Origin of the sequence: Halorubrum sp. CGM4_25_10-8A, from assembly GCF_005435025.1 — an archaeon.
Taxonomy (GTDB): domain Archaea; phylum Halobacteriota; class Halobacteria; order Halobacteriales; family Haloferacaceae; genus Halorubrum; species Halorubrum ezzemoulense.
Genome location: NZ_SGTX01000021.1, coordinates 1 through 44,018, shown reverse-complemented (window position 1 = coordinate 44,018; position 44,018 = coordinate 1). Strand labels below are relative to the sequence as shown.

General features: G+C 70.1%; 43 protein-coding genes and 1 pseudogene. 22 read left to right on the top strand and 22 right to left on the bottom strand.

What is annotated here, in order from left to right; all coding sequences use genetic code 11:
* Positions 1-698: pseudogene (locus EXE52_RS15985) on the bottom strand (KaiC domain-containing protein); the annotation flags it as partial.
* Positions 699-845: 147 nt separating this feature from the next.
* Here EXE52_RS15985 and EXE52_RS15980 point away from each other — a divergent pair.
* Positions 846-1,673: an NAD(+)/NADH kinase gene (locus EXE52_RS15980; protein WP_089308795.1), complete on the top strand. Its 828-nt coding sequence runs from the start codon at positions 846-848 to the stop codon at positions 1,671-1,673.
* A 70-nt stretch (positions 1,674-1,743) separates the two neighbouring features.
* Complete coding sequence (locus tag EXE52_RS15975; RefSeq protein WP_089308794.1) at positions 1,744-2,436, top strand: VTT domain-containing protein; 693 nt, start codon at positions 1,744-1,746, stop codon at positions 2,434-2,436.
* A gap of 282 nt (positions 2,437-2,718) precedes the next feature.
* Here the strand turns inward: EXE52_RS15975 and EXE52_RS15970 are convergent, their stop codons facing one another.
* The 3 genes from EXE52_RS15970 to aspS form a co-directional block, all read right to left on the bottom strand.
* Positions 2,719-3,450 (bottom strand): DUF4382 domain-containing protein, encoded by a 732-nt coding sequence (locus tag EXE52_RS15970; RefSeq protein ID WP_089308810.1) that lies wholly within the window; start codon positions 3,448-3,450, stop codon positions 2,719-2,721.
* 1 nt (position 3,451) lies between these two features.
* Complete coding sequence (locus EXE52_RS15965; RefSeq protein ID WP_089308793.1) at positions 3,452-3,766, bottom strand: hypothetical protein; 315 nt, start codon at positions 3,764-3,766, stop codon at positions 3,452-3,454.
* Between the two features lie 250 nt (positions 3,767-4,016).
* Positions 4,017-5,321 carry an aspartate--tRNA(Asn) ligase gene (aspS, locus tag EXE52_RS15960; RefSeq protein ID WP_089308792.1) on the bottom strand — a complete coding sequence of 435 codons (1,305 nt, stop codon included), beginning with the start codon at positions 5,319-5,321 and terminating at the stop codon, positions 4,017-4,019.
* Positions 5,322-5,870: 549 nt separating this feature from the next.
* On the opposite strand from aspS, the gene EXE52_RS15955 reads away from it, so the two are divergent.
* Positions 5,871-6,194 (top strand): hypothetical protein, encoded by a 324-nt coding sequence (locus tag EXE52_RS15955; RefSeq protein WP_086216685.1) that lies wholly within the window; start codon positions 5,871-5,873, stop codon positions 6,192-6,194.
* A gap of 28 nt (positions 6,195-6,222) precedes the next feature.
* Here EXE52_RS15955 and larC read toward each other — a convergent pair whose 3' ends face one another.
* Both larC and EXE52_RS15945 read right to left on the bottom strand, forming a co-directional pair.
* Positions 6,223-7,593, bottom strand: a complete 1,371-nt coding sequence (gene larC, locus EXE52_RS15950) for a nickel pincer cofactor biosynthesis protein LarC (RefSeq protein ID WP_089308791.1) — start codon at positions 7,591-7,593, stop codon at positions 6,223-6,225.
* Positions 7,594-7,665: 72 nt separating this feature from the next.
* Complete coding sequence (locus EXE52_RS15945; protein ID WP_049932599.1) at positions 7,666-7,854, bottom strand: hypothetical protein; 189 nt, start codon at positions 7,852-7,854, stop codon at positions 7,666-7,668.
* A gap of 222 nt (positions 7,855-8,076) precedes the next feature.
* Between EXE52_RS15945 and EXE52_RS15940 the strand changes: the two genes are divergently transcribed.
* From EXE52_RS15940 to EXE52_RS15925, 4 genes are all read left to right on the top strand, one after another.
* Complete coding sequence (locus EXE52_RS15940) at positions 8,077-10,299, top strand: CDC48 family AAA ATPase (protein WP_049932597.1); 2,223 nt, start codon at positions 8,077-8,079, stop codon at positions 10,297-10,299.
* Between the two features lie 60 nt (positions 10,300-10,359).
* Positions 10,360-10,590 (top strand): hypothetical protein, encoded by a 231-nt coding sequence (locus EXE52_RS15935; protein ID WP_049932596.1) that lies wholly within the window; start codon positions 10,360-10,362, stop codon positions 10,588-10,590.
* 81 nt (positions 10,591-10,671) lie between these two features.
* Complete coding sequence (locus EXE52_RS15930) at positions 10,672-11,205, top strand: DUF5815 family protein (RefSeq protein ID WP_086216682.1); 534 nt, start codon at positions 10,672-10,674, stop codon at positions 11,203-11,205.
* A 136-nt stretch (positions 11,206-11,341) separates the two neighbouring features.
* The gene (locus EXE52_RS15925; RefSeq protein ID WP_049932592.1) at positions 11,342-11,566 is read left to right on the top strand and encodes a hypothetical protein; all 225 of its coding nucleotides are present in this window, start codon (positions 11,342-11,344) and stop codon (positions 11,564-11,566) included.
* A gap of 73 nt (positions 11,567-11,639) precedes the next feature.
* Here EXE52_RS15925 and EXE52_RS15920 read toward each other — a convergent pair whose 3' ends face one another.
* A complete protein-coding gene (locus EXE52_RS15920; RefSeq protein ID WP_089308790.1) occupies positions 11,640-12,650 on the bottom strand; it encodes a hypothetical protein in 1,011 nt (336 codons plus the stop codon).
* Between the two features lie 242 nt (positions 12,651-12,892).
* On the opposite strand from EXE52_RS15920, the gene carB reads away from it, so the two are divergent.
* Positions 12,893-16,123: a carbamoyl-phosphate synthase large subunit gene (gene carB / locus EXE52_RS15915; RefSeq protein ID WP_089308789.1), complete on the top strand. Its 3,231-nt coding sequence runs from the start codon at positions 12,893-12,895 to the stop codon at positions 16,121-16,123.
* 247 nt (positions 16,124-16,370) lie between these two features.
* Positions 16,371-17,519: a signal peptidase I gene (locus tag EXE52_RS15910; RefSeq protein ID WP_089308788.1), complete on the top strand. Its 1,149-nt coding sequence runs from the start codon at positions 16,371-16,373 to the stop codon at positions 17,517-17,519.
* An 8-nt stretch (positions 17,520-17,527) separates the two neighbouring features.
* Here the strand turns inward: EXE52_RS15910 and EXE52_RS15905 are convergent, their stop codons facing one another.
* From EXE52_RS15905 to EXE52_RS15895, 3 genes are all read right to left on the bottom strand, one after another.
* Positions 17,528-18,535 (bottom strand): hypothetical protein, encoded by a 1,008-nt coding sequence (locus EXE52_RS15905; protein ID WP_137703868.1) that lies wholly within the window; start codon positions 18,533-18,535, stop codon positions 17,528-17,530.
* Positions 18,525-19,097 carry a hypothetical protein gene (locus EXE52_RS15900; protein ID WP_089308786.1) on the bottom strand — a complete coding sequence of 191 codons (573 nt, stop codon included), beginning with the start codon at positions 19,095-19,097 and terminating at the stop codon, positions 18,525-18,527. Before EXE52_RS15900 ends, EXE52_RS15905 begins: the two co-directional genes overlap by 11 nt.
* A gap of 137 nt (positions 19,098-19,234) precedes the next feature.
* The gene (locus EXE52_RS15895) at positions 19,235-19,972 is read right to left on the bottom strand and encodes a hypothetical protein (RefSeq protein WP_137703867.1); all 738 of its coding nucleotides are present in this window, start codon (positions 19,970-19,972) and stop codon (positions 19,235-19,237) included.
* 275 nt (positions 19,973-20,247) lie between these two features.
* Between EXE52_RS15895 and EXE52_RS15890 the strand changes: the two genes are divergently transcribed.
* On the top strand, positions 20,248-21,612 hold the full coding sequence (locus EXE52_RS15890; RefSeq protein WP_137703866.1) for a hypothetical protein: 1,365 nt from the start codon (positions 20,248-20,250) through the stop codon (positions 21,610-21,612).
* Between the two features lie 31 nt (positions 21,613-21,643).
* Here EXE52_RS15890 and EXE52_RS15885 read toward each other — a convergent pair whose 3' ends face one another.
* The gene (locus EXE52_RS15885; RefSeq protein ID WP_049932578.1) at positions 21,644-22,237 is read right to left on the bottom strand and encodes a nitrous oxide reductase accessory protein NosL; all 594 of its coding nucleotides are present in this window, start codon (positions 22,235-22,237) and stop codon (positions 21,644-21,646) included.
* A gap of 104 nt (positions 22,238-22,341) precedes the next feature.
* Here EXE52_RS15885 and EXE52_RS15880 point away from each other — a divergent pair, with 104 nt between their 5' ends.
* Genes EXE52_RS15880 through EXE52_RS15870 form a run of 3 tightly spaced genes read left to right on the top strand, consistent with a single transcriptional unit; the run spans position 22,342 to position 26,017 of the window.
* Complete coding sequence (locus EXE52_RS15880) at positions 22,342-24,366, top strand: NosD domain-containing protein (RefSeq protein ID WP_049932577.1); 2,025 nt, start codon at positions 22,342-22,344, stop codon at positions 24,364-24,366.
* On the top strand, positions 24,363-25,157 hold the full coding sequence (locus EXE52_RS15875; RefSeq protein ID WP_089308783.1) for an ABC transporter ATP-binding protein: 795 nt from the start codon (positions 24,363-24,365) through the stop codon (positions 25,155-25,157). Before EXE52_RS15880 ends, EXE52_RS15875 begins: the two co-directional genes overlap by 4 nt.
* Positions 25,154-26,017, top strand: a complete 864-nt coding sequence (locus EXE52_RS15870) for an ABC transporter permease subunit (protein WP_089308782.1) — start codon at positions 25,154-25,156, stop codon at positions 26,015-26,017. The genes EXE52_RS15875 and EXE52_RS15870 overlap by 4 nt, the downstream gene beginning before the upstream one ends.
* 42 nt (positions 26,018-26,059) lie before the next feature.
* Here the strand turns inward: EXE52_RS15870 and EXE52_RS15865 are convergent, their stop codons facing one another.
* On the bottom strand, positions 26,060-26,413 hold the full coding sequence (locus tag EXE52_RS15865) for a hypothetical protein (protein ID WP_086216664.1): 354 nt from the start codon (positions 26,411-26,413) through the stop codon (positions 26,060-26,062).
* 112 nt (positions 26,414-26,525) lie between these two features.
* Here EXE52_RS15865 and EXE52_RS15860 point away from each other — a divergent pair, with 112 nt between their 5' ends.
* The 4 genes from EXE52_RS15860 (at position 26,526) to EXE52_RS15845 (ending at position 29,626) form a co-directional block, all read left to right on the top strand.
* Positions 26,526-27,038 (top strand): helix-turn-helix domain-containing protein, encoded by a 513-nt coding sequence (locus tag EXE52_RS15860; RefSeq protein WP_049932571.1) that lies wholly within the window; start codon positions 26,526-26,528, stop codon positions 27,036-27,038.
* 107 nt (positions 27,039-27,145) lie between these two features.
* The gene (locus EXE52_RS15855; protein WP_089308781.1) at positions 27,146-28,000 is read left to right on the top strand and encodes a sulfite exporter TauE/SafE family protein; all 855 of its coding nucleotides are present in this window, start codon (positions 27,146-27,148) and stop codon (positions 27,998-28,000) included.
* Positions 28,001-28,117: 117 nt separating this feature from the next.
* Complete coding sequence (locus tag EXE52_RS15850; RefSeq protein WP_089308780.1) at positions 28,118-28,807, top strand: SCO family protein; 690 nt, start codon at positions 28,118-28,120, stop codon at positions 28,805-28,807.
* A gap of 96 nt (positions 28,808-28,903) precedes the next feature.
* A complete protein-coding gene (locus tag EXE52_RS15845; RefSeq protein WP_096593234.1) occupies positions 28,904-29,626 on the top strand; it encodes a DJ-1/PfpI family protein in 723 nt (240 codons plus the stop codon).
* Here the strand turns inward: EXE52_RS15845 and EXE52_RS15840 are convergent.
* Entirely contained in the window at positions 29,623-30,081 is a 459-nt protein-coding gene (locus EXE52_RS15840; protein WP_086220364.1) for a universal stress protein, read from the bottom strand. The genes EXE52_RS15845 and EXE52_RS15840 overlap by 4 nt on opposite strands.
* A gap of 195 nt (positions 30,082-30,276) precedes the next feature.
* On the opposite strand from EXE52_RS15840, the gene EXE52_RS15835 reads away from it, so the two are divergent.
* A complete protein-coding gene (locus tag EXE52_RS15835) occupies positions 30,277-30,918 on the top strand; it encodes a ribonuclease HI family protein (protein WP_089308778.1) in 642 nt (213 codons plus the stop codon).
* Positions 30,919-30,940: 22 nt separating this feature from the next.
* On the opposite strand, the gene EXE52_RS15830 is transcribed toward EXE52_RS15835, so the two are convergent.
* The 3 genes from EXE52_RS15830 to EXE52_RS19210 all read right to left on the bottom strand — a co-directional run bounded on the left by EXE52_RS15830 (position 30,941) and on the right by EXE52_RS19210 (position 32,629).
* Positions 30,941-31,294, bottom strand: coding sequence for a hypothetical protein (locus tag EXE52_RS15830; RefSeq protein ID WP_089308777.1), 354 nt, complete (start codon positions 31,292-31,294; stop codon positions 30,941-30,943).
* Positions 31,295-31,352: 58 nt separating this feature from the next.
* The gene (gene trmB, locus EXE52_RS15825) at positions 31,353-32,405 is read right to left on the bottom strand and encodes an HTH-type sugar sensing transcriptional regulator TrmB (RefSeq protein ID WP_049932559.1); all 1,053 of its coding nucleotides are present in this window, start codon (positions 32,403-32,405) and stop codon (positions 31,353-31,355) included.
* Between the two features lie 74 nt (positions 32,406-32,479).
* Positions 32,480-32,629: a hypothetical protein gene (locus EXE52_RS19210; RefSeq protein WP_241988280.1), complete on the bottom strand. Its 150-nt coding sequence runs from the start codon at positions 32,627-32,629 to the stop codon at positions 32,480-32,482.
* Positions 32,630-32,932: 303 nt separating this feature from the next.
* On the opposite strand from EXE52_RS19210, the gene EXE52_RS15815 reads away from it, so the two are divergent.
* Together EXE52_RS15815 and EXE52_RS15810 are read left to right on the top strand one after the other, a co-directional pair.
* Positions 32,933-33,991 (top strand): mechanosensitive ion channel family protein, encoded by a 1,059-nt coding sequence (locus EXE52_RS15815; protein ID WP_049932556.1) that lies wholly within the window; start codon positions 32,933-32,935, stop codon positions 33,989-33,991.
* Positions 33,992-34,035: 44 nt separating this feature from the next.
* Positions 34,036-35,703, top strand: coding sequence for an MATE family efflux transporter (locus tag EXE52_RS15810; RefSeq protein ID WP_089308776.1), 1,668 nt, complete (start codon positions 34,036-34,038; stop codon positions 35,701-35,703).
* A 15-nt stretch (positions 35,704-35,718) separates the two neighbouring features.
* Here EXE52_RS15810 and EXE52_RS15805 read toward each other — a convergent pair whose 3' ends face one another.
* The 5 genes from EXE52_RS15805 to EXE52_RS15785 all read right to left on the bottom strand — a co-directional run bounded on the left by EXE52_RS15805 (position 35,719) and on the right by EXE52_RS15785 (position 40,800).
* Entirely contained in the window at positions 35,719-35,946 is a 228-nt protein-coding gene (locus EXE52_RS15805) for a hypothetical protein (RefSeq protein ID WP_049932552.1), read from the bottom strand.
* A gap of 65 nt (positions 35,947-36,011) precedes the next feature.
* Positions 36,012-37,214: a DUF418 domain-containing protein gene (locus EXE52_RS15800; protein WP_089308775.1), complete on the bottom strand. Its 1,203-nt coding sequence runs from the start codon at positions 37,212-37,214 to the stop codon at positions 36,012-36,014.
* A gap of 78 nt (positions 37,215-37,292) precedes the next feature.
* Positions 37,293-38,357 (bottom strand): Gfo/Idh/MocA family protein, encoded by a 1,065-nt coding sequence (locus EXE52_RS15795; protein ID WP_089308774.1) that lies wholly within the window; start codon positions 38,355-38,357, stop codon positions 37,293-37,295.
* Between the two features lie 103 nt (positions 38,358-38,460).
* Complete coding sequence (locus EXE52_RS15790; protein WP_089308773.1) at positions 38,461-38,973, bottom strand: hypothetical protein; 513 nt, start codon at positions 38,971-38,973, stop codon at positions 38,461-38,463.
* Between the two features lie 72 nt (positions 38,974-39,045).
* Positions 39,046-40,800, bottom strand: a complete 1,755-nt coding sequence (locus EXE52_RS15785) for a thiamine pyrophosphate-binding protein (protein WP_089308772.1) — start codon at positions 40,798-40,800, stop codon at positions 39,046-39,048.
* Positions 40,801-41,006: 206 nt separating this feature from the next.
* On the opposite strand from EXE52_RS15785, the gene EXE52_RS15780 reads away from it, so the two are divergent.
* Complete coding sequence (locus EXE52_RS15780) at positions 41,007-41,291, top strand: hypothetical protein (RefSeq protein WP_049932543.1); 285 nt, start codon at positions 41,007-41,009, stop codon at positions 41,289-41,291.
* Positions 41,291-41,845: an adenylate kinase gene (locus EXE52_RS15775; RefSeq protein WP_049932541.1), complete on the top strand. Its 555-nt coding sequence runs from the start codon at positions 41,291-41,293 to the stop codon at positions 41,843-41,845. The genes EXE52_RS15780 and EXE52_RS15775 overlap by 1 nt, the downstream gene beginning before the upstream one ends.
* 51 nt (positions 41,846-41,896) lie before the next feature.
* Here EXE52_RS15775 and EXE52_RS15770 read toward each other — a convergent pair whose 3' ends face one another.
* Positions 41,897-43,795: a DEAD/DEAH box helicase gene (locus tag EXE52_RS15770; RefSeq protein WP_049932539.1), complete on the bottom strand. Its 1,899-nt coding sequence runs from the start codon at positions 43,793-43,795 to the stop codon at positions 41,897-41,899.
* Between the last annotated feature and the right edge of the window lie 223 nt (positions 43,796-44,018).

The window sequence follows — 44,018 nt, the reverse complement described above, 5'->3', positions numbered from 1 at the left end:
CCCCCCGCGCTGCCGTCCGCACCGCCGCTACTCCCGCTGCCCCCGCGGCTCCCGCCGAAGGGGTCGTCAGCACCGAACGAGTCCGTCCCGCCCCCGGAACCGGCGTCCGGGTCGGGAGCGCTCGCTTCGCTCGCGCCGGCGTCGCTCCCGCCGCCGAAGGGGTCGTCCGCACCGAACGACCCGAACTCTCCGCCGCCGCCGCCGACATCGCCGAACGCGTCCGCCGGTACGCCGTCTGCCGTCGAGTCGTCACCGGACCGGTCGCCCCCGGACCGGTCGCCGCTCGGCTCGTCGGTCCCTCCGAACGGGTCACCGTCGTCGGCCGTGTCGCCGGAGGAGCGCGCCTCGCCGTCATCGGTCGCACCGCCGAACGGGTCCCCGTCGCCCGCGTCGGCGTCCGATTCCCCGCGGTTCCCGCCGAAGGGGTCCGCGGGCTCGGCGTCGTCACTCGATGCGCCGAGTTCGACCGCCGGGTCGTCGAACTCCCGCTCCGCACCCCCGTCGCCGGGAGCGTCGGACTCGTCCGGTACTCCCGTCGCGTCCTCCGGCTCGTCCGGCGCGTCATCCCGCTCTTGCGCATCATCCGACTCCCCGGGCCCGCCGTCGGATCCGCGCTCCGCGTCGCCCACCGGCCGCTCGTCGGACTCCTCGTCGGTCTCGCGCAGCGCGCGCTCGAACCAGTCGTCCTCCTCGCTCATCGTTTCCGCCGCCCGTGGGGGTTCGGCATGAGCCGAGCAACGCGACCGAGCGGCTTGAAACTTTCCGGCGAACTCCCGCGCGTTGAGAACTCGATCGGGCTCCCCGATGTCCGCACGCTTTTATCCGGGGACGGGGATGGCTTCCGCATGGAAGTGGGCATCGTCGCGCGAAAGGGCAGCGAGCGGGCGGCGTCGCTCGCGGCGACTCTCCGAGACATCGTCACCGAAGAAGGAGAGAGCGTCTGGCTCGACGCGGAGACCGCCGCCGCGCTCGACGCGGGCGACGACGCCCGGGCGGTCGACGCGTTCGACGACTGCGACCTGGTCGTCGCCGTCGGCGGCGACGGCACGTTCCTGTTCGTCGCGCGCAACGCCGGCGACACCCCCATCGTCGGGGTGAACCTCGGCGAGGTCGGGTTCCTCAACGCGGTCCCGCCCGCCGACGCGGCGGCGGCGCTCCGCGCCGAGGTCCGGGCGTTCCGGAACGGGGGGCTGGACGTCCGGGAAGCCCCGCGGCTCGCCGCCAGCGCCGGCGGCTGGATGTCGACGCCGGCCGCGAACGAGGTGGTGATTCAGGGCGACCGACGCGGCCCCGGCGGCGGGATCGACTACGAGGTGCGGGTCGACGGGTCGCGGTACGCCGGGGGGCACGCAGACGGGGTCCTCGTGGCCACGCCGACCGGGTCGACCGCGTACAACCTCTCCGAGCGCGGGCCCCTCGTCCACCCCGAGGTGAACGGGCTGATCGTCAACGAGATGGTCGCCGAGGACGGGATGCCACCGCTCGTCGTCGACGCCGACGCGAGCATAACCGTCGCGGTCGCGGACGACGCGGGGGCGACCGTCGTCAGCGACGGACGCGACACCGCGGCGCTCGACGGGCCGACCGAAGTGACCGTCGAACGCGCCGCGCCACCGATACGGATCGCCGGTCCCCCCTCCGACTTCTTCGAGGCGCTCGGCAAGCTGTCCTGAGCCGGCGGCTGCCCGGCGGCGGCCGGACGCACCCACAAAGCGTTTACCGGACGCCCGCGGACGCCGGAGCGTGAATCGCCGGTCGGCGCTCGGACGGTACGCGGTCGCCGGGGTCCTCGTCGCGGCGGTGGCGGCAGTGACCCTCGCGGTCTCCCCCGAGGCGGCGCTCTCGCGGCTCCGGTGGCTCGCGACAGACCCGCTGCGGTTCGGCGCCGCGATCGTCGCGCTCGCGGCGGTCAGGCCGCTCCTCGCGTGGCCCACGACCCTGCTTGCCGTCGCCGTCGGCTTCGGGTACGGCTGGGCCGGGACGCCGCTCGCGCTCGCGCTCGTCGTCGGCACCGCGCTCCCCCCGTACGCGCTCGCCCGGGCGGGGAGATTCCGCCTCCGAGACGGCGCCAACGCGGGCGACGCGTCGGGAATCGCCGACAGGTTCTGTCGCGCCGGCGAGCGCTTCGCGGCCGAGTCAGGGAGCGTGCGCGCCGTGACCGGGACCCGCCTGCTGCCGCTCCCGTCGGACGCGGTGACGGTCGGGGCCGCGGCCGCCGGCGTCGGCGTCCGGCCGTTCATCACCGGTACCGCGTTCGGCGAACTCCCGTGGGTCCTCGCCGGGGTCGCCGTCGGCGTCTCGCTCGACCGCCTTGCGGCGAGCGGCGGGTCGCTCGTCGACCCGGCCGTGGTCCTCGGCATGGCCGCCGTCGGCGTGCTGATACTCGCCGGACCGCTCTACCGGACGTTCCTCCGGACGGACGCGACGACGGTCTGACTCGGCGGACACTGGGCGCCGATACGGCGGACGGATCGCAGAAAGCGAAAAGACCGCCCGGGCGTGTCGTCGCTCGGGCGGTCGTGCGGGCCGTGTGCCTCTGACAGCAGACGGGTGCTCTGCGTCGGGAACCGCTCGCAGCGACGCGCGCATTCCCCCGGTCCCCGAATCCCGGGAACCGACCCAGCCCTGACCCCGAAGCCGCGGTGCGGTCCGCGCTCGCCCCTGCGAGCGCCGGACGCGGCCGCGACTCCAACGGGGGACCGGGAGAGCGCGGCGTCGCTACGAGTCGCCGTCGGTCGAGTTCTCGCCGCTCGAACCGTCCTCCGACGCCTCGGACTCGTACTCCACCTCGATCCCGCTCGGCACCGGGCGAAGGAGGTAGCGGCCGTTCCCGCGCAGCACCGGCGCGAAGTCCGCGGTGAACGTCGTCCGCGCGTTCTCGCGGATCTCGAACTGCTCGTTGAACTTCAGCGGCGCGTTACCCGGGAGATCGACGGCCGCGTCGCTCCCGTCGGTGAGGGTCCCGTCGGCCGACGACACGTCGAGCTGGAGGTACGGGTACTCGCCCGTCTGGAGCTCCCGCTCGTCGATCAGCTGCGTCTCGCCGTTCTGGAGTTCGACGAGGTCAGCCTCCTGTGACTCGTCGAACTCGAAGTACTCGCGACCCTCGGCGGCGTCCCCCTCGTCGTCGGTCCCGTTGCCGTCGGTGGTCTCGTTCCCGCCGGCGTCGGTGTCGTCGCTCCCGTCGTCCGGGTCGGTCTCGTTCGCGCCGTCAGCGTCACCTTCCTCCGGATCGGCGCCCTCCGGGCCGAGCCAGAACCCCTCGACGGTGACGACGAGCGACTCGAAGTCGCCGATGTCGGCGGGCTGGTCGGTCACCTGCGTCGCGAGCGTTCCCGTCGCGCGACCGACACAGCCGGCGAGGCCCGTCGCCCCGAGGGCGGCGGCGCCGGTCGCCTTGAGGTAAGTGCGCCTGTCGAGCGCGTCGAGGTCGAGCGCGCGGTCAGTCACGTCACGCACCCCCCGCTCCGTCGGCGGTCGTCCTGTTCTCCGCGTCGGTTCCGTCGCCCTCGCCGGCGCCGTTCCCGGCGATATCGCTCACGGTCTCGCCGAGGTCATCGACCCCGCCGCCGAGGAACTCGTTCACGCTGTCGAGGATCCCGCCGACGAAGTCCGGCACTTGGTCCGGGAGGTCGCTCGGCGGGCCCGCGTCGCCCGAGGCGTTGTCCGGGCCGGGCGTCGCCGCGACGGCACCGGCGGCCGCGCCGGTCCCGATCAGTACCACCGTGGCGACCGCCACGAGCAGCGTCGTTCGGAGTGCGTTCATTGCGACTCATCCTCGGAGCGCTACACGGTTTAATGCCCCAAGCCGTTCAGCCGAATTACGCCCGATTTAACTCGGTTTAATCGGCAGAAGACGGCCTAAACCGGGAGATCGACCTGAACAGCGGGTGATATATAAAAGGATAACTCCGGCAGCCGAGATCGGCGACGCGCCCGCGGACCGTAACCGGGGGCGCGGCCGTGGACCGTAGTCGGCGGGCGCGGGCGGGCAGGGTGGGCGTCGTTCGAACCGACTACGGCTCCAGCCGGTTGGGGTCACGCGGGAACATGATCGCCTCCTTGATGTTGTCGAGGTCGGCGACCTTCTGGACGAGGCGGTCGATACCGAGCCCGTAGCCGCCGTGGGGGGGCGTGCCGTAGCTCAGCGCCTCGATGTAGAACTCGAAGTTCGCGGTCTCGACGCCCTCCGCCTCCATGACCTCGACCATGCGCTCGACGTCGTGTTCGCGCTGGCCGCCCGAGGAGAGCTCTTGGCCCTTGTAGATGAGGTCGAACTTCCGGGAGGCGATCTCGTCGTCCGGCACGTCCTGCATGTAGTAGAACTTCTCGTCGGGGTAGCCGACGACGAAGAACGCCGGATGCCCCTGCTCCTCGAAGTGCTCGCCGAGCAGCTTCTCGCCCTTCGTGTCGAGGTCCGTCGGGTCGTCGGGGAAGTGGCCGAACTCGGTTTCGAGGATGTCGAGCGCCTCGTCGAAGGTGATCCGCGGGAAGTCGTCCTCGGGGACCTCCAGGTCCACGTCGAGAAGGTCGAGTTCGCGCTCGGCGTTCTCGGCGACCTCGCGGAGCGCGTAGCGCAGCGACTCCTCTTGGACGTCCATCACGTCGTCGTGGTCGTCGATGTAGGCCAGCTCCACGTCGAACATCGCGATCTCGGAGACGTGGCGAGAGGTGGCGAAGTCCTCGGCGCGGAACGCGGTCCCCGTCTCGTAGACGGCCTCGTAGCCCGAGGCCATCAGCATCTGCTTGTACAGCTGGGGGCTCTGCGAGAGGAACGCGTCCTGGTTGTAGTAGAGGATCGGGAACAGCTCGGCGCCGCCCTCAGCGCCGCCCTTCGAGATCAGCGGCGTCTTGATGTCGACGTACCCCTCGGCTTCGAACCACTCCTCCATCGCGGTGATCAGCTCGGAGCGCAGAGTGAACACCGCCAGCGTCTCCGGCTTCCGGAGGTCGAGCGCGCGGTTGTCGAGCCGGGTCGAGAGGTCGACCTCGATGTCCTTCGAGATCTCCAGCGGGAGCGGGGACTCAGCCTCGTCGATGACCTCGTACTCGGTCGGCGCGATCTCGACGCCCCCGGGCGCCTGATCGCTCTCCAGCGGTTCGCCGACGACGCGGACAACGTCCTCGGCGCCGACGTCCTGAACGGCCTCGAACAGCTCCGGCTCGCGCTCCTCTTTGAAGACGATCTGGATGAGCCCCTCGCGGTCCCGCACGATGAGGAACACGAGGCCCCCCAGGTCGCGGATCTCGTGGACGTGGCCGGCGATGGCGACCTCGTCCGCGTCCGGTTCGACGTCCGACGTGTGAATTCGCTCGATCATGGCGGTGACTGCTTACGCGCAACTGGTCGGGCGGCCGGCATAGGCCTGTCGTCTCGGGGGCGACTGAACGGGTCGCCCGCGGCCGCTCCGGCGGATTATCGGCGGCTTCCGGACCGAATTAGCCATGTCATGAGGTAGCATAACTAACATAATTTTAATACGAGACCGGTACTGGGGTTGGACGACGGCGCATTCAGCGCCTCGGAGACCGACCATGACCCGTTCCACCCTCCCGACGCTCGCGCGGTCCGTGAGCGTCGCGTCCCTCGGGTGGATCGGGATCGGGTATTCGGCTCCGAACTCACGGTCCGTCCGCCCGACCGCGTGACGCGCGTCGGCTGGGGAGGTTTCCCCGCGGGACGGACCACACCCGTTCTCTCCAGCCGCCGCGTTCGTCGCGCGGGTCGAACCGGACGACCGTTGCCCTCGCGAGCGCTGCCGCCGGCGACCTCGCCGCCGGCGCGTTCGAGGCCGCGGACCGGTCGCGTTCCGGGTTGCGACCCCGGGCGGCCGACCGACCGCACCGCGTTCGACTCGCGGCGGGGGCGTATGGCGGCAGCCATCCACACGCCGTCGGTCGAGGCCACGGTGACCGTCCGCGTCTCGCAGGCGGCCACCGGCGACCTCGTCGCCGGCGCACGAGCACAGATCGAGCGAATCGACGGCCTCCGCGTCGAGGAGATCGAGATCGCCGGCCTCCGTCCCGGCCTCAACGACACCACGGTCGAGGCGGTCGCCACCCTCGCGGTCGGCGAGGAGGCGGGCCTCAACGAGGACGCCGAGGAGTTCGTCGTCGATCGCGTCCGCGAGCGCCTCGCCGACGGCTTCGGCGTCGACCCCGAGCGCGTCGAGCGGGTCGACCCCCCCGACTGACGGGGGTGCCGGGGCGTCACCTCCCGGCCTATTCTCGCGGGAGCTGCTCCCGCACCTCGGCTTCGACGCGGCGAAGCACCTCGCGGATCGGGAGGCCGGTCGCCTCCGCGACCGCGGCCGCGTCGTCGTACTCCCCGCTGACGTCGTACACCTCCCCGTCGGTCGTCGAGGCGACCTTCACGTCGACCTCGTGGTCCTCGCCGTCGACCCGGAGCGTCGCCGTCTCGAACGCGCGGTCGGCGATCCAGCGGTGGCTCGCGCCGGACTGGCGCACCCCGAGCGTCCCCGTCTCGCGGGCGAGGTGCTCGGCGACGGCCTCGGCGTCCGCCGGCTTACAGATCACCTTCACGAGGTGTCCCGGGCGCGACTTCTTCATCGCCGTCGGGACGATCGTCACGTCCCGCGCCCCGGCCCGCGAGAGCGTCTCCTGAAGCCCGCCGAGCACCTCCGGCGCGGCGTCGTCGAGGTTCGTCTCCAGGATGGCGATGTCGTCGTGTGCGAGCCGTCCGTCGACGGGCTGCCCGGCTCGGGCTCGGTCATCGTCGCGTTTCTCGCGGTCGCCGTCAGGTCCGGGTTCTCTCCCGTCGCCGACGAGCGCGCGGAGGACGTTCGGGTGGCGCTCGAAGTCGGCGTCGCCCGCGCCGTAGCCCGCGCGTTCGACCGCGAGGTCCGGGACCGCGTCGAAGCCGTCAGCGACCGCTCCCAGTATCGCCGCGCCGGTCGGCGTGAGCAGTTCGCGGTCGATCGGCCCGCCGGCGATCCGGAACCCGGCCCGGCTCGCGATCTCGGTCGTCGCCGGGGCCGGGACGGGGTACGTCCCGTGGCTCATCTCGACCGTCCCCCCGCCGGCGGCGACCGGCGTCGTGACGACTCGCTCGGGACCGAGATCGGCGAGCAGCAGCGCGGCGCCGACCACGTCGGCGATCGCGTCGTCCGCGCCGACCTCATGGAAGTGCGTCTCGTCGAGGTCGGTGCCGTGGACCGACGCCTCGGCGCGGCCGAGCAGCTCGAAGGCGTCGAGCGCGGTCGACTCGACGGCCGGCGGAAGGCCCATCGACTCGACCAGATCGACCACTTCGCGGTAGCTCCGGTGGACGCCGGCCCCCTCGGCCGGTTCGTCAGATCCGGAGGTGCTCGGATCGTTGTCGGGGCCGTGGTCGTGGTCGTGGTCGTGGCCGTGGTCGTGGTCTCCGTCGGTCTCGACCGTCCTGTCATCGATGAGGACGTCGACCGTCGTCGCGCGGATCCCGTTCTTCTCGACCTCGCCGACGGCGTACCGGACCGGAAGCGCGTCGCTCACGGGGGCGAGCGCGTCGGGGTCCGCCCCGGCGGCGATCAGCGCGGCGCAGATCATGTCGCCGGCGGCCCCGGTCCGACCGTCGAAGACGAGCGTTCGCATGCTGGTTCCGACGCGACTGCCAGACAAATACCTCCGGATTTGATCGCGGGCGGGCGGCGAGGGTCGGGCGAGTTACACCCCCTGGCCGGCCGCGAACAGGTACAGTTCGCCGATCACCAGCAGCGCCACCACCGCGAGCGGGACGGCCAGAATCCCGGCGACGCCGAGCGCGTACAGCGCCGCCCCGACGAGCGCGCCGGCGACGAGGAAGGCGAGCCGAGCGAGGAGGGACCGCATTGGGCCGGAGAGGGAGTCGAACACGCCCGAAAGTCACCTCGGACGGGCAAAAAACGTCCGTTGCGGCCGCCGCAGATCCACGGCGAAAACGCACGCTTACGACGAGGTTTTAAGAACGGACGCCTAACCGTGCTATATGATAACACAACCTGCCGCGGCCGCCGACAGATCGGTGCGGAGCGGCGGCACGGGCAACAGGCTTATTCCCGGACCGGGTCCAGATACGACCATCCCCCGCGAGGAACTATGAACGAAGTCCAACTCGAAGTGGCGAAGGCGTACCCGAACGACTCGGGGCGCGGCATCGCCCGACTCGACCCCGATACCCTGTTACATCTGAAGCTCTCGCCCGGCGACATCATCGAGATCGAGGGCGCGGAGACCACCGCGGCGAAGGTCTGGCGCGCCGACCGCCAGGACTGGAACACCGACACCGTCAGGGTGGACGGGTTCACCCGCCAGAACGCGGACGTCGGCATCGGCGAGCGCGTCACCATCCGGAAGGCGGAGGCCGAGAAGGCCGACAAGCTCGTCTTGGCCCCGCCCGAGGAGGCGTCCGTCCAGTTCGGCTCCGACGCCGCCGGCATGGTGAAACGCCAGATCCTCAAGCGGCCGGTCGTCGAGCGCGACATCGTCCCCGTGATGTCGTCGACGAACCACCCGTTCATGCGGTCGCCCGGGCAGGCGATCCCGCTGATCGCAGTCGAGACGGAGCCCGATGGCGTCTGTCTCATCACGGAGGACACCGAGGTCGAGCTGCGCGAGGAGCCGATCTCCGGGTTCGAGAAGACCGGGGGCGGAATTACGTACGAGGACATCGGCGGCCTCCAGTCGGAGATCCAGCGCGTCCGCGAGATGGTCGAGCTGCCGATGAAACACCCGCAGATCTTCTCGAAGCTCGGGATCGAGCCGCCGCAGGGCGTCCTGCTCCACGGCCCGCCCGGCACCGGGAAGACGCTGCTCGCGAAGGCGGTCGCCAACGAGACTTCGGCGTCGTTCTTCTCGATCGCCGGCCCCGAGATCATCTCGAAGTACTACGGCGAGTCCGAACAACAGCTCAGGGAGATATTCGAGGACGCGAAGGAGGAGTCGCCCTCGATCATCTTCATCGACGAGCTCGACTCGATCGCGCCGAAACGGGAGGACGTCACCGGCGAGGTCGAGCGCCGCGTCGTCGCGCAGCTGCTGACGATGATGGACGGGCTGGAGACCCGCGGGCAGGTGATCGTCATCGGCGCGACGAACCGTGTCGACAGCGTCGACCCCGCGCTCCGCCGCCCCGGGCGCTTCGACCGCGAGATCGAGATCGGCGTCCCGGACGAGGTCGGCCGCAAGGAGATCCTCCAGATCCACACCCGCGGGATGCCGCTCTCGGACGACGTGAGCCTCGACCACCTCGCCGACGAGACGCACGGCTTCGTCGGCGCCGACATCGAGAGCCTCACGAAGGAGGCCGCGATGAAAGCGCTCCGGCGCTACCTCCCCGAGATCGACTTAGACGAGGAGGAGGTGCCGCCGAGCCTCATCGACCGGATGATCGTCAAGCGCGACGACTTCTCGGGCGCGCTGAACGAGGTGGAGCCGTCGGCGATGCGCGAGGTGCTCGTCGAGCTCCCGAAGATATCCTGGGACAACGTCGGCGGACTCGAAGAGGCCAAACAGCAGGTCCAGGAGTCGGTCGAGTGGCCGCTCACCTCTCCCGAGAAGTTCGACCGGATGGGCGTCGACGCGCCGAAGGGCGTGCTGCTGTACGGCCCGCCCGGGACGGGGAAGACCCTGATGGCGAAGGCGGTCGCCAACGAGACGAACGCGAACTTCATCTCGGTGCGGGGGCCGCAGCTGCTCTCGAAGTGGGTCGGCGAGTCTGAGAAGGCGATCCGGCAGACCTTCCGGAAGGCCCGGCAGGTGAGCCCGACGATCATCTTCTTCGACGAGCTCGACAGCCTCGCACCCTCGCGCGGCCAGGAGATGGGGAACAACGTCTCCGAGCGCGTCGTCAATCAGCTCCTGACGGAGCTCGACGGCCTCGAAGACATGGGCGACGTGATGGTGATCGGCGCCACGAACCGCCCGGACATGATCGACCCCGCGCTGCTCCGCTCCGGCCGGTTCGACCGGCTCGTGATGATCGGCCAGCCCGATCAGGAGGGCCGCGAGCAGATCCTCGACATCCACACCGAGAACACGCCGCTCGCGCCCGACGTGAGCCTGCGTGAGGTCGCCGAGATCACTGACGGCTACGTCGGCTCCGACCTGGAGGGGATCGCCCGCGAGGCCGCCATCGAGGCCCTGCGCGACGACGACGACGCCGAGGAGGTCGAGATGAAGCACTTCCGGCGCGCCATGGAGTCGGTGCGGCCGACGATAAACGACGACATCCTCGCGTACTACGAGGACGTCAGAGAGCAGTTCAAGGGCGGCGGCGGCGAGTCGCTGCGCGACACCGGCGGTCGGATCGGGTTCCAGTAACGCGGCCGGCGGTCGATCTCCTGCGGGGACGTTTTGAGTGTCGCGCGCGTAGCGATGCTCATGTCCGACGACGTGACCGTCGACGTGGAGGTCGAGGTGGAGGTCGACCGGGACGAACTGGAGATCGAGCGCGACGACGCCGAGTCGATCGAGGCGACCTACGAGGCGAACGGGATCGAGATCGAGGTTGAAGCGGAGGTGGAGACGGACGGCGGAGACGGCGAGTCCGCCGAAGAGGAGGACGAATCCGCCGAGAGCGGCGGAGAATCCGGCTACGAGGACTCCGAGTAGCGGGCGTCGAGTCGCCGCCGCTCCCCCCGGCGCACCGACCCGTTCCGCTCCTTTTAACCTCGCCAGCGACCAAAGAGAGCTATGTCCAAGCCCCGCGTCCCCGGCGGCGACGAGAACGCGCTGGAGCTACCCTGCGGGGAGACGATCGGCGTCGGCGAACTGGACCTCGGGATGCGTGAGTACGAGTGCGACTGCGGCGAGACCCACGCAGTCGTGATGGACGTCCATCCCCCGGAGCGGTTCCTCCCCGACTTCTTGGTCGAGGTGCTCCGGGAGGCGATCGAAACGACCAGCGAGGAGATGCCGGAGTTCGACACGCCGCACCTCCTCGGCGTCGTCTTGGAGGAGTTCCCCGAGGCGGTCGTCTCGCACGACGCCAGCGAGAACGCCGACGTGGGGTACGCGATGGTGTGGGTGACCGAGTTCGACTCCCGCCGGCTCCACGAGGTCGTCGTCGAACTGGTGGTCGAACTGATGGAGCACGCCGTGAGCCACGCCGACGACGACGAGGCGCTGTCGGCGTTCGAACGAGAGATGGTCGAGTTCGACGTGAGCGAGTTCGTCGAGCAGTACCGCGCGGAGCGCGACCTCGAAGCCGAAGACCCCTACGCCTGAGCGTCGGACCCACCGCGGTGACGACCGCGAGAATCGCTCAGCCCCCGGAACGCGGCCGCTTCGATGCCTGCGTCTGACAGTCGTCCGACTCCTGTCTCACTGAACCCTATATGTTCGGAGACCCTACGTAAGACGTATGAGCGCCGGCGAATACGACCGGTACGACCGAATTCGCGGCGTGCTCGCCGAGGCCGACGAGCCGCTGACCGCCCGGGAGATCCTCGCGCTCGTCGAGGAGTGCGACGAGTGCGAGGCGATCGACAGCCCGCACAGGGTCGCCACCGTGTTAGGGCGACGGGCCGAGCGCGGCGAGGTCGAGGTCATCGCGGGCCAACCGTACCGGTACCGGCTGGAGACCTGAGGGGCGGCCGGAGGCCCGGAAGGCAACTGTCTGCGGCCGGGCGTGCGATCGTTCGGCTGAGCCCGCGAGCGTGCTACGGCGTCACGATGAGATCGAACCGATAGACGCCGTCACGGTACTCGACGACGACGTTCCGGAAATCGACGCGCTCCTCGTAGCTGTCGATCGGTTCGAGGTCTTCGGCGATACCGAGCGCGCCGAGGGCCTCGCTGAGCTCGTCCGAGGGCGGCGCGCCCTCCTCGTAGCGGCGGGGCTCCTCGGCGATCGCATCGTCAAAGACCCCTTGAGCGGCCTGCGAGAGCCCGGCGTCGGTGAGATTGCGCTCGACGATGGCGTCGCGCGCGTACGCGATAAAATCGGCCCGCGAGTCGCTGACCTCGCCGATCGCGTACGTCCACTCCGGGACTTCGACGGTCCGGCGCTCCGTCACGGTCCGGAAGTACTCGTCCTCGTACTCGACGAACTCGAACGGGGGCGAGGGGACGAGGGCGCTCGCATCGGCGTCGAGCCCGTGATGGAACTCGACGGTCTGTAGCTCGTCGAACTCCGGGTCCCCGAGGAAGCCGTCGTTGCCCGCGTACACGGCGTCGAGCGCCGCATCGAGCACGCGCTCGTCCTGGTCGGAGAGGTCGAAGGGCGGTTCCGCGACCGCCGCGCCGTCGGGCGGCGTCTCGTCGACCCGGTCGAGCGCGAAGTGCCAGCGCTCGCGTTCGAGGACGCGCTCGTCGGTGATCCGGACCTCGTAGAAGGTCTCGTCCCGGCGGAGGAACGTCGGCCGCGGGCGCGTCTCGGTCCCCCACTCGTCTCGACCGACCAGCGGCCACTGTCTAACGGTCACCGTCCCGGTCTCGAACAGCGCGGAGAGGGACGCGGTCTTGGCTTCGGTCGTGAAGTCGACGCGGGTGGTGGCGTCGATGACCGTGGGATCGGGCCACAGGTAGGGGGGTCCGATCGACGAGAGGTCCAGTTCGTCCCCGATGAGGGCGTACGAGTCGAGGCTGCCGGGGCTCAGGCACCCGGCCGTCGCGGCGGTCGCGCCGGCGGTGCCGAGCAGTTGGAGGGCACGGCGGCGGGAACAGGGCATGTCGTCCGGGAGTTCCCGACATCTCGGTAAATTCCTTGCGATGGGCGGCTCAGGCCGTTACGCCGGCGGTGACGCGTCGTACGAGCCGGGCGTCGTGACTCGGTTCCTGACGGCGGTGTCGGCTATCGTGAGATGTCGTAACACTCACCGTGATACGGAATAGCTTGCGAAAATCGCAAATCTACTGCGAGATTCGTACTCTACCGCCGACCTTATTACGATGAGCGTATTCCGTCCGCGTAATGAGCGAAGACCGGACGATTCTCCTTATCGGCAGCGGACCGATCCAGATCGGACAGGCGGCCGAGTTCGACTACTCCGGCGCACAGGCGTGCCGCGCCCTACAGGAGGAGGGCGCCCGCGTCGTCCTAGTGAACTCGAACCCCGCGACGATCATGACCGACCCCGAGACGGCCGACCGGGTGTACATCGAGCCGATCACGCCCGAGGCGATCGCGGAGGTCATCCGGATCGAGGAGCCGGACGGCGTCATCGCCGGGCTCGGCGGGCAGACGGGGCTCAACGTCACCGCCGAGCTCGCCGAGGAGGGTATTCTGGAAGAACACGACGTCGAGGTGATGGGGACGCCGCTCGACACCATCTACGCGACGGAGGACCGCGACCTGTTCCGCCGGCGGATGGAGGACCTCGGCCAGCCGGTCCCCAAGTCGACGACCATCTCCTTAGACGAGGGCGAGTCGGTCACCGACTTCGACGAGGCGGCGTTCCGGGGGCGCGTCCAGGAGGCTGTCGACGCGGTCGGCGGCCTCCCGGTCATCGCCCGGACCACCTACACCCTCGGCGGCTCCGGCTCCGGGGTCGTCGACGAGTTCGAGGAGCTCGTCGAGCGCGTCCGCAAGGGGCTCCGCCTCTCGCGCAACAGTGAGGTCCTCGTCACCGAGTCCATCTCGGGGTGGGTCGAACTGGAGTACGAGGTGATGCGGGACGCCGACGACTCCTGTATCATCATCTGTAACATGGAGAACATCGACCCGATGGGGATCCACACCGGCGAGTCGACGGTGGTCACCCCCTCGCAGGTCATCCCCGACGACGGCCACCAGGAGATGCGCGACGCGGCGCTCGAAGTGATCCGCGACCTCGGCATTCAGGGCGGCTGTAACATCCAGTTCGCGTGGCACGACGACGGCACCCCGGGCGGCGAGTACCGCGTCGTCGAGGTGAACCCGCGCGTCTCGCGGTCCTCCGCGCTCGCGTCCAAGGCGACAGGCTACCCGATCGCCCGCGTCACTGCGAAGGTCGCGCTCGGAAAGCGGCTCCACGAGATCGACAACGAGATCACCGGCGAGACGACCGCCGCCTTCGAGCCCGCCATCGACTACGTGGTGACGAAGGTGCCGCGCTGGCCGATCGACAAGTTCGACGACGTGGACTTCGAGCTCGGCACGGCGATGAAGTCCACCGGCGAGGCGATGTCGATCGGGCGGACGTTCGAGGAGAGCATGGTGAAGGCGCTGCGCTCCTCCGAGTACGACCCCGCCGTCGACTTCGAGACGGTGAGCGACGACGAGCTAGAGTCGGAGTACCTCGAACGTCCGAGCCCGGACCGCCCGTACGCGATGTTCGAGGCGTTCGACCGCGGCTACGACGTCGACGACGTGATCGACCTCACCGGCATCCACCGCTGGTACGTCGAGCGCTTCGAGCGCATCGCCGCCGGGACCGCGGCGGCCGCCGAGGGCGACTTCACCGAGGCCGCGATGGTCGGCCGCACCGACGCGGAGATCGCGGCGACCGCCGCCGCCGCCGGCGTCGACGCCGACGTGGGGCAGGTCGAGAGCGCGGTGCCGGACCGGACTTACAAGCAGGTCGACACCTGCGCGGGCGAGTTCGAGGCTTCGACGCCGTACTACTACTCCGCGCGGCTGCCGGAGTTCCTCCGGGGCGCCGACACCGCGGGCGCGGCGAACGAGGTCCGCGTCGACCCCGACGTGGAGAGCGTCGTGGTCGTCGGCGGCGGCCCGATCCGCATCGGACAGGGCGTGGAGTTCGACTACTGCGCGGTCCACGCGGTGCGCGCGCTCCGCGAGCTCGGCATCGACGCACACGTGATCAACAACAACCCCGAGACGGTGTCGACGGACTACGACACCTCCGACGGGCTGTTCTTCGAGCCCATCTCCGCCGAGGAGGTCGCCGACGTGATCGAGACGACCGGCGCCGACGGCGTGATGGTCCAGTTCGGCGGGCAGACCTCGGTGAACGTGGGCGAACCGCTTCAGGCGGAGATCGAGCGCCGCGGGCTCGACTGCGAGATCCTGGGGACGAGCGTCGAGGCGATGGACTTAGCGGAGGACCGCGACCGGTTCAACGTCCTGATGGACGAACTGGGCGTCGCCCAGCCCGAGGGCGGCACCGCGACGAGCGAGGCGGAGGCGCTCGAACTGGCCCACGGGATCGGCTACCCGGTCCTCGTTCGCCCCTCCTACGTGCTGGGCGGGCGCGCGATGCGCGTCGTCGAGGACGACGCGGAGTTAGAGGAGTACATCGAGGAGGCGGTCCGCGTCTCCCCCGACAAGCCGATCCTCGTCGACCAGTTCCTCGACGACGCGGTCGAGCTGGACGTCGACGCGGTCGCGGACGGCGAGGACGTGCTCCTCGGCGGCGTGATGGAACACGTCGAGAGCGCCGGCGTCCACTCGGGCGACTCCGCGTGCATGATCCCGCCGCGCTCGCTCGGCGACGAGACGCTGGGCCGGGTCCGCGAGGTCACCGAGGATATCGCCCGCGCGCTCGACACGGTCGGACTGCTCAACGTCCAACTCGCGGTGACGGGGGTCGACGACCCCGACGCCGAGAGCGAGGTGTACGTGCTGGAGGCGAACCCGCGCTCCTCGCGGACCGTCCCGTTCGTCTCGAAGGCGACGGGCGTCCCCATCGCCAAGCTCGCGGCGAAGGTGATGACCGACGACCTGACGCTCGCCGACCTCGACGCCGCCGAGCAGATCCCCGAACACCGCAGCGTGAAGGAGGTCGTCCTCCCGTTCGACCGGCTGCCGGGGTCGGACCCGCGGCTCGGCCCCGAGATGAAGTCCACCGGCGAGGTGATGGGCACGGCCACCTCCTTCGGCAAGGCGTACGACAAGGCGCAGGACTCGACCGGGAAGCCGATCCCCGAGTCCGGCACCGCCGTCGTCGACCTCTCGGCCGAGGAGTTCCCGGACCCGGGCACCGAGGCGGGCGAGGCGCTGGTCGCGGGGTACGCCGAGCACTTCGAGCTGAGCGAGGCGACGGACCTGATCGAGGCGGCCAAGCGCGGCGAGCTCGACCTCATCGTCTCGCGGCAGCGCGACCTGCTGGAGGTCGCCGTCGAGGAGGAGATCACCTACTTCTCGACGCACGCCTCCGCGAAGGCGGCGCTCGAAGCCCTCGACCGCGCGGGCGACGACCTCGACGTGATGGCGGTCTCCGACCGGCCGAAGCGCGTCGAGCAGTGGGGCGCCGCGGAGTAGCGGGCGGACTCCACGCGGCCGGAGTGCGCGTCGACGTGATGGCGGTCTCCGACCGGCCGAAGCGCGTCGAGCAGTGGGGCGCCGCGGAGTAGCGGGCGGACTCCACGCGGCCGGAGTGCGCGCTCGTGGACAGGAGCGATTCCGTGACGTTCGGAGCGAGCGCGCCCGGCGGCGCTGACGGCCGCGCTCCCACGGGCCGGCGCTCCGCATTCGACGTTTTAAGTCCCGACACTTCGTCGGTATGAGCATGTCACGGCAGACGGCGGGAGACGCGATCGCCGTCGTGTCCGTGTTAGTCGTCGTCGTGATCGTTGCCGGCCAGCTCGCCGGGCAGCCGGTCCTTCTCGGGTACGTTACCTCCGGAAGCATGGCGCCGACGCTGGAGGCCGGAGACGGGTTCGTCGCCGTGCCGGCGGCGGCGTCGGGACCCGTCGAGGAAGGGGACGTCGTCGTCTTCGAAGCGATCGAACTCGACGGGGGCGGGACGACGACGCACCGAGTCGTCGGAGCGACGCCGGACGGCTATCTCACGAAGGGAGACAACAACCCCTTTCGGGATCAGGACGGCGACGAACCCCCGGTGACCGAGGACCGGATCGTCGCAACGGCGCTCCAAGTGAACGGAGAAGTCGTCCGAATTCCGGGGCTGGGGACCGCGATCACCGGCGTCCGAGACGTGGCCGCGGGCGCCGTGGTCGGGGTGACAGCCGCAGTCGGTCTCGACTGGTCGCCGGGTCAAAACGGGCTCAGCGGGCTGTTCATCGGCCTCGGTCTCGTGCTGCTGCTGTTCATCTTTGTCGACGACCTCCGGAACGCCGGTCGGCGGGCTCAGAGCCGAGACCGGTCCCGGGGCGACGACGGGCTCGACGCTCGCTGGGTCGCGCTCCTCCTGGCGCTGTTGATACTCGTACCGGCCAACGCCGCGATGATCGCTCCTAGCGGCACGCATCACGTGACCGTCGACGGCGGCGACCTCCCGGCCGGGACGCTCCCGGGCGACCGAGTGGAGAACGAGTTCACCGCGGAGAACAACGGGCTCATCACGATGCTCGTCGTGCTCGAAACGACCCATCCGGAGAGCGAGTTCGACCGGACTCAGCTGGCCGTTCCGCGGGGAGAGTCGGTGACTGCGACGCTGTCGACGACCGCTCCGGGATCCGGAGAACGCGCGACGGTCACGGTCTCGGAACATCGGTACTTCCTCGTGGTTCCGCCCTCACTGATCCTCCGGCTCCACTCGATCCATCCGGCCGTCGCGGTCGGCGCGTTCAACCTACTCGTCCTCGGGAGCATCGCCACGCTGCTGGGGGCGCTCCTCGGGTCCGGATCGAGGCGGGTTCGAGAACGGAGACGCGGCGCGTCGCTGAGCGTTCAACTGCGGCGACTGTTCAAGTAGCTGAGCGGTCAGGAGGTCGAGTTCTGAGTGGGTTTCAGTTCGAAGTAATCGATTTCGGCTTTTTTATTATTTCCACTACTCGTCATTCTGAAAATGAGATACAACTTAATTTGTTTCAAGGGGTCGATTTTCTCTTCGTTCAATTCGAATTCGAAGCTGTTCAACCCTTTCTTCAGCTTGTCTTTTTTACCGTTACCTGCCCTAGTCAGTGGGTTCTTGTCGCCGTCGACTACATCGACAACCCAATCTCCACCGGGTTGCTTGTCGGAGACGAAGACATCGAGCACGTACTTCTCGCTCTCCGGTACGGGTGGGAGAGCGAACCCGATGTTCGCCCCATCTATACTATTACCACGCTTATTAGATTCACCTTGAAGTATCGCATAGGGATCATTCGGATCATTCTCATTCCTTTGGTTCAGCCTTTCGGGGTTCAACACTTCGCCTTTTGCGTTGTTTCCCGGTGGGATGTTCGAATTATCTGTATTCCCCGAATTGTCTCGATAATTAGCGGAATCACCGTAGTCATAAGATTCTGTACCACAATCAAATGAAATTCTATTGTTAGTAGTACGCGTCGCAGTGATAGTCTGGTCATCATTATCTAACTCAAATAATAGTTTAAGGAAATCATCGTTGAACGTGGTCGGTTCATTTGGGCACGCTGCTTTCACTGAGAAAGAATTGGGACTCTCCTCGTCTTCGACCACTTCGATCCGGACCGAATCGTTTCCGCTGCCTGTGGTTCCCGAGACAGAGACACGATTAATATTGAACTCACCGACGCCATCTTCGATTACATACACCTCCTCGCCGTCAGTTGAATCGACGACGTCCGCGTTCTCGGAGCGGTCGACGAACCGTACCACGGCGTCTTCGTCGTCGCCCGTATTAACCGTTACATCCCGATTCGAGGTGATCTGCGTCGACCCGCCGGTACCGAACAGCATGAAGCCGCCGCCGCTCACGAATGAGCCGACGGCGGCGCGTCGCGTCCACTTCTTGTTATCGCCCATCTCTGAGCTCCGGCGGTTTTCCGTCGCTGCCGAGATTCATCTCCCGGTTCTGGTACACGTGGAACGCCGCGGAGGCGGTGAACAACGCCGCGATTATCCCAGCCCACGCGAGGCTCGGCACCGATTCCGGAAAGACGCCGACCCAGACGGCCGCGACGAGACTCAGCGACACCGCACCGAGGCCGAGGTAGTACTCGCCCCACGGGATCGAGTCCCCGGGCACGACGTCGACGTACACGTCGAGGTCCCGCGCCTCCTCGGTCAACTCGATCGTCCCGCTGTCGTCCGTGATGATGCCCGCGCGCTCTAACTTCGGGATGTGGTTCTGCTGTATCGAACTGTACGCGAGGTGCCGTTCGCCAGAGGTGATCTCGGACACCGACTTGCCGTTCTCCCACGCCGCCACCTGTTCGGCGATATCAGAGAGCTCCGTGGTGCCGTCTTCGTTCTTAATCGCGTGGAGGGAGTAGCGTCTTCGTGGATTGCTTAATATTTCATAAATTTCGTTCCGTGAGAGCGAGGAAGGGTGCTGTTCTCCGGCACCAACTTGATCGGTGCTCATTGGCGCCTCGTAACCGCTGATAACTGACTGCTAATGTAAAGAGGCATACTATTCACTTACGATCTTATAAGTCGTCCAACGACTAAAAGGAAACGCTCCAGATAAGAATAGTTTATACTGGTGCTGAAAGGGTCGAATTAGCTGCTGCCGCTGATCCTGATCAGCAGGTCCTCTGTCTCCCTGCTCGCCTCTCCGGCCTGAACATCGCCACTGAGCGTCACGTTACCGGAACCGGTGAAGCTCGGACTGTTGCTTACGTTATTTCCGTTGACGTTCGTGAGCAGTCCCTCGTCGACGTCCCCTTTCGCGAACGTGACATCAACGTCACCGTTTCTCACGACGCCGAAGAGCTCGCTTTCACTGAGGTTCGAGTTCGGTGGCAGTTTGCGATCTTCCGGTCCGAAGACGATAGTCACGTCGTTGGCGACGAGACTGACGTAACTCCGGTCAATGCTATCGTTATCGTACGTGTCATCGAGCGCCGGGTACAGCGATCGGCCGTCGAACTCCGTTCCCTCTGTGTCTTTCACCGTGACGAAATCCGACGCCGTGTTCACGAGAACGTCAGCAGAACCGTCGTTCCCGATAATCTGGCTCGAGATATCGTCTTCAACGTCTTGGATCGACTCATCGTTCTCGTCGCCATCGATATCGGTAGAACCATCTGGGGCCGTGGCGTCATCGTCGGCATTCACACTTCCGGGTGAATTGTTCAGATGGATGATCCCGTCAGCCCGGAACTCGGCACCGAGAACATTAACCTCCACCTCGCGCTGCGCCTCGACCGTGGTGAACGCTCCTGACCCGAACGCCGCACCGGTTCCGACGCCGATCATCCCGATGGCCCCCAACACGCTTCTGCGATTCAGCTTCATTGTTACGTCCATCCATTGGCTAGGTACCCACTTACTATTAGGCCGCGTTAGCCGGGTTCAGGCGGTCATTGAAGCCGGTGGACGGCTCTAACGCCCCCGGTTAGCCGAGTCAATGCGACGCTGAAGCGGCTAACGCAGTTCACTACTAACACCCTCGGTGACCTATCCACGAGCGTGAGCGAACGGGCCGCGCCGACGAGAGCGACGACGCCGAGTAGCCTCGGCCCTGTCGTCGCGCGGCGAGGCTCGACCCGGACGGCGAACTCGGTGGGAACATGAACCGCGCCCTCGTCGTGCTCGCGGTGCTCGTCGTCCTGCTCGGCGGCGGCGTCGCGACCACCGGCTCGTTTACCGACGGCGACGAGGTCGCGACCGACTCGGGCGTCTACCTGTCGCCCGCCGACAGCGAGAACGCCGACAGGTACGTCGCGTACGATGGCGCCGGAGAGCTGCGTCTCCGCTTCGGATCGGTCCCGCCGGACGCGCGGACGAGCGTCGACGACCTGTTTCTCGTCGGGTTCGCCGGCTACGAGGGCGACGACTCCGCCACGACGGTCGAGATCGACGCCGACGCCGAGGGCGTGACGCTGTACCGGATGGACACCGGCGAGCGAGTCACCGGCGGCGAGATAACGCTTGAGCCGGAGGCGTCCGTCACGCTCGGCGCGACCGTCCCGCCGACGGTCGGGAGCTACACGGAGAGCGTCCGCTTCACCGTCGACGTCCCCGAAGACGACACCGGATCCGATCCGGGTGACGGCACCGGCGGTGGCACCGGCGGACCGAGCGATAGCGGTGACGACGGCGGCGGACCAGCCGATAGCGGTAACGGCGACGGCGGACCAGCCGATAGCGGTAACGGCGACGGCGGACCAGCCGATAGCGGTAACGGCGACGGCGGACCAGCCGATAGCGGTAACGGCGACGGCGGACCAGACGATAGCGGTAACGGCGACGGCGGACCAACCGATAGCGGTGACGGCGACGGCACTGGCGGCAACGACGGTGGGACCGGGAGTGGCAGCGGTGGCGACAGCGCCGGAGACGGTGACAGTGGGACCGGGAGTGACGGCGGCGACGACGGCACTGGCGACGACGGCACCGGCGACGACGGCACTAGTGGTAGTGGCAGCGGGACCGACGGTGGCGACAGCGGAACGGGCGGTGACGCCGACAGCGGTGCGGACGGAGCCGACGCCGGGTCCGACGGGGCAGACGGCGACTCCGACGCCGGGGACGGGACTGACGACGGCGAGGCGGACGGTACCGCCAACGATGTCTCCGACTCGGCAGAGGGCGATCCGACGGCCGAGCCGGCCGGTGGTCAGTTCGAGCTGTTACCCGTCGAGTGGTCCCTGTTCGCGGGCTTCCTCGCCGGGCTCTCGAACTACCTCGTCCAGACCCGAATCAAGGACGTGGTACCGGCGTTGAAGACCGAACGGTCGGAGCGCAGGGCACGCCTCCGGAGCATCCTCGTCCGCGAGGCGGTGATCACGCTGGCCGTGATAGCGCTCACCGTGCTGGTAGCGAGCGTGCTCTCCAGCGCCGGCGTCACCGGCACGCCGCAACTCGTCGCGACGTTGGCCTTCTCGGCCGTCGTCGGCGGCGTGTCCGGCGTCAGAGGGTTCCCGAGGATCTGAGCTCACCCTCCGGATGAACCGGTATCCGACCCTACAGCGCCTCAAGCGTCGCGCGGTCCACCTCGGTGGCGGGCATCGCCTCGCCGCCGTACTCCGCGACGAAGTCCTCCACGTCGTCCTCGTCGGTGAACGGGACCAAGTCCGGCCCCATCGCGCCGATCACCTCGCTGCGCGCGACGACCGTGAGGGTCGTCTCGCGGGCGAACGCCTCGCTTTCGACGTGCGAGGAAAACATCGTGTCGCCGCCCTCCTCGAACACCTCCTGGTCGACCGCCGAGTAGTCGGTGAGGAAGGTCGCGACCGGCGTCCGTCCCGCGTCCGCCGCGTCGAACCGGTAGGTGTACGTACAGGTGCCGCTACAGAACTGCGCCGGGCGCCCGCCCTCCGGCTCGTCGTCCTCGAAGTGGACCTGCCCGACCGTTCCGGGGTGGTCCGCGACGATCATCCCGCACTGGTCGCAGGCCTGGTCGTCGTCGATCGAGACGGGGGACACGGACTCTGACCCTCCGCCGGCACAGCCGGCGACCGCGGCGGCGCCGCCGGCGGCGAGTCCAGCGAGCAGGCGTCGCCGCGGGATGTTCTCGCGTCGGTCGGGTGCGCTCGTCGGCTGGTTGTCGCTCGTCATAGGTGTATTTGGAATACCGGGCTATTAGCCCCTCTGGACGCGTTCAACGGTTCGTTCGAGGAACGAACCAGACGTTCTAAGGCGCTGCCGATCGAAGCGGACGCGTGGCAGTTTTCGACCCCGCTACCGCCCGGTCGCGTCGCCTCCGGCTCGCGCTCCTCGGGCTCGTCGCGCTCGCCGCGGTCGCGACCGCGGGCGCGTTCGCCGCGGACCCGAGCGAGTCGGTACCCGAGCCGGTGCGGTTCGACGACGCGGTCGAGCTGGGGCTCTCCTCGGAGACGGACGCGCTGATGGCCGGCGACGCGACGCTCCCGCGCGTCCAGGTGTTCTACTCGCAGCTCCAGTACGTCGTCGGGTACAACGGGATCGCCTCGTTCGTCGACTCGCGCCGCGATGGGCGGACGGAGCGCCAGTTCGGCTATCCGCTCGTCGCGTACGTCGAGACGTTCGACCATCGGGACCCGGGCACGACCGAGTCGGGGCTGTTCGCCGCGGGCGGCGCGGGCGGCTGGACGCCCGTCGGAGAAGCGCGGTACGTGGTCGACAGCGACGCGCGGACGCCGGCCGGGCCGGTCGTCGTCCCATTCGCGAGCCGCGACGCCGCGGCGGCGTTCGCCGACGAACACGGCGGCTCCGTCGTCGGCTGGGCGGCGGTCCGAAGTCGGTCGTTCGACGTCGACTCCGCGGCGACCGTGCGGGCGCTCGCCCCGGACCGCTGGCGGACGGCGAACGACCGGATCGCCGCGGCGGAGCGGCGCGCGGACCGCCCGGCCTCCGTCGTCGTCGGCGAGGACGCCCCCACGATCGGCGCCGCGGTCGCGGCCGCGCCGCCGAACACGACGGTCCGCGTCCCGCCCGGGACCTACGAGGAGACCGTGACGGTGAACCGGTCCGTGACGATCGCCGGCGCGGGCAGCGGCACCGGCCCCGGAGCGACCCGCGTCGTCGGCGACGGGAACGGGTCCGTGATCACCGTTCACGCGCGCGACGTGGCGGTCACGGGGCTGCGGATCGCGGGCACGGGGAACCGCACCCGCGACCCGGAGGCGGCCCGCGCGTCCCGCGAGAGCGAGGGCGGGACGTGGGACACGAACATCCAGCTTGGCTACGGCTACGGCGACGCCGGGATCAAGGCGGTCGGCGCGCCCGGGCTCGTCGTCGACGATGTCGCCGTCGACACGGAGGCGAGCGGGATCCTGTTGCGCGACGGGTCGCACGCGACCGCGAGCGGACTCCTCGTCGAGGGGACCGACGAGTGGCAGGACGGGTTCATGGGCGTCGCCGGGATGAAGTCGCGCGTCACCGTCACCAACAGCCGGTTCGAGGGCGGACGCGACGGGATCTACCTCCACCGCGCCGACGGCTCGATCGTGCGGAACTCGACGTTCGTCGACAACCGGTACGGGACGCACCTCATGTACACCGGCGACGCGCTGGTCGCGGACAACGCCTTCCGGAACGAGCTGTTCGCCGGAGTCACCGTGATGACGCGGCCGGCCGGCAACGCGATCGTCGGCAACGACGTCCGCAACTCCAGCGCGGGGATCCAGGCGTCCGGCACGCGGACGTACGTCGGGTACAACACGCTGGTCGGGAACGAGCTCGGCTTCTCGACGAGCGCCCGGGGGTCGCTGTACGAACACAACGTCGTCGTCGACAACGAGCTCGGCGCGCGAGCGACGACCGTGGTCCCCTCCAGCCGGGTCGTCGCGAACGACTTCGTCGGCAACGGCGACCACGCCACGGCCGGGGCCGGGGCGCTCCGCGTGTGGGCCGACGGCGACCGCGGGAACTACTGGGACGGCGCGAGCGTCGGCCCGCACGCTCCCGGGAGCCGGGCGTATCGTCCGACTTCGCCCGTGGACGCCGCGCTTCACCGCCACGTGAGCGCGGCCGCGGTGCGCGAGTCGCCCGCGGCGCGGCTGCTCGACGCCCTCCGGGGGACCGTCCCCGGCGCCCGCTCGGGGAGCATCATCGACCCCGCGCCGGCGGCCGCGCCGTACCACCCCGAGCGGGTCGACGCGGTCACCGGTGCGGGCGCCGACGCCGACGGACCGGTCCGAGCGGACTGGCGGGCCGCCGGCGAGCCCGCCGGAAACGCCACGGCGACCGCGGAGGGGTCGGCGTGAGCGAGCCGACGCTCGCGGCCGTCGACGGCGTCACCCGAACCTACGGCGGCGTCCCGGTCCTCGATGGCGTCTCGCTGTCGGTCGAGGCCGGCGTCACCGCCGTCGTCGGCCCCAACGGGTCCGGCAAGTCGACGCTCCTCGGGATCCTCTCGGGCGCCGTCGAGCCCACCGCGGGGAGCGTCCGGTACCCCGAGGGCGGCCCGCGCGCCGGGTCCGAGAAGCACGTCGGGTACCTGCCGCAGCGGGTGCCGTTCCGCGACGGGTTCACCGCCCGGGAGACGCTCGGGTTCTACGCGGCGCTGGCGGGCGGCGACCCGGACGCGGCGCTGGCCGGCGTCGGGCTGTCCGACGCGGCCGGAAAGCGGGTGGGAGCCCTCTCGGGCGGGATGCGGCGACTGCTCGGGATCGCGCAGGCGACGCTCGGCGACCCGGACGTGGTCGTCCTCGACGAGCCGACGAGCGGGCTCGACCCGGAGATGCGGGAGCGGGCCTTCCGGGCGGCGGCCCGCGCGGGCGACGACGCCGCCGTCGTCGTCAGCTCGCACGACCTCGACCTCGTCGACGCGCACGCGGACGCCGTCGTCGTCCTCCGTCGCGGTCGGGTCGCCGCGGCGGGGGCGCGCGACCGGCTCCTCGACGACCACGGGGTCGACGGCGTCGCCGAGCTGTACCGCGCGGTCGCGGGCGGCGCCGAGTCGCCGGCCTCGCCCGCCGAAAGCGAGTCAGCGGACGACGGAGAGGGGGGTCGGGACGACGGCGAGGTCCACGTCACGGGGGTGTCAGAGCGATGAACCGGCGACTTGGCGGGGTCTGGGTCGTCTTCCGCCGTGAACTGGCCACGGTGCGGCGGACGCCCGGGTACGCCGTCCTCGCGGTCGGCCTCCTCGTCGTCCTCGGCGGGCTCGTCGCGGTCGGCGGCGGCGGCGCGACCGGGTTCGTGCCCGCGGTCGTCGACCTCCTCTTACCGACCGAGGTGTTGGTGCCGCTGCTGGCGGTCGTGCTCGGCTACCGCGCGCTGTTCGCCGACGCGGCGAGCGGGGAGCTCGGCGTGATCCGGACGTACCCGGTGAGCGCGGCCGGGTACGTCGTCGGCGTGCTGCTCGCGCGGACGGCCGCGCTCGTCGTCCTCGTCGGCGGGCCGTTCGCGCTCGTCGGCGCGTACGTGTGGCTCACCGCCGCGCCGGACACGGGGATCTTCGCGACGCACTCGGGCGTCGACTCACCGGTGCTGTTCCTCCGCTTCCTCGCGCTCGTCGTCCCGTTCGGCGCGGCGTACCTCTCGCTGTCGGCTGCGGTGTCGACGATCGCGACGACCCGGCGGAGCGCGTTCGCGCTCGGCCTCCTCGCGCTGCTCGCCGGCGTCCTCGGCGGCGACCTCGCGGTGCTCCGGTCGCTGTCGGCCGGGGCGTCGCCGAGCGGGATCGCCGGCTCGCTCGCCCTCTCGCCGAACGGGGCGTTCAGGGGACTCGTCTTCGAGCACGTCATCGGCGTCTCCTTCGCGCCGGAGGGCGGGTTCGTCGACACCGGGCGGGCGGTGGCCTCGCTCGTCGGGTGGACCGTCGTCGGGGGCGTCGCGGCCGTCGCCGCCATCGCGCTCGGTCCCCGCGTCGGTGTCGCGGTCGAGCACCTCCGCGCGCGGCTCGACCGATGAGCCGGTCGGTCGAATCGACTTGAAGCAAGCCGGCCGGTCGACTCACTTCGAGGCCGCGTCGTCGCCGATCGCCCCGGGCGCGTGGGCGTACACCGCGTAGAGGACGAGCGCGGCGATCAGGAAGTCGAGGCTGTGCGCGAGGAGGTGGTGGACCGGCATCGGCACGACCCCGAGGACGGTCCCGACGCCCACCACCGAGCGGGCCAAGAGCGCGCCGACGGCGAGGGAGATCAGTCGGTACTGCGCTCGGCGGCGGCGGCGGTACGCGGCGAGGCTGACGGCGAAGAGGAGGCTCGTCCCGAGTCCGGCGGCGACCACGACCGCCAGGATCGGGAGCGATCCCTCCACGGACCAGCCGGCGAGCGCCGGCACCTCCCCCGGGATCGACTGCGTCACGGGTCGCCCTTGGGAGGGGACGGATAAGAAGACGTTCCCGTTCGCCGTTCCCAGACGGGGGGACCGCACGAGCGCCTTTTATCCCAGAGGCGGGTAGAACGGACAGTCAGGAATGTCGGACACCAGAGCCCGGATCCGACGCCACGTCCGCGACACGCCCGGCGTCCACTTCAACCGGATCGGTCGCGACCTCGAGATCGCGACCGGGCAGGCGCAGTACCACCTCCGCCGGCTCGTCCGCGACGGCGAGCTCGCGGTCGAGCGGATCGGCGGGCGGGCACACTACTTCGACCCGACGGTCGACCCGTGGGACCGACGGACCCTCGCGTTCCTCCGGCGGGAGACGGCCCGCGAGATCGTCGTCTGCCTCCACGCCGCGGGACCGACGCGGCCGTCGGCGCTCGCGGACGACCTCGACCTCGCGCGGAGCACGGTGTCGTGGCACGTCTCGACGCTCGCCGACCACGGGATCGTCGAGAAGTCCCCCGACCGGCCGATGACAGTCTCGCTCGCCCGGCCGGACCGCACGGCCGCGCTCCTCGACGAGGTGTCGCCGTCGCTCCCCGACCGCATCGTCGACCGCTTCGTCCGCACCGTCGACTCGCTCTTCGACGCCGACGGGTGACGCCGCCGACCGGGTGGCGGCTCCCCCCGGACCGACGCCGCGCGCGAACCGCTCTCGTTCGCCGATCGCACCAGATCGGTTAGCGGTCTCCGGCACCTCCGTCCGATATGGACCTCTCCAGCCTCGGCGCGCTCCGAGCGCTCGTCGCCACCGGCGGCGGCGCGACGTGCGAGCCGACCGGCTCCCTGTACGCGACCGACTCGCTCGGCCTCGGCGTCTTCCTCCTCATCGGGCTGCTCGGCGGAGCCCACTGCCTCGGCATGTGCGGTCCGCTCGTCGGCACCTACGCCGACCGGATGCGGTCCGCGGAGGCCGGCGGACGCGACGGGCGGGACGACCTCACCGTGCGGCAGGTCCGGCAGCACGCGCTGTTCAACCTCGGACGGACCGCGAGCTACGCGACGCTCGGCGGTCTCTTCGGCCTCGCCGGGAGCCTCGCGTTCGTCACGGGGCGGACGGTCACGACCCTCGCAGACGACGTCCACGCGCTCACCGGAATCGCGGTCGGCGGGGTGATCGTCGCCCTCGGCGCGCGCTACGCGCTCCGGCTGGAGTTCGAGTCGCTCCCGATACCGGGGTTCGACCGGGCGGCCGCGGCGGTGAGCGACCGGATCGTCGCCCGCGTCGACGCGTGGGTCGGCGACTGGCGCATCCTCGGGCTGGGGGCGGCACACGGATTCCTGCCGTGCCCGCTGCTGTACCCGGCGTTCCTGTACGCGTTCGTTCAGGGGAGCGCGCTCGGCGGCGCCGTCTCGCTGGGCGTCCTCGGCCTCGGGACGGTTCCGGCGCTCCTGTTGTTCGGGACGGCCTTCCAGTCGATGCGCCTCGAGACCCGGCTCCGGTTCCACCGCGTCCTCGGCGTCGCGTTCGTCGCGCTCGGCTACCTCCCGCTCCAGCACGGGCTCGCGACGCTCGGCGTCCCGCTGCCGCATCCGCCGATCCCGTACTACACGCCGTTTTGAGGGATCGACAGCGCCCCGGGAGCCCGCGCACCCAATATCCCAATTCCCACCCGCCGCGGCCGCCCGTTCGTCGATCGCACCAGACGCGTTATGCGCCGCTCGGCCCTTCACACGGGTATGAATCGCCGCACGCTGCTCGCCGGGGCCGGAACGGTCGCGTCCGGCTCCCTCGCGGGCTGTACGTCGCGTCTGTTCGGCGGGACGCCGGACGGCGTCGTGCTCGACCCGCAGGAAGACCAGATCGCGGACAGCGAGGACCTCGCGTACCCCGCGTACGGCCAGCCGCTGCCGTCGTTCGAGCTGTCGGCCCCGCTCGCGGAGAAGACGTTCGACAGCGACGCGCTCGACCGGACCGCGCTCGTGACGGGCGTGTTCACCTTCTGCCCCGCGGAGTGTTCGATCCTGCTCCGACAGTGGGCTCGGATTCAGGGCCGCGTCGCGGACGCGGGGCTGACGGAGGACGTGTACTTCCTCCCGATCACGTTCGATCCCGAACGCGACGACGCGGCCGCGCTCCGCGAGAACGCCGCGTCGGTCGGCGCCGACCTCGACGCGGGCAACTGGCTGTACCTCCGGCCCGAGACGCCGGCCCGCGCGAAGACGGTGGTCGAGGACCGACTGGGGATCGCCTTCGAGCGGACGACCGAGAGCGAGCGCCTCCCCGGGTACGACTTCACGCACATGGTGGTGACGTTCCTCGTCAACCCCGACGGGATCGTTGAGCGCGCCTACCGCGGCGAGCGGGTCGACCGGGACTGCGTCGTCGCGGACATCGAGCGGGTTGCGTCGGCGTTCGCCGACGAGTGACGCGGCGACCGGGGCTGACGGCTCGGCGCTGCGGGTCACCGGGAGTCGCCCGATCGGAGGGGAACGCACAAGCCCGCGCCGCTCGTTCGGCCCGGCATGAACGTCGATATTCTGGTGTACGACGGGTTCGACGAACTGGACGGTATCGGCCCGTACGAGGTGTTCGACTACGCGCTCGGCTACGCCGCCGAGGAGGACGACGGGACGACAGGGGACGACGGGGCAATAGGGGACGACGGGACGACAGGGGACGACGGGGCGTCAGGAGACGACGGCGGCCGCGTCCGATACGTGTCGCTCGACGAGCGCGAGACGGTGACCGCGAGCCACGGGACCCGCGTCGGCGTGGACGGAACGCTCCCCGGCCCGGGAGGAGAGGACGCCCCGGACCTGCTGGTCGTGCCCGGGGGCGGGTGGAACGCGCGCAACCAGGAGGCGAGCGCGTGGGCCGAGGCGCAGAAGGGAGACGTGCCGCGCGCGCTCGCCGCGCACCACGCGGCGGACACCCGGATCGCCTCGGTGTGTACCGGGTCGATGCTGCTCGCAGAGGCGGGCGTCACCGACGGCCGCCGGGCCGTCACGCACGCCTCCGCCGTCGAGGAGCTCCGGGAGTCGGGAGCGGAGGTCGTCGACGCGCGGGTCGTCGACGACGGCGACGTGCTCAGCGCGGGCGGGGTCACCTCCGGGATCGATCTGGCGCTGTACGTCGTCGAGCGCGAGTTCGGCGAGTCGGTCGCCGACCGGGCGGCGACCGTCATCGAGTACGAGCGGCGGTACGAGGTCGCGACGCGGGACGGGTCGCGGCGCGGGGAGAACTAGTCGTCCGGGAGCGGCGCGGCGTCGTCGTCGGCGTCGTTCGTCGTGGTCTCTCCGTCCGCGTCCACGGTGATCACGGTACAGTCGAGTTGGCTGCGGAGGAACGAGTCGATGTCGGGGTCGGAGAGCAACTTCTGGACCATCCGGCGCCACCGCCCCGCCTGTTTCGACCCGATGACGACCACGTCGGCCCCCTCGGCGACGATCTCTTCGAGGATCGTCTCCTCGACGAGGAAGCCCCGACGGACGACGTACCGCGCCCGGTCGATCCGGCCGATCCGCTCCTCGACGGCGCGCTTGAGGTCGCTGCGCGAGACGCCCCCCGAGCGCTGGTATAAGTCGACGTGGAGGACCGTGAGGTCGGCGTCGCGCTCCGCGGCGACGCGGGCCGCCTCGCGGAGCGTCGCCGCCGAGTGCGACGAGGGAGGGAATCGAACCGGGACGACGACGAGCGTCATGTCGGGTCGGAGGGGTTGGGGGCGTAAATACGCTGTCGGTGTGGCCCTCGCTCTCGGTCGGTCGCGGTCGTCACTCTCACTCAGTCCTGACCGCCGATCGGCGGCGGCTCGGCTCACCGCGCTCACCGCCAGCGCATTTTTCCCTGCGCTCTCGAATGAACCGTTGTGGACCGCAGTTCGGCCGCGTGAGACATCATGGACCGACTTCCCACGGACCGGCTCTCGCCGCTGGCGAGCCGCGTCGACGACGTCCTCGCCCTGTACGGCTACGAGATACGACCGGCGATCGACGCCATCGACGACGCGGTGACCGGGTACGGCGGGCTGTTCGGCCCGACGACGACCGACGCCGAGATCCGGACCGCGGTCGAGTCGGTCCTCGCCGCCGACCCGCCGCGATCGGGCGACGACCGCGGCGAGTCCGCCGATGACATTGTTCTCTACGTCGACGGGAGCTCGCGCGGAAACCCCGGACCGGCCGGCGCGGGGGCCGTGCTGCTGGTTGGCGATGACCCCCTCGTTCGGCTGGGCCGACCCGTCGGGGCTCGCGCCGAGAACAACACCGCGGAGTACGCGGCGCTCCACCTCGGACTGGAGGCGCTGGCCGCGCGCTGCGACCCTGCGGCCGTCGAGGTCCGGATCGACTCGCGGACCGTCATCGACGACATCTGGGGCAGCGGTGACGGGATCGCGTCGGCCGCACCGTACCGGTCGGCCATCCGGGACCGCATCGCCGCGCTACCCGCCTGCGAGTGGACGCATCTGGCCGACAGCGACCCGAACCCGGCCGACGCCCGCGCGGCGGTCGGAGCCGATATCGCGGCGCTCGGTCCGTAGCGGAGGGGAAGCGGCTGCGGTGTTACGACCGGCCCCCGTCGTCTCGCGGCGAGACGGCTTCGACCGCTCCCGTTGGCGGGTCGAGCCGGACGGTGTGGCGCGTGTGGCGCGCGTGCGTCTCCGCCCAGCGCCGCGCCGGACGCTCCGCGAGGAAGCGCTCCCCGTCCGGGCAGCGGTCGCACCGGGCGACCCACGGGGTCACGCCGTCCGGGTAGTGGCCGGTGTGGCGCTCGTGGTCGAGCGCGAACTGCTCGATCGCGTGGCTCCCGGGGTCGAGGTCGTCGACCTCGCGGTCGAGCACCCACTCCCGGTCGCACCGCTCGCACGCGACGGTCGGTGCGTCTCGCTCGTCGTCGGGACGCGCGTCGTCGGTCACGGGTCCGCTTCGGTCCGCCCGCACTTGAACGGCGACGCCGGGACGACCCGAGCGCACCTCACAGCGCCGGCGGCTCGCCGCGGCCGATCACGATCTCCTGGCCCTCCACGTCCTCCAAGGCGGCGACGCGGCCGCCGATCTCGACGCGGCCGTTCTCGGTCTCGACGACCAGTGACGCCACCTCCTCCGTGTCGACGAACGCGACGTCGACGACTTTCCCGCGGACAGTGACCTCCTCGCCGGTCTCGATGTCGCGGCCCTCGACGGTCGCGTAGAATTCCTCGTCGCCGAACTCGCGGACGTCCTTCACGGCCCGACGGATGGAGGCGTAGCGGCGCGGGAAGGGCCGGTCCTCGCCGTCGGCGGCGAGCGATTCCGCGGTCGTCCACAGGACGGTGCCGAAGAAGCCGGAGACGAGGAAGCCGAGCGCGGAGCGGTTGAAGATGACACCGTAGCGCTCGCGGTCGTCGCGCAGCGCGTCCTGCGTTGCGTACACGGAGTACTCGCCGTCGCCGACCGCGAGGACCGGCGTGGTAATCCCGCGGCGCGCGCGGGCGATCGTCGCGACCTCCAAGTAGTCGAACTCCGTCGGGTCGGGCGCGTTCGACGCCGGCGTGACGAGCAGTTCGACGGTGACGCCCTCGGCGACCTTCGCGGCGAGTTCGTCCCGGAACCGCCGCAGGAGGCCGGGGGTGAGCGACAGCGCGAGCTCGTACTCCGCGTTCGCGATCACCTCTTCGAGGTACCGGAGGATCGTCGAGCGCGACTTGACAAGCGACACCGCCTCCGTCTCCCGCGTCGGCGCGGTGTACCGCGCCTCCAGCTCGTCGACCATCTCCGTGAACGACGACCGCAGATCGCCGAAGGCGTCCTCGGGGTCGACGGCGACGATCTTCATCGGCCGCGACTCGCGGAGCTCGACGAGCCCGCGGTCCGAGAGGCTCCGGACCGTGTCATACACCCGCGGCTGCGGGATCTCGGTCCGGTCGGCGATGTCGCTCGCCGTCAGTTCGCCGTGTTCCAACACCGCGAGGTACGCGTCAATCTCGTACTCGCCGAGGTTGAATCGGTCCCCCACGCGGTCGAGCGTGTCCCGGAGATCGTCAGTCATGTACCGAAGAACGGGACCGGGGATTATAGCTTTTTACTATGAGACGAGTTGTACGCGTTTTCAGAGCCCGGTCCTCACGGTCGGGACAGATGGGGGCCACATGTCCATGCGGTCGTGGTCCCCTCCGGCTCCCGCTCCTCGATCCGCTCGGCGACGAGGACGGTGCCGTCGCGGTCCGAGTCGGTGTACAGCCGGAGCGGGTGGCGCGGCGTCCCCTTTCGCAAACGACGTGATCGACGGGGCGCCGTCGATCCGGACGCGCCCCGTCTCCTCGAGATCGAGGTCGTCGACCAAGTAGTGGACGGCGGTCAGGCCGGCGAACGGGGGGAAGCCGGCGAGCAGCGCGTCTCCCGGCTTGGTGTCGTGTTCGACGCCGAACCTCGTTGGGTCCGCAGGCGGTTGGCCCATACCGCCCGTTCGCTCAGCGGAGTCACAGTGGTTGCCCCGTCTCTCGTTCGAAGCGGCTCGTTCGCCGCCGGTCGTGCGCGTGGAGAAACGCTTTTTCCGATGGCCGACAGCGGGTTCCCATGGTCTTCCCGGGGGGAACGCCGATCGCGGGGGCCGTCTCGCGGCTCGCCGATATCGGCTCTCGGCTCGCGGACCTGCCGGGAACGGGCGTGTTGACCGTCCTCGCGTCACTGGCGGTCGGCGTCGTCCTCGCGAACTTCCTCGTCCGGCTGATCGGTCGCCCCGTCGCCCGCCGCGTGTCGCGACAGAGCGTCGCGCAGACGATCGTCCGCGGGGTCCGGGTCGGCACGATCGCCGCCTCGGTGCTGGTCGGCCTAGGCGCCGTCGGCTTCCGGTTCGCGGACCTCCTCCTCGGGACCGCAGTGTTCTCGGCCGTCATCGGTATCGTCCTCGCGCCGCTCGTCGGGAACTTCATCAACGGCGTGTTCATCCTCGCGGACCAGCCGTTCGAGATCGGCGACATGATCGAGTTAGAGGACGGGACGACCGGGTTCGTCGAGGACATCACGATCCGCTACACGAAGATATTCACACTGGATAACACCTTCCTCGTCGTGCCGAACGGGACGATGCGCGAGCGCGACGTGACGAACTTCTCGGCCGAGGACGAGCGGACCCGGCGCTCGATCGACGTGCTCGTCACCTACGAGAGCGACATCCCCGAGGCCCGGCGGCTCATCGAGCGCGCGGCGCGCGACTCCGAGGCCGTCGTCGACGGCGGCCCCGACATCCGGATCGGCGTGGCGCGGTACATGGCGGGCCCCGACTGCCGCCTCCACGAGTTCGCCGACGACGGGGTCCTCCTCCGGCTGCGGTACTGGGTGAAGAAGCCGTACAAGCTCGCGAAGGTCCAGTCGGACGTGAACACCGAGATCCGCGAGCGCCTCGCCGACGCGGACGTCGAGATGGCGTACCCGCACCGCCACCTCGTCTTCGACGACACCTCCGGCGTCGCCCGCGTCGACGCCGCCACCGAGACGTCCGGTGCCGACGGAGTACACGGCGCCGCCGATCCGACCCCGGGCGACGGAGCAGGCGCCACGGAGACGACCGAGGGCGGGCCCTCGGACGCGGACAATCCCGCCGGATCCATAGACGGTAGCGACGGGCGCCGGTGACCGGATCGGAAGCCTGATAGAGCGCGCCCGGCTTTTCAACCGCAGTGAGCGACGAGCCCGCTGCCGACCCCTCCGACCCGTCGGATTCCTCTGAGCCGCCGGACCCCTCCGGTGGACCGAGCGGCGATACCATGGGCGGCGACGACGGCCGCGACGGGGACGACGACCCCGAAGCTGCGTCCGACGCCCCCGAGCCCGCGCCCGACGACCCAGTCGGCGAGGAGTCGATCACCGAGGGGAGCCTCCTCCGACCGCTGTTCCGCCTGGCGTGGCCGATCGTCGTCATCCAGCTGCTCCAGGTGACGTACAACATCGTCGACACCCTGTACCTCGGCCGGCTCTCGGCGGAGGCCGTCGGCGCGATCAGCCTCGCGTTCCCGCTGATCTTCCTCCTGATCGCGGTCGCCGGCGGGTTCACGACGGCGGGCGCGATCCTCGTCGCGCAGTACACCGGCGCCGACGGCGAGGGCTCCGCCGGGCTCGTGGCGGGACAGACGATCTTCACCGTCTCCGTGCTGTCCGTGCTCATCGGGATCGGGGGCTACTTCTACACGCGCCCGGCCCTCGAGATCCTGCCGAGCGACGCGGAGACCGCGGCGACCGTGATCCCGCTCGCGGCAGACTACATGGAGGTGATCTTCGCCGGGATCCCCCTGATGTTCGGGTTCTTCGTCTTCTCGGCGCTGATGCGCGGCTACGGCGACACGCGGACGCCGATGGCCGTCATGTTCATTTCCGTCCTCCTGAACGTCCTCTTGGACCCGTTCTTCATCTTCGGGTTCGAGGGGAACCCGCTGTTCGAGTGGCTCGCCGCGGTTCCCGGCCTCGCGGCGCTCGACCCGGTCGCGCTGGAGGCGACGCTGCTCTCGGCGACGGGGGTCACCGGGATCGGCATCCAGGGCGCCGCGCTCGCGACGATCCTCTCGCGGGGCGTCGCGACCGCCATCGGCCTCTGGATACTGTTCGGCACCGGGTACGGCCCCGACGTGACGCTCGGGCACCTCGCGCCCGACCTCGATTTTATCCGGGACATCTTCCGGCTCGGGCTCCCCTCCAGCGTCGAGCAGACGACGAGCGCGCTCGCGATGATCACGCTCACCGCGATGATCGTCACGTTCTCGCCGCCGGTCGTCGCCGCATACGGGCTCGGCAACCGGCTCATCTCGCTCGTCTTCCTGCCCGCGATGGGGCTCGGCCGCGCTATCGACACGATGGTCGGGCAGAACCTCGGCGCGAACCGCGCCGACCGCGCCGGCAGGGCCGTGAAGTTCGCGGCCACGACCGGCGCGGGCGTGATGTTCCTCGTCGCGGTCGTCGCCGTGACGTTCACCGAACCGATCGTCGGCGCGTTCCTCGGCGACGTGCCGGACGCGCCCGCGACGATCGGCTACGCGGTGGAGTACGTCCGGATCCGGTCGGTCGAGTTCGCCTTCATCGGCGTCTCGCAGGTGATCTTAGGCGCGTTCCGCGGCGCGGGCAACACGAAGACCGCGATGGTCATCTCGATCCTCACCCTCTGGGTGGGCCGGGTCGCGAGCGTCGGGTACCTCGTGTTCGTCGCCGGGTGGGGCGAGACCGGAGTCTGGGTCGGTATGGCACTCGGAAACGTCCTCGGCGCCGTCATCGGCGTCGCGTGGTTCTCGCGCGGCACGTGGACCGAGCGGTACATCGACGAGCCCGAGCCCGGCGTCGACCCGGTGGGAGACGACTGACGAGCCCCCGGTCGCTCAGTGTCGGAAGAGGTACACCGCGTCGTCGGAACGCAGTAGGCAGAACCGCGCGCCGTCGTTCTCGGGGAACGTCGTCCCGGACTGTCGCGTGACGAAGAGCCGCGAAAAGGCGTCGTCGCACACCGGGCACGCCATCCCTTCCCTGTTCTCCCAGAGGCTCGTTCGGCCCGAGTCGCGGAGCTGTTTCAGTTCGTGACGGTGGTCGTGAACGTCGAACTCGCTCATGTGCGGGAGTCCGACCGGGGACTGTTGAACGTGTCCTCGCGAGTCTCAGTTCGGAGAACGCGGGGTCAGTCTTTCAGCCGCAACGGCTGTGCCTCCCCGTAGGTGAGCGTCCGCCACACCCACTCGACGGGACCGAACCGGAAGTACCGGAGCCAGATCACGGACAGCGGGACTTGGACCGCCCAGATCGCGACGACGATCCCCATTGCCTCGACGCGGCTGACGGAGCCGAACAGCCCGAGACCGTGACCGTAGAACACCGTCGTCGCGATCACCGTCTGGAGCAGGTAGTTGGTGAACGCGGTGCGGCCGACCGCGGCGAGCGCGCGGGCCACGAGCCCCTCACCGCGCCACCGGACGAACAGCGTGACGAGGCCGACGTACCCGCCAGCGACGAGCAGACTCCCGACGTAGTTGAACTGCCGCCAGTACAGCGCGGCGCCGGCACTCCAGTCGTTCGCCTCGATATACGCGACGCCGGCGACGACGATTCCGACGCCGACGACGCCGCCCGCGACGAGCCGGCGGTAGAACGCGGTCGAGCGCTCGCCGGTCAACACGCCGCGCCTGTACAGTGCCATGCCGAGCAGCATGACGCCGCCCACGCGCCAGAAGCTCGACCCGATGAACCCGGACGTCTGTCGCTGGAACGACGAGGAGACGCGGTGGCTCATCTGGTCGAGCCAGCCGCCGCGGTAGGCGGCCACCTGGTCTCGGACCGCGGCCTCCGCGGGCAGCCACTGGCCGGCGATCGCCTCGCCGCCGATCGAGGTCGCGGCGAACAGCTCGATCGCGGGGACGAAGAGCAGGAATATCCCGGCGAGCCCGCCGAGCCGACGCGCGTCGAGGTCGCGGACGAAGAGGAGGAACAGCCCGAGCAGCCCGTACGTGACGAGGATGTCCCCGTACCACAGCAGGTACGCGTGAAGGAGGCCGATCGCGATCAGCACCGCGGTCCGGCGGAGGTGGAGGCGGACGGCGTCTTGGCCCTTCTCCTCTTTGCTCTCGATGAACAGCAGGACGCCGGCGCCGAACAGCGCCGAGAAGACGGTGATGAACTTCGACTGCGCGAACACGTGGCCGACGAACCAGGTCCAGTAGTTGAGCCCGGTGAAGTCGCCGTACACGGTGGGGTTGAGCAGGGTCTGCTCCGGCATCGAGAAGACGCGGATGTTGATGACGAGGATGCCGAGCAGCGCGAAGCCGCGGAGCGCGTCGAGGCTGGTGATCCGTTCGGAGGGCGGCGTGGGGCCGGGATCGCTGGTCACGAGTTGTCCGCGGTGACGGTCCCCAGCACCGAATAGGTTCCCATCGCGGCTCCCGGGTCGGCCTGCTCGGTCGGCGGCTCAGTCCAGCCGCACCGCCGCGCCGGTCTCCGCGGAGCGGTAGATCGCGTCGATGACGCGCTGGACGCGTAACCCCTCCTCGACGGTGTTTATCGACGGCGCCTCGCCGTCGGCGGCCGCTTCGAGGAACGTCGCCTGCTCGGCGGCGTGCGCGTCGCCGTCGCGCGTCTCCACGCTCGCGTCCGTGAGGTGGTGGCCGCCGCCGACGCCCGCCTCGTGGACCGTGAGGTCGCCGCTGCCGCGGTCGAGCGTCGCGCCCGCCTCGGTGCCCCGGACGACGAACTCGTCGGTCGCCGGCCGGTTCGTCGCCCACGCGACCTCCAGCGAGACGGTGCTCCCGCCGGCGCCGCGGATGAACGCGGACGCGGAGTCGTCGACGTCGAACCCCTCCGGCCCCGCGTCGTCGCCCCACATGTGGACGTACGCGTAGTCGTCGCGACCGCCGAACTCCGAGCGCGTGTCCCCGGACACCTCGACGACCTCGGGGTGATCGAGGAAGTAGAGCGCCAAGTCGATCGCGTGGACGCCGATATCGATGAGCGCGCCGCCGCCGGCGACGTCCGCCGACGTGAACCACGAGCCCCGGCCGGGGACGCCGCGCCGCCGGACGTAGTTCGCCTCGACGTGGGTGGTCTCGCCGAACCTCCCCTCGTCTTGGTAGTGTTTGATCACCTGAACCGGCTCCGCGAACCGGTTGTTGAACCCGACCATACAGAACCCGTCGGCGTCGCTGGCGGCGTCGGCGATCCGCTCGGCGCTGTCGAGCGTGTGCGCCAGCGGCTTCTCCAAGAGCACGTCGAGGTCGGCCGAAAGCGCCGAGGTCGCGTACGCTTCGTGGAAGCGGTTCGGGGTGGTGACCAGCACGGCGTCGCAGTCCTCGTAGAGGTCCGTCTCGTCCTCGTAGGCGGGGACGCCGAACTCCTCGTGGAACCGTGCCCGCGCGTCGGCATCGACGTCCATCCCGCCGACGAGGTTCGCGCCGCGCTCGGTCAGCTTCGTCGCGTGGTGGGACCCGATGCCGCCGAGGCCGACGATGCCGACGGCGACGTCGTTCGGATGCGTCATGGGCGGGCTTCACCACGGGTGTTGTTAAGGCTCCCGTCCCGCGGGACGCGCCGGAACCCGACCGCGCGTGTGGACGGCCGTCACGACCCCGCTGGCGGTCGGCTCACGCGATCGGGACGCCGACGGCGACGGCGATCGCGCCGTCGACCGCTACCGCCGCGGCGTCGGCTACTACCGTCACGCCGTCGATCGCGCCGGGCGCCATCGAGTCGACGAAGTCGAAGAGGTCGCCGAGCGAGCCGGCGTTCTCGGCGAGGCTCTCGCGCGCGTCGAGGAGCCCCCGGAACCGCTCCGGTTCGCGGGCGATCACGAACCGGCCGACCCCGGCGCCGGTGCCGAGGAAGGCGAGGAGGGCGAGCGCCCGCGAGATGGTGAGCAGTTTCAACAAGACCGGGAGCGCCAGCGCGAGCGCCAGCGCGGCGACGACGCCCGTGACGACCTCGCCGAACGACCCGCCGTCGGCGAGGTCGATGACGCCCGCGCCGGAGAGGATGACGAACCCCCCGACGCCGAGGGCCAACGTCCCCCACATGAACGCCGCCAGCAGGCGGACGGGACCGTCGTACCCACTCCCGGCGTCGTCCGGGACATCGTCGTGAACCCACGGGTTGCGCATACGGGAAATTCAGACCCGACGAGTATATAGATCGCTTCAGATCTCGGAAACGCTCGGCGTGAAACGGACCGGTTAGGACCGGGGGTGCGGGCCGGTCATCCACTCGCTCGCCTGCGGTTCGTCCGGATCGGTGACGACCTCGACGAGGGCCGGGCCGTCGCGGTCGCGGGCGCGCTCGACGGCGTCGCCGACCGCGCCGCGCGCATGGACGCGCTCCGCGGGCAGGCCCATCCCCGACGCGACCGCGACGAGGTCGAGGCCGGTCTCCGCCCACCCGTAGCTCTGGTCCGGGAAGTCGTACGACCGCGACGCCTCCTCGCTGATGATCGCGTAGTCGTCGTTGTTGAGCGCGACGACGGTGACGTCGATCCCCTCGCTCGCCAGCGTGTGGAGCTCGTGGACGCACATCATGAGCCCGCCGTCGCCGGTGAGCGCGACCACGTCGCGGTCCGGGTTCGCCAGCTTGGCGCCGAGCGCCGACGGGAGCCCGGTACCCATCGTCGCCCACGAACCGGGGTTGACGTACGACCGCGGCCCCGCAGCGGGGAACGAGACGAGCGTCCATAGCCGGAACCCGCCCGCGTCGGCGGCGACGACCGCGTCCGCCGGGACCGCGTCGCGAACCGCCGAGAGGGCCTCGACGGAGCGGAGCGGGCGCTCCTCGCGGTCGTCGGCCGTCGACTTCCCCGAACCGTCGGCGCTCTGCTCGGACAACGCCGCGAAGCGCTCGCGGTCGGCCGCGCGGACCGACTCGGCGCGCTCGGCGCTGTCGGCGCCGCGGGGCGCCACCCCCTCGTCGTCGAGGCGGTCGGTGAGCGCCCGGAGGAAGCGGTCCGCGTCAGCGACGACGCCGAGGTCCGCTTCGTAGCCGAACCCGACGTCGTCCCCGTCGAGCGTGACGTGGATCAGCGTCTCGGGAATCGCGACGGACCACGAGGCGGTCGCGACCGCGTCGAGGTCTGAGCCGACGACGAGGCCGACGTCGGCGTCCGCGAGGAGTCCCCGGAGCTCCGCGCTGGCCCCGCCGCAGAGCACGCCCGCCGACAGCTGGTGCGTCTCGGGGAGCGTCCCCTTCCCCTTGTACGTCGTCACGACCGGCGCGCCGAGCCCCTCGGCGACCGACCGGAGGGCGTCGCTCGCGTCCGCGCGCCTGACACCGCCGCCGGCGAGCACGACGGGCGCTGTGGCATCGCCGAGCAGGTCTGCGGCCTCGCGCACCGCCGCCGCGGGCGGTGCCGGCGGCGGTGACGGCTCGCGCTCGCCGACCGCGGGCTGCGGGGTCCGACCGGCGAGGAAGTCCTTCGGGATCCCCACGCGGACCGGTCCCTGCGGGTGTTCGCGGGCGGTCCGGATCGCCTCGACGACGGCGGGGACCGCGCCCGCGGGCGAGTCGACAAGGACGTTCTCCTTGACGACGGTGTCGTACGTCTCCGGCGGCGTCTCGTGGATGCCGTCGCCGCCGCGGACCGACCGTTCCGTCTCGACGGCGAGGTGGAGCAGGGGGACGCAGTCGTTCAGGGCGTTCTTCAGCCCGTTCATCGCGTTCGTGTCGCCCGGGCCGGGGACGACGCAGGTGGCTGCCATCGCGCCGGGCTCGCTCGTCTCGGCGTACCCCCACGCTTGGTGCGGGACGGCGGTCTCGTGGCGGGCGACGACGAACCGCGCGTCGCGATCGGCGAGCGCCCGGTTCAGCGGGAGGGTCTGCTTGCCGGGGATCCCGAAGACGGTGTCGACGCCGCGGTCGAGCATCGCGTCGACGACCGCCTCGGCGACGGTCGGTGGGTCGTCGTGCCTATCGGCGGCGGGCGAGGGCTCGTCAGCGTCCATGTCGCGAAGTCGGCGGAGCGTATGTTGAAAGCTTCGTCCGCCGCCGGGCCCGCGAGCGAGCGCGGGACGCGACGCGGCGGGGAGGGGAACGCATCGGAGGGGCGGCGACACTCCGCGTCACAACGGAACGAGGGGGTAACCCGCGACTTCGGTCGCGGGGCACTGACATGTACACTTATGCTAGCGTGTGCTGTCATGTGTCATGTATGCGCTTACCAGAGACTCGTGACCTGTTCGCGAGGAAACTACAGTTTCCGGCGCCCCGAAGCGAGGTGCTGGAGACGGTCGGTGACACGGAGTTGTCGCCGCCCGACGGAGAGTCCACGACGATCCGGGCGGTCATCGACCGGTCGGAGGTCGAGACGTTCGACTCGGCCGACGACCTCTACGACACGCTGATGATGCTCGTCGGCGCGCAGTTCATCGGCCGCCGGTACTACGACGACCGCGGCGGGATGCCGGGCGACGAGGAGAACGAGGTGAGCTTCTGATGTCAGTCACGATCGTGTCGGGAGTCAACGGCGTCGGCCTTTCCAGCGTCTGTCAGGCGGTCAGGCGCGGACTCGGAGATGGGTACAAGCTGATCAACTTCGGCGACGTGATGCTCGAACAGGCGGCGGCGATGGGGCTCGCGACCGAGCGGGCCAAGCTCGGCACGCTCTCACAGCCCGAGACGCGGCGGCTCCAGCGCCGCGCAGGCGAGTTCGTCGCCGAGGAAGCGGAGACGACGAACGTGATCCTCTCGACGCACCTCGCGGTCGAGACGCTGACCGGCTACGTCCAAGGGCTTCCAGTCGAAGTGCTCGAAGACGTCTCGCCTGACGCGTTCGTCCTCGTGGAGGCGGAACCGGCGACGATCCTCGAACGCAGGCGGGCGAGCGACCGCGACCTCGACGGGGTCACCGAACGCCAGATCGACTTCGAGCAGGACCTCAACCGGTCCGCGGCGCTCCAGTACGCGCGCGACCAGAACGCGCCCGTCCGGTTCGTCGAGAACGAGGGGGAGATCGAGGGGGCGGCCGAGCGCTTAGCTGACGCGCTCTGAGCGAGCGGCGCGATTCGGCACGCGTCCGGTCCGGCGGCGTCGGGCCGCGGACTACTCCGCGACGTTCGTCTCGCGGACGCGGACGCCCTTCCGCCCGAGGTGCCGCATCTGTCGCTGGGCGAACTCCTCCTCGCTCGACCCGCGCGTCGCGAGGACGTAGACCAACGCGGAGCCGGTCGGCCGCATCGTCCGTCCCGCCCGCTGTGAGCCCTGTCGTCGAGAGCCGCCGAGCCCGCTCGCGACGACGGCGAGTTCGGCGTTCGGGAGGTCGATCCCCTCGTCGCCCACCCGCGAGACGACGAGGACGTCGAGGTCGTCGTCGGCCGCCCCGCCGCCCGAACCCTCCGCTTCGCCGTCCGCCCGGAACCGGCGGAACAGCTCCGCGCGCTCGTGGTGCGGCGTCTCGCCGCTGATGAAGGGGACGCCGAGCGCGTCGGCGATCGCGGCGCCCTGGTCGAGGTACTCGACGAAGACGAGCGTCTTCTTGTCGCGGTGGGCCGCGAGCAGGTACCGGATCTCCTCGACCTTCGCAGGGTTCTCGGCCGCGAGCCGTCTGCGGTCCCGGCCGTCCGCGGCGGCGTACTCGTTGCGCGCCGTCTCGTCGCGCCACGGGACGTAGCGGATCTCGACCTCGGGCTCCTGAACGAAGCCGGCCTCGAACAGCGCGTCCCAGTCCGCCCCGATGGGCTGGCCGATGAGGGTGTAGATCTCTTCCTCGCTGCCAGTCTCGCTGACGGGCGTCGCCGAGAGTCCGAGCCGGTGTTTGCTCTGGAGCTCGGCGGTCCGCGAGTACACCGGGGCGGTGACGTGATGGCATTCGTCGAAGCAGATCAGCCCCCATTCGCGGGAGTCGAAGAGGCTCCGGTGGCGGTCCATCCCGGCGATCTGGTAGGTCGCGATCGTGACGGGGCGGATCTCCTTGGTCCCCCCGTGGTAGAGTCCGATGTCAGCGGGGTCGACCGTGGAGTGCTCCAGCAGCTCCTCGCGCCACTGGTCGGCGAGCTCGCGTGAGGGGACCAAAATCAGCGTTTCGCCGCCGACCGCGGCGATCGTCGCGATCCCGGCGACGGTCTTGCCGGAGCCCGGCGGCCCGACGTACACGCCGGACTTGCGGTCGAGGAACGTCTCGACCCACGTCTCCTGGTAATCGCGGAGGTCGGTCGCGAGGTCGATCTCGACCGGGTCGCCGGTCTCGAGGTCGCGGTCGTCCTCGACCGGGTAGCCGGCGTCGTAGAGCGTGCGCTTGACCGCGGCGACCGCCGCCTCGTTCACCCACGCCTCGGTGTCCGAGATTGGCGCGCGGAGGTGGTCGTCGTCGAGGTGCTGGTCGGCGACGTTCCCCATCAGGTTCTCGGAGGCGGCCTCGAGGACGACGTACCCGTCCGCGTGGGTGTACAGCCGGAAGCGGTGCGCCCGACGCCACTGGTCGCGCACCCACGCTTCGAGGTGTTCGTACCGCCGCGGCAGCACCGACCGGAGCGCGCCCACGAGCGCGTCGGCGTCGTCGAACGGTGCTGCCCACACGTCCTCCTGGCGGATCCGATAGAGATACCCGCGGGTTCCGGGCTCGGTGCCGGTGGTGTCGACGAGGTTCGCGAACTGCGAGAGCCGCGCGCGGGTGTACTGCGTGGGGCGGTCGACGACGATCTCGCGGCGCTTCGGGAAGGTCACGACGCGCTCGCGGCTCGCCAACGCGCCCCAGTCGCGGGGGTAGAATACGACGGGGTCGGCCTCGACGTCGAGTCGGTCCACGTCGCCGCGGTCGACGAGCGCAGCGAGCGCGTCGCGCGCTGCCGCCTGCGACGTTCCGAGCCGGCGGGCGACCTCGCTCGCCGTTGCGACCGGTCGCTCCTCGGCCTCGAGCGCCTCGTGGAAGCGATCTAAGGAGAGGTCTTCAGCGTCGTCCTCGCTGGAATCGTCGCCGGCGTCGTCGCCGGTGTCGTCGGTCATCACCGCCGCTTCGGTCGCGACGCGGAAATGGATAGCGTCAGCGGACGAGACGGAACGGAGGTCTTACACATGTCGTACGGGGTTGCTCTCTGAGGAGCGACCGACAACATCTCCAAAGCCCCAGTCGTGCGGCCGCAGTACGCTTCGTTGCGCTCCTCGCTCGCGTCGCCCGCCGCGGTGCTAACGTCGCCTACTGCGGCCGCACGACTGCCCCTTCGAGTCC

Bases quoted from the DNA above. Each gene is read 5' to 3' on its own strand.
- EXE52_RS15965 (WP_089308793.1), bottom strand. From the start codon at position 3,766: ATGAACGCACTCCGAACGACGCTGCTCGTGGCGGTCGCCACGGTGGTA.
- EXE52_RS15890 (WP_137703866.1), top strand. From the start codon at position 20,248: ATGAACCGCGCCCTCGTCGTGCTCGCGGTGCTCGTCGTCCTGCTCGGC.
- EXE52_RS15935 (WP_049932596.1), top strand. From the start codon at position 10,360: ATGTCCGACGACGTGACCGTCGACGTGGAGGTCGAGGTGGAGGTCGAC.
- larC (WP_089308791.1), bottom strand. From the start codon at position 7,593: ATGCGAACGCTCGTCTTCGACGGTCGGACCGGGGCCGCCGGCGACATG.
- EXE52_RS15840 (WP_086220364.1), bottom strand. From the start codon at position 30,081: ATGACGCTCGTCGTCGTCCCGGTTCGATTCCCTCCCTCGTCGCACTCG.
- EXE52_RS15770 (WP_049932539.1), bottom strand. From the start codon at position 43,795: ATGACCGACGACACCGGCGACGACGCCGGCGACGATTCCAGCGAGGAC.
- EXE52_RS15850 (WP_089308780.1), top strand. From the start codon at position 28,118: ATGAATCGCCGCACGCTGCTCGCCGGGGCCGGAACGGTCGCGTCCGGC.
- EXE52_RS15795 (WP_089308774.1), bottom strand. From the start codon at position 38,357: ATGACGCATCCGAACGACGTCGCCGTCGGCATCGTCGGCCTCGGCGGC.
- EXE52_RS15955 (WP_086216685.1), top strand. From the start codon at position 5,871: ATGGCGGCAGCCATCCACACGCCGTCGGTCGAGGCCACGGTGACCGTC.
- EXE52_RS15855 (WP_089308781.1), top strand. From the start codon at position 27,146: ATGGACCTCTCCAGCCTCGGCGCGCTCCGAGCGCTCGTCGCCACCGGC.
- EXE52_RS15920 (WP_089308790.1), bottom strand. From the start codon at position 12,650: ATGCCCTGTTCCCGCCGCCGTGCCCTCCAACTGCTCGGCACCGCCGGC.
- EXE52_RS15905 (WP_137703868.1), bottom strand. From the start codon at position 18,535: ATGGGCGATAACAAGAAGTGGACGCGACGCGCCGCCGTCGGCTCATTC.
- EXE52_RS15845 (WP_096593234.1), top strand. From the start codon at position 28,904: ATGAACGTCGATATTCTGGTGTACGACGGGTTCGACGAACTGGACGGT.
- EXE52_RS15805 (WP_049932552.1), bottom strand. From the start codon at position 35,946: ATGAGCGAGTTCGACGTTCACGACCACCGTCACGAACTGAAACAGCTC.
- EXE52_RS15815 (WP_049932556.1), top strand. From the start codon at position 32,933: ATGGTCTTCCCGGGGGGAACGCCGATCGCGGGGGCCGTCTCGCGGCTC.
- EXE52_RS15775 (WP_049932541.1), top strand. From the start codon at position 41,291: ATGTCAGTCACGATCGTGTCGGGAGTCAACGGCGTCGGCCTTTCCAGC.
- trmB (WP_049932559.1), bottom strand. From the start codon at position 32,405: ATGACTGACGATCTCCGGGACACGCTCGACCGCGTGGGGGACCGATTC.
- EXE52_RS15910 (WP_089308788.1), top strand. From the start codon at position 16,371: ATGTCACGGCAGACGGCGGGAGACGCGATCGCCGTCGTGTCCGTGTTA.
- EXE52_RS15860 (WP_049932571.1), top strand. From the start codon at position 26,526: ATGTCGGACACCAGAGCCCGGATCCGACGCCACGTCCGCGACACGCCC.
- EXE52_RS15790 (WP_089308773.1), bottom strand. From the start codon at position 38,973: ATGCGCAACCCGTGGGTTCACGACGATGTCCCGGACGACGCCGGGAGT.
- EXE52_RS15835 (WP_089308778.1), top strand. From the start codon at position 30,277: ATGGACCGACTTCCCACGGACCGGCTCTCGCCGCTGGCGAGCCGCGTC.
- EXE52_RS15900 (WP_089308786.1), bottom strand. From the start codon at position 19,097: ATGAGCACCGATCAAGTTGGTGCCGGAGAACAGCACCCTTCCTCGCTC.
- EXE52_RS15895 (WP_137703867.1), bottom strand. From the start codon at position 19,972: ATGAAGCTGAATCGCAGAAGCGTGTTGGGGGCCATCGGGATGATCGGC.
- EXE52_RS15980 (WP_089308795.1), top strand. From the start codon at position 846: ATGGAAGTGGGCATCGTCGCGCGAAAGGGCAGCGAGCGGGCGGCGTCG.
- carB (WP_089308789.1), top strand. From the start codon at position 12,893: ATGAGCGAAGACCGGACGATTCTCCTTATCGGCAGCGGACCGATCCAG.
- EXE52_RS15925 (WP_049932592.1), top strand. From the start codon at position 11,342: ATGAGCGCCGGCGAATACGACCGGTACGACCGAATTCGCGGCGTGCTC.
- EXE52_RS15785 (WP_089308772.1), bottom strand. From the start codon at position 40,800: ATGGACGCTGACGAGCCCTCGCCCGCCGCCGATAGGCACGACGACCCA.
- EXE52_RS15930 (WP_086216682.1), top strand. From the start codon at position 10,672: ATGTCCAAGCCCCGCGTCCCCGGCGGCGACGAGAACGCGCTGGAGCTA.
- aspS (WP_089308792.1), bottom strand. From the start codon at position 5,321: ATGATCGAGCGAATTCACACGTCGGACGTCGAACCGGACGCGGACGAG.
- EXE52_RS15780 (WP_049932543.1), top strand. From the start codon at position 41,007: ATGCGCTTACCAGAGACTCGTGACCTGTTCGCGAGGAAACTACAGTTT.
- EXE52_RS15940 (WP_049932597.1), top strand. From the start codon at position 8,077: ATGAACGAAGTCCAACTCGAAGTGGCGAAGGCGTACCCGAACGACTCG.
- EXE52_RS15870 (WP_089308782.1), top strand. From the start codon at position 25,154: ATGAACCGGCGACTTGGCGGGGTCTGGGTCGTCTTCCGCCGTGAACTG.
- EXE52_RS15885 (WP_049932578.1), bottom strand. From the start codon at position 22,237: ATGACGAGCGACAACCAGCCGACGAGCGCACCCGACCGACGCGAGAAC.